At 58.9% G+C, this 56110-nt stretch carries 52 protein-coding genes and 5 tRNA genes (1 of these 57 only partly in view); 39 read left to right on the top strand and 18 right to left on the bottom strand.

Annotation, left to right across the window (positions count from 1 at the left end):
* The 5 genes from HMPREF2842_RS02330 to HMPREF2842_RS02310 all read right to left on the bottom strand — a co-directional run.
* A protein-coding gene (locus tag HMPREF2842_RS02330) for a polysaccharide pyruvyl transferase family protein (protein ID WP_070642413.1) crosses the window boundary here: on the bottom strand, nt 1-1231 show its 5' portion. It extends 497 nt beyond the left edge of the window; the window shows 1231 of its 1728 coding nt (coding positions 1-1231); the start codon lies at nt 1229-1231; its stop codon lies off the left edge, out of view.
* Nucleotides 1232-1233: 2 nt separating this feature from the next.
* A complete protein-coding gene (locus HMPREF2842_RS02325; protein WP_070642426.1) occupies nt 1234-2316 on the bottom strand; it encodes a glycosyltransferase family 2 protein in 1083 nt (360 codons plus the stop codon).
* 141 nt (nt 2317-2457) lie between these two features.
* On the bottom strand, nt 2458-3492 hold the full coding sequence (locus tag HMPREF2842_RS02320; RefSeq protein WP_049340429.1) for an inorganic phosphate transporter: 1035 nt from the start codon (nt 3490-3492) through the stop codon (nt 2458-2460).
* The gene (locus HMPREF2842_RS02315) at nt 3492-4109 is read right to left on the bottom strand and encodes a hypothetical protein (protein WP_005504391.1); all 618 of its coding nucleotides are present in this window, start codon (nt 4107-4109) and stop codon (nt 3492-3494) included. Before HMPREF2842_RS02315 ends, HMPREF2842_RS02320 begins: the two co-directional genes overlap by 1 nt.
* A gap of 396 nt (nt 4110-4505) precedes the next feature.
* Nucleotides 4506-5279: a hypothetical protein gene (locus tag HMPREF2842_RS02310; RefSeq protein WP_049340427.1), complete on the bottom strand. Its 774-nt coding sequence runs from the start codon at nt 5277-5279 to the stop codon at nt 4506-4508.
* 87 nt (nt 5280-5366) lie between these two features.
* Here HMPREF2842_RS02310 and HMPREF2842_RS02305 point away from each other — a divergent pair.
* The 9 genes from HMPREF2842_RS02305 to HMPREF2842_RS02265 all read left to right on the top strand — a co-directional run bounded on the left by HMPREF2842_RS02305 (nt 5367) and on the right by HMPREF2842_RS02265 (nt 12762).
* A tRNA-Lys gene (locus tag HMPREF2842_RS02305) sits at nt 5367-5439 on the top strand.
* A gap of 169 nt (nt 5440-5608) precedes the next feature.
* On the top strand, nt 5609-6118 hold the full coding sequence (locus tag HMPREF2842_RS02300; protein ID WP_080974501.1) for an asparaginase domain-containing protein: 510 nt from the start codon (nt 5609-5611) through the stop codon (nt 6116-6118).
* A gap of 1 nt (nt 6119) precedes the next feature.
* Complete coding sequence (locus tag HMPREF2842_RS02295) at nt 6120-6815, top strand: amino acid transporter (RefSeq protein ID WP_070642409.1); 696 nt, start codon at nt 6120-6122, stop codon at nt 6813-6815.
* 252 nt (nt 6816-7067) lie between these two features.
* Complete coding sequence (locus HMPREF2842_RS02290) at nt 7068-7805, top strand: organic solvent tolerance protein OstA (RefSeq protein WP_246823152.1); 738 nt, start codon at nt 7068-7070, stop codon at nt 7803-7805.
* 110 nt (nt 7806-7915) lie between these two features.
* A complete protein-coding gene (locus HMPREF2842_RS02285) occupies nt 7916-8509 on the top strand; it encodes a flagellar type III secretion system protein FlhB (RefSeq protein ID WP_049349909.1) in 594 nt (197 codons plus the stop codon).
* Between the two features lie 262 nt (nt 8510-8771).
* The gene (locus tag HMPREF2842_RS02280; RefSeq protein WP_246823149.1) at nt 8772-10268 is read left to right on the top strand and encodes an ABC transporter permease; all 1497 of its coding nucleotides are present in this window, start codon (nt 8772-8774) and stop codon (nt 10266-10268) included.
* A gap of 93 nt (nt 10269-10361) precedes the next feature.
* The gene (locus tag HMPREF2842_RS02275) at nt 10362-11186 is read left to right on the top strand and encodes a multidrug ABC transporter permease (RefSeq protein WP_070642400.1); all 825 of its coding nucleotides are present in this window, start codon (nt 10362-10364) and stop codon (nt 11184-11186) included.
* 9 nt (nt 11187-11195) lie between these two features.
* Complete coding sequence (locus HMPREF2842_RS02270; RefSeq protein WP_141752171.1) at nt 11196-11726, top strand: hypothetical protein; 531 nt, start codon at nt 11196-11198, stop codon at nt 11724-11726.
* 382 nt (nt 11727-12108) lie between these two features.
* Nucleotides 12109-12762: a hypothetical protein gene (locus HMPREF2842_RS02265; RefSeq protein WP_070642394.1), complete on the top strand. Its 654-nt coding sequence runs from the start codon at nt 12109-12111 to the stop codon at nt 12760-12762.
* A gap of 133 nt (nt 12763-12895) precedes the next feature.
* Here HMPREF2842_RS02265 and HMPREF2842_RS02260 read toward each other — a convergent pair whose 3' ends face one another.
* Nucleotides 12896-13552 (bottom strand): DedA family protein, encoded by a 657-nt coding sequence (locus HMPREF2842_RS02260; RefSeq protein ID WP_049349914.1) that lies wholly within the window; start codon nt 13550-13552, stop codon nt 12896-12898.
* 338 nt (nt 13553-13890) lie between these two features.
* Here HMPREF2842_RS02260 and HMPREF2842_RS02250 point away from each other — a divergent pair, with 338 nt between their 5' ends.
* The 9 genes from HMPREF2842_RS02250 to HMPREF2842_RS02210 all read left to right on the top strand — a co-directional run bounded on the left by HMPREF2842_RS02250 (nt 13891) and on the right by HMPREF2842_RS02210 (nt 24081).
* Complete coding sequence (locus HMPREF2842_RS02250) at nt 13891-16050, top strand: RecQ family ATP-dependent DNA helicase (RefSeq protein WP_049352321.1); 2160 nt, start codon at nt 13891-13893, stop codon at nt 16048-16050.
* A gap of 41 nt (nt 16051-16091) precedes the next feature.
* Nucleotides 16092-16619, top strand: coding sequence for a nucleoside deaminase (locus tag HMPREF2842_RS02245; RefSeq protein WP_049352318.1), 528 nt, complete (start codon nt 16092-16094; stop codon nt 16617-16619).
* Nucleotides 16620-16919: 300 nt separating this feature from the next.
* The gene (locus tag HMPREF2842_RS02240) at nt 16920-17654 is read left to right on the top strand and encodes an ABC transporter ATP-binding protein (protein WP_049352314.1); all 735 of its coding nucleotides are present in this window, start codon (nt 16920-16922) and stop codon (nt 17652-17654) included.
* A 2-nt stretch (nt 17655-17656) separates the two neighbouring features.
* Complete coding sequence (locus HMPREF2842_RS02235) at nt 17657-20263, top strand: YhgE/Pip domain-containing protein (RefSeq protein ID WP_070642389.1); 2607 nt, start codon at nt 17657-17659, stop codon at nt 20261-20263.
* Nucleotides 20264-20343: 80 nt separating this feature from the next.
* Complete coding sequence (locus HMPREF2842_RS02230) at nt 20344-20964, top strand: TetR/AcrR family transcriptional regulator (RefSeq protein WP_049337777.1); 621 nt, start codon at nt 20344-20346, stop codon at nt 20962-20964.
* A gap of 169 nt (nt 20965-21133) precedes the next feature.
* Nucleotides 21134-21220, top strand: a tRNA-Ser gene (locus HMPREF2842_RS02225).
* 195 nt (nt 21221-21415) lie between these two features.
* On the top strand, nt 21416-22054 hold the full coding sequence (gene upp / locus HMPREF2842_RS02220) for a uracil phosphoribosyltransferase (protein ID WP_005504417.1): 639 nt from the start codon (nt 21416-21418) through the stop codon (nt 22052-22054).
* 577 nt (nt 22055-22631) lie between these two features.
* The gene (locus HMPREF2842_RS02215; protein ID WP_005504418.1) at nt 22632-23384 is read left to right on the top strand and encodes a winged helix-turn-helix domain-containing protein; all 753 of its coding nucleotides are present in this window, start codon (nt 22632-22634) and stop codon (nt 23382-23384) included.
* 151 nt (nt 23385-23535) lie between these two features.
* Complete coding sequence (locus HMPREF2842_RS02210; RefSeq protein WP_005504419.1) at nt 23536-24081, top strand: SixA phosphatase family protein; 546 nt, start codon at nt 23536-23538, stop codon at nt 24079-24081.
* A 93-nt stretch (nt 24082-24174) separates the two neighbouring features.
* On the opposite strand, the gene HMPREF2842_RS02205 is transcribed toward HMPREF2842_RS02210, so the two are convergent.
* A tRNA-Ser gene (locus HMPREF2842_RS02205) sits at nt 24175-24266 on the bottom strand.
* 253 nt (nt 24267-24519) lie between these two features.
* Between HMPREF2842_RS02205 and HMPREF2842_RS02200 the strand changes: the two genes are divergently transcribed.
* The 5 genes from HMPREF2842_RS02200 to HMPREF2842_RS02180 all read left to right on the top strand — a co-directional run bounded on the left by HMPREF2842_RS02200 (nt 24520) and on the right by HMPREF2842_RS02180 (nt 27543).
* On the top strand, nt 24520-24867 hold the full coding sequence (locus tag HMPREF2842_RS02200; RefSeq protein ID WP_049346009.1) for a DUF4190 domain-containing protein: 348 nt from the start codon (nt 24520-24522) through the stop codon (nt 24865-24867).
* 209 nt (nt 24868-25076) lie between these two features.
* Nucleotides 25077-25565, top strand: coding sequence for a hypothetical protein (locus HMPREF2842_RS02195; protein ID WP_005504421.1), 489 nt, complete (start codon nt 25077-25079; stop codon nt 25563-25565).
* Nucleotides 25566-25763: 198 nt separating this feature from the next.
* Nucleotides 25764-26408, top strand: a complete 645-nt coding sequence (locus HMPREF2842_RS02190) for a polyprenyltransferase (RefSeq protein WP_070642385.1) — start codon at nt 25764-25766, stop codon at nt 26406-26408.
* A gap of 172 nt (nt 26409-26580) precedes the next feature.
* A complete protein-coding gene (locus HMPREF2842_RS02185; protein WP_070642381.1) occupies nt 26581-27060 on the top strand; it encodes a hypothetical protein in 480 nt (159 codons plus the stop codon).
* 39 nt (nt 27061-27099) lie between these two features.
* Nucleotides 27100-27543: a hypothetical protein gene (locus HMPREF2842_RS02180; protein WP_049353200.1), complete on the top strand. Its 444-nt coding sequence runs from the start codon at nt 27100-27102 to the stop codon at nt 27541-27543.
* Nucleotides 27544-27646: 103 nt separating this feature from the next.
* Here HMPREF2842_RS02180 and HMPREF2842_RS02175 read toward each other — a convergent pair.
* Nucleotides 27647-27734: transfer RNA gene (locus tag HMPREF2842_RS02175), tRNA-Ser, on the bottom strand.
* A gap of 125 nt (nt 27735-27859) precedes the next feature.
* On the opposite strand from HMPREF2842_RS02175, the gene HMPREF2842_RS02170 reads away from it, so the two are divergent.
* From HMPREF2842_RS02170 to HMPREF2842_RS02160, 3 genes are all read left to right on the top strand, one after another.
* A complete protein-coding gene (locus tag HMPREF2842_RS02170) occupies nt 27860-28870 on the top strand; it encodes an NAD(P)H-quinone oxidoreductase (protein WP_049346164.1) in 1011 nt (336 codons plus the stop codon).
* Between the two features lie 248 nt (nt 28871-29118).
* A complete protein-coding gene (locus HMPREF2842_RS02165; protein WP_049349921.1) occupies nt 29119-29658 on the top strand; it encodes a hypothetical protein in 540 nt (179 codons plus the stop codon).
* Nucleotides 29659-29876: 218 nt separating this feature from the next.
* The gene (locus HMPREF2842_RS02160) at nt 29877-30752 is read left to right on the top strand and encodes an HpcH/HpaI aldolase/citrate lyase family protein (protein ID WP_005507573.1); all 876 of its coding nucleotides are present in this window, start codon (nt 29877-29879) and stop codon (nt 30750-30752) included.
* Nucleotides 30753-30878: 126 nt separating this feature from the next.
* On the opposite strand, the gene HMPREF2842_RS02155 is transcribed toward HMPREF2842_RS02160, so the two are convergent.
* Together HMPREF2842_RS02155 and HMPREF2842_RS02150 are read right to left on the bottom strand one after the other, a co-directional pair.
* Nucleotides 30879-31145, bottom strand: a complete 267-nt coding sequence (locus HMPREF2842_RS02155; RefSeq protein ID WP_005504446.1) for a hypothetical protein — start codon at nt 31143-31145, stop codon at nt 30879-30881.
* A gap of 105 nt (nt 31146-31250) precedes the next feature.
* Nucleotides 31251-31325, bottom strand: a tRNA-Thr gene (locus HMPREF2842_RS02150).
* 320 nt (nt 31326-31645) lie between these two features.
* On the opposite strand from HMPREF2842_RS02150, the gene HMPREF2842_RS02145 reads away from it, so the two are divergent.
* Nucleotides 31646-32410 carry a DsbA family protein gene (locus tag HMPREF2842_RS02145; RefSeq protein ID WP_070507260.1) on the top strand — a complete coding sequence of 255 codons (765 nt, stop codon included), beginning with the start codon at nt 31646-31648 and terminating at the stop codon, nt 32408-32410.
* The gene (locus tag HMPREF2842_RS02140; RefSeq protein WP_070642377.1) at nt 32410-33198 is read left to right on the top strand and encodes a spermidine synthase; all 789 of its coding nucleotides are present in this window, start codon (nt 32410-32412) and stop codon (nt 33196-33198) included. Before HMPREF2842_RS02145 ends, HMPREF2842_RS02140 begins: the two co-directional genes overlap by 1 nt.
* A 102-nt stretch (nt 33199-33300) precedes the next feature.
* On the opposite strand, the gene HMPREF2842_RS02135 is transcribed toward HMPREF2842_RS02140, so the two are convergent.
* On the bottom strand, nt 33301-34275 hold the full coding sequence (locus HMPREF2842_RS02135; RefSeq protein WP_049340378.1) for an EamA family transporter: 975 nt from the start codon (nt 34273-34275) through the stop codon (nt 33301-33303).
* A 186-nt stretch (nt 34276-34461) separates the two neighbouring features.
* Nucleotides 34462-35523, bottom strand: coding sequence for an EamA family transporter (locus HMPREF2842_RS02130; protein WP_012902817.1), 1062 nt, complete (start codon nt 35521-35523; stop codon nt 34462-34464).
* A 271-nt stretch (nt 35524-35794) separates the two neighbouring features.
* Between HMPREF2842_RS02130 and HMPREF2842_RS02125 the strand changes: the two genes are divergently transcribed.
* The gene (locus HMPREF2842_RS02125; RefSeq protein ID WP_049357355.1) at nt 35795-36676 is read left to right on the top strand and encodes a hypothetical protein; all 882 of its coding nucleotides are present in this window, start codon (nt 35795-35797) and stop codon (nt 36674-36676) included.
* A 109-nt stretch (nt 36677-36785) separates the two neighbouring features.
* Here the strand turns inward: HMPREF2842_RS02125 and purB are convergent, their stop codons facing one another.
* Complete coding sequence (purB, locus tag HMPREF2842_RS02120; protein ID WP_070642372.1) at nt 36786-38219, bottom strand: adenylosuccinate lyase; 1434 nt, start codon at nt 38217-38219, stop codon at nt 36786-36788.
* A 377-nt stretch (nt 38220-38596) separates the two neighbouring features.
* Between purB and HMPREF2842_RS02115 the strand changes: the two genes are divergently transcribed.
* The 6 genes from HMPREF2842_RS02115 to HMPREF2842_RS02090 all read left to right on the top strand — a co-directional run bounded on the left by HMPREF2842_RS02115 (nt 38597) and on the right by HMPREF2842_RS02090 (nt 46946).
* Nucleotides 38597-39103: an ABC transporter substrate-binding protein gene (locus HMPREF2842_RS02115; protein WP_246823148.1), complete on the top strand. Its 507-nt coding sequence runs from the start codon at nt 38597-38599 to the stop codon at nt 39101-39103.
* A 19-nt stretch (nt 39104-39122) separates the two neighbouring features.
* Nucleotides 39123-41450: an extensin gene (locus HMPREF2842_RS02110; protein ID WP_070633673.1), complete on the top strand. Its 2328-nt coding sequence runs from the start codon at nt 39123-39125 to the stop codon at nt 41448-41450.
* Between the two features lie 235 nt (nt 41451-41685).
* A complete protein-coding gene (locus tag HMPREF2842_RS02105) occupies nt 41686-42813 on the top strand; it encodes a histidinol-phosphate transaminase (RefSeq protein ID WP_070633674.1) in 1128 nt (375 codons plus the stop codon).
* Nucleotides 42814-43215: 402 nt separating this feature from the next.
* The gene (locus HMPREF2842_RS02100) at nt 43216-44382 is read left to right on the top strand and encodes a thiamine pyrophosphate-dependent enzyme (protein ID WP_070642364.1); all 1167 of its coding nucleotides are present in this window, start codon (nt 43216-43218) and stop codon (nt 44380-44382) included.
* A gap of 2 nt (nt 44383-44384) precedes the next feature.
* A complete protein-coding gene (locus HMPREF2842_RS02095) occupies nt 44385-45371 on the top strand; it encodes an alpha-ketoacid dehydrogenase subunit beta (protein WP_049327015.1) in 987 nt (328 codons plus the stop codon).
* Between the two features lie 99 nt (nt 45372-45470).
* Nucleotides 45471-46946 (top strand): dihydrolipoamide acetyltransferase family protein, encoded by a 1476-nt coding sequence (locus HMPREF2842_RS02090; RefSeq protein WP_070642360.1) that lies wholly within the window; start codon nt 45471-45473, stop codon nt 46944-46946.
* 159 nt (nt 46947-47105) lie between these two features.
* On the opposite strand, the gene HMPREF2842_RS02085 is transcribed toward HMPREF2842_RS02090, so the two are convergent.
* From HMPREF2842_RS02085 to HMPREF2842_RS09245, 3 genes are read right to left on the bottom strand one after another with little or no spacing between them, the layout of a single operon-like run.
* Nucleotides 47106-48230 carry a hypothetical protein gene (locus HMPREF2842_RS02085; RefSeq protein WP_070642358.1) on the bottom strand — a complete coding sequence of 375 codons (1125 nt, stop codon included), beginning with the start codon at nt 48228-48230 and terminating at the stop codon, nt 47106-47108.
* Nucleotides 48231-48263: 33 nt separating this feature from the next.
* Nucleotides 48264-48926, bottom strand: coding sequence for a sugar O-acetyltransferase (locus HMPREF2842_RS02080; protein WP_070642355.1), 663 nt, complete (start codon nt 48924-48926; stop codon nt 48264-48266).
* Nucleotides 48926-49075, bottom strand: coding sequence for a hypothetical protein (locus HMPREF2842_RS09245; RefSeq protein ID WP_005504480.1), 150 nt, complete (start codon nt 49073-49075; stop codon nt 48926-48928). Before HMPREF2842_RS09245 ends, HMPREF2842_RS02080 begins: the two co-directional genes overlap by 1 nt.
* 147 nt (nt 49076-49222) lie before the next feature.
* Here HMPREF2842_RS09245 and HMPREF2842_RS02075 point away from each other — a divergent pair, with 147 nt between their 5' ends.
* The 4 genes from HMPREF2842_RS02075 to HMPREF2842_RS02060 all read left to right on the top strand — a co-directional run bounded on the left by HMPREF2842_RS02075 (nt 49223) and on the right by HMPREF2842_RS02060 (nt 54090).
* Nucleotides 49223-51001, top strand: a complete 1779-nt coding sequence (locus HMPREF2842_RS02075) for a long-chain-fatty-acid--CoA ligase (RefSeq protein ID WP_083309197.1) — start codon at nt 49223-49225, stop codon at nt 50999-51001.
* 317 nt (nt 51002-51318) lie between these two features.
* Nucleotides 51319-52197 carry a MetQ/NlpA family ABC transporter substrate-binding protein gene (locus HMPREF2842_RS02070; protein WP_070642352.1) on the top strand — a complete coding sequence of 293 codons (879 nt, stop codon included), beginning with the start codon at nt 51319-51321 and terminating at the stop codon, nt 52195-52197.
* 141 nt (nt 52198-52338) lie between these two features.
* Complete coding sequence (locus HMPREF2842_RS02065; protein WP_049340881.1) at nt 52339-53394, top strand: methionine ABC transporter ATP-binding protein; 1056 nt, start codon at nt 52339-52341, stop codon at nt 53392-53394.
* Nucleotides 53395-54090, top strand: coding sequence for a methionine ABC transporter permease (locus HMPREF2842_RS02060; protein ID WP_049349935.1), 696 nt, complete (start codon nt 53395-53397; stop codon nt 54088-54090).
* Nucleotides 54091-54222: 132 nt separating this feature from the next.
* Here the strand turns inward: HMPREF2842_RS02060 and HMPREF2842_RS09060 are convergent, their stop codons facing one another.
* Nucleotides 54223-54381 (bottom strand): HAD family hydrolase, encoded by a 159-nt coding sequence (locus HMPREF2842_RS09060; RefSeq protein WP_371259996.1) that lies wholly within the window; start codon nt 54379-54381, stop codon nt 54223-54225.
* Between the two features lie 1428 nt (nt 54382-55809).
* On the bottom strand, nt 55810-56110 hold a 301-nt coding region (locus HMPREF2842_RS09340; RefSeq protein ID WP_246823146.1), incomplete at its 5' end, for an HAD family hydrolase.

The following is a 56110-nucleotide window of genomic DNA, read 5'->3' as shown; positions in this document are numbered from 1 at the left end:
CCAGCGGCAGGGTGAACTCGCCCAGCCCGTACTGACGCAGGGCACCGCCCACGCGCATCTGCGTGAAGGCGTCCGGCACGAGGGCGAGCACGGGAATACCCGCCGCGGCAGAGAACACCGCCGGGTGGTAGCGGCTGGTCAGCGTGAACGCCGCGCCACGGTGCACGGTGACGCTCTGGTCGGCGTGCAGAATCGGTAGCAGGGTCGCCGGGGTGGAGGGACTGAGCTGCTCGGCGATGCGCTGGTGCGCCTGAATATCGCCGTTGGTCGGGTCCTGCGGGTCACCGTAGTGGCTCAGGAACACGGGGGCGTAGCCGTGCTCGCGCCACATGCCGTCGAGTAGGCGCGCAATCTGCTGCGCCTGCTGGTTGGTGCATTCGTTGACGGTTACGCAGACGTAGTGCTCCGGCAGCTCATCAAGCGCCTGACCTGCAGAAATACCCTCCGCATAGTGCAGGGTACGCGCTGGGGAAGCCACCGGGTAGTCGGTGGCGTCGTCCACGCTCAGGCGCGCGTCAATACCCCGCTCACGGCACCAAGCGAGGGAAGAACGTTCACGCACCGTCACCGAGCGGGCGGTGCGCAGCATGCGCTCTAGAACCTGCGCGTCCTCGGGGCTGAGGACCGGGCCCAGGGACTGACCGGTCACGTACACGGGCACGCCCGCATGCTCGGCGGCACGCACCGCGGCGGCACGTTCGTAGAGCAGCCAACCGTAACGGGAGTTGAGGTTACCGCCGCCGGAGACCACGATCGCATCCATTGCGGCGATGGAGTCCGCGAACTCCACCATGCGCTCAACGGTCTGCTCCAGCGGATGCAACACCTCGGGCAGCGCCTGCACCTGCGGTAACGCCACCAGCTCGGCGGTGGAGGGGCGCTCCCGGTTGGCGTGCAGCTCCACCAGGATACTCTCGAGCGCCGCGAGGGTCAGCTCGCGTTCAGCCGGTGCCCAGGGGAAGAGGAAGAACGGCAGGTACTCGTAGGGTGCGCCCGCCTCATGAGCAGCCGCGCCGATATAGCGCGCCGAATGGCCCACATCGCGGGTCATGAGGGTGACCGCCGCGCCACCTTCGGAAAGCGCCTGGGCGCTCGCAATGGTCATGGCTTCGTCGCCCACGTGGTAGGTGTGCTGGCCGATATCGCCGATGACGAGTACGCGCGGTGCTTCATTAAAGTGCGGTGCTTCAGTAGCGGGCAGCGCTGTAGAAGAATGATTGTTCTCTGCCACGGCTATGCGTCCTTCTCACCGGTAGAACCAGTCTCAGTACCGCGACGAGCCTGAGAACGCTGATTGAGGGAACGCTTCGCCAAGGAACGCAGCGCGCGGCCCGGGGTGCGCAGGTGCTTCAGAACCCGCAGACGCTCCTCAATAGCCTGCTGGCGGTTCTCAATAGCCTGCTGACGGGCCTCGATACGTTCCAGGCGGCTCTCAATAGAGCGCAGAATATCTAGGGATTCGCGGGTCAGATCGTGCCCGTCAATCACGCGACGCTCCAGGTCAGCCGCCAAATGCGCCTGATACAGGTACGCACCGGGTCGGGCACCCGCCTGCAGATCCTCGCGGATAGCGCGGGCACGCACCAACGAATCGAAGCGGGCATGATCAGCCTGACGCTTCACGCTATTTGCCTCAGCACCTTCTGCGTCGGGGCGTAGCGACCAGTACGCCAGCGGCTCATCCACCAGCAGAATATCCGCAACGGAGGCGGCACGCATGTTGAACTCCCAGTCGCCGACCACCGGCAGGGACTCGTCGTAGAAACCGACCAGCTCGTGTAGGCTGCGGCGGTAGAGAATACCGATTGGCACGGCACGGTTCGTGCGGAAGAGGAACTGCAAACCCATGCCGGGCAGGCCGTCGTGGAAAATACGCTCCTCGTACACCTCGAACTCGCCGTCGGCGTTCTCACGTTCGTACCGCTCCACAACGCGGGTGGTGCACATGAGCGCGCCGCTCTCTTCCAGCGCCGCGACGGTGCGCTCCAGGAACTCGGGTGCCCACAGGTCGTCGTCATCGTGAATCGCCACGTATTCGGAGGTGGTCGCCGCCAAACCGGCGTTGGATGCCGCCTCCATGTTGCCGCCAGCGGTGGTCAGCAGCTGCACGCGGCTGGAATCCTGCGCGTTAGAACCCAGCAAACCCAGCGGGGAAGCCTCAATGACGGCGCGGGTTGCCTGCTCGTCGCCTCCGTCGTTAATCACGCAGACCGTGTAGTCGGTGAAGGTCTGCTGCGCAATATTCTCCAGCGCGCGGCTCAAGAAGCGGGGGCGGTCCTTTGTACGGACCAGAATAGCTACGGTAGGAGAAGACATAACCACAATCAGTCGAGGGTGAATGGGCCCGTGCCAGCCCAAGAACTCAACCATTATGAGGGTGTGCACCGTTCAGACTCAACCCGCCGCCCGGCTAACCCGCGACAGTGAGCATGCAGGGGCATGCACCGCCCCTAAAATCTAGTGGATGGACTGTAGAGCCACCATCGCCAGCACTCCGAACACAAAGCACGCCGGAATGGTCACCAGCCACACCAGAAGAATCTGCAGAACAATCCTGGACTTCAACGCGTTAAAACGCTGATTCACGCCCGCGCCGAGCGCCGATGCCGTTGCCAGGTGCGAGGAGGAGAACGGCACCTGCAGCAGGAAGTAGCCGATTACCTGCACCACAGCGGTGGTACCCTGAGCGACCGCACCACGGAACGGGTCTAGGCGCACCATCTTGTAGGCGAAGGTGTAGCCGATGCGGCGGCCACCGGTCAGCGTACCGGCACCCAGGCTGAGGGCAATAATGATGGTGCCCAGCAGCATCCCGCCCCAGGTGAGGGACTGAATCAGCGCCGGATCCATGATGCGTTCGCTCAGTAGCGCCCACAGCAGCAGGTACAGGTAGCCGGTCTGCAAGCCGTGTAGCAGCGAAATTGCGGAGGCAGACACCGCCAGCACCTCGCGGGCATGCTGATTCACCAGGCGCGGGTTGTGGCCGACCACCAGCCGGTAGAACGGCACCACCATCAGCCAGGACAGCAGAAAAATGAGCGGCGGCAGGTAAAAGAGCGGCAGCAGGGTCGCCCCAAAAATATGCGGCAGGAAGGCGAGAGAACCAAAGCCTTCAGCGGCGCTGTCACTCCTCGTCTGGGTCCACCAGCTCACGCCGGCGAGGGCACCGACCAGTGCGTGAGTCGAGGAGGACGGCAACCGCAGAAACCAGGTGAGCACACCCCAAATAGCGCAGACGAGTAGCGCCGCAATGATGCCGTTCAGGCCGGTGGTGCCTTCCGGGGCACTCACCCACGAGGCGGAATACTCACCGAGCAGCAGAAACGCACCGATTACACCGAGCACGTTGAAGAGCGCGGCAAGGTACAGGGCGGAGCGTTCGCCAAGGGCGCGGGTACGCACCGGAACAGCGACGGAGTTGGAGGCGTCGTGCACACCGGTAACGTAGACCGCGGCAATGAAGGCGCAGCAGGCTAGAAGACCCAGGAACATTAGGATTCCTGAACGATAATGCGGCCGATCTCGGCAGACACATCACGCATAGCGTTGGAGGCGGCGGTCAGCTGCGCCAGGAAGGTGGCGTAGCGGCGGTACCGTTCGGGGGTGTAGCGTTCGGCAATGTACGCGTCGTACTCTTCGGCGGTGCGTAGCGCCTGGCGGGAGATGCGCAGCATGTCCATCCAGTAGTTGTCGAGGCCGCGAATATCAGCAAGCTTGGGGATGACGGCGGCGGTCAGCACCGCCTGACGCTGAATGATGTCCAGGATTGAGGTGATGTGCGTGGCGAAGCCGTCAATGCTGTGCAGGGACAGCACGTGCGCGGCGCTGGTGAGCTTCTCAACAGCGTTGGTGAGCTTGCGTGCCAGCGTGTACAGGTCTTCACGCGGAATCGGCGGGGAGAAGGAGCTGCGCACCTCGGTGAGGGTGCGGAACAGCAGGTTCGTGGAGTCCGCCTCGTGGGTGAGCATGCGTTCGAAGAGTTCGGGGTACTCCGCGACGGGGGAGCCGACCATTTCTGAGAGCAACGCAGCGGCCTCACCGACCTGCGCTGAAATTTCAGCGAGGGAGGCGAGGGATTCGTTGGCGTGGGGGAAAAGTCGGTGCAGCATAGTTCCCAGTCTAACCAGTATTGGGTGGTGCGGGTGCGCATAGCCCGCGCGTATCTCATGAGCGCTCGAGCTTCAGACACAACTGCGTCGGGCTGACGGCGGCTTCTAGACGGGGTTTTAAGCAAAAAACGGTGGGGGTCGATTTCTCGACCCCCACCGGAACGTTTAGGGATGTCGGGTTGGGAGCGCCTCTCGGCGGAAGGCCGCTCGAAGCGGCTAAAGATTTGGAGCCCGGGGCTACCTATTAGCAACCCGACATCTTGTAATTATTATCCACCCGAACCCGGCGCAGAGTCAATCGGAAACAGGCTTTTCAGGCCTTTGCGGCCCAATGTGGAACCTGTGCCAATTCGCGGCACGAACCCGTATTTTTGCGCCCCGCAACGTTGTAGAAGACTAGAATGCTTCGATGTTGGTCTGCGATTTTTCCTGCGCAGAACCAGCCCCCGAGCCCCCATTAACCTGCTGACTAGCCTCAACGGCGCGTAGCTGGGCGGCGACCGCCTCCAAATCGTGCGCGATCTGCTCCATCTGCTGAGCCTGACGCGGCAGACGAGCACGACGCTCCACCGCCTCACGCTTCACCTCGTGGCTGCCCGGAACCGCACCATCCTGCCCGGCAGAGCGCGCATAATCGGTGCGGATACCCAACGCCACCACGTGCGCAAACGCGGCGCAACGTTCCATCGCAATGTCCATATCGCCGGTGTACAGGCCCGCCAGGATCTCATCAATCGTGCGGACCACCTCGTCGGCACTCGGCGGGTCGGGAACACCCGCCACCACGTGCGAACGGTAATCCTCCGCCATGCCCAGCTCAAAAGCGCGGCTCACCCCGCGCGGCGAACGATGCACCACGTCCCGCAGCCAGTACATGCGCCACAGCGCACCCGGCAGGGAGTGGGCGCTCGCGTGCGACCAGAGTTCGGCGAGCATCTCAATACCGTAGTCGTCGGTGAAGCTGACGAGCCGTTCGGTCATCTGTTCGTCGGTGCCGCGTCCGCGCATCAGCAGGATGCGTGCGGAGGCGTGCGCCGCCTCTTCGCGTGCGGCGGGGTCCATGCCGCCTTCGTGGCGTTCAAATTTCTCGGCGGAGTAGAGGACGGGGCGGTGGTGGGTACGGTGTCGTGCGCGTCCGGAGGCGCCGGTTGATGATGCGGGTGTAGACATAGGATTTCCCAGTGTACCGTTCATTGGCTGGGGGCCGGTAGTGTATAGTATTTCTATCTGCACACTTTCAGTTTTGTGTGGATAGGAGCGCCTTTAGCTCAGTCGGTAGAGCTACGGACTTTTAATCCGCAGGTCGTGGGTTCGAGCCCCACAGGGCGCACTAGCCGACCCGTCGCCTCCCGCTTTGCGGGGGTCGGCGGGTTTTTGCGTCTTCACCCTCGTGTGCGGGGTTTTACCCCGTGTTGATTCCGTGTGGTGGGGCGTGTCCTGCCGGGTTGGCCTGGCAGTTTTTGATTTGTGTACGTTGACCCGAAAAGATGAGGAAACCCGTGAGCGTCACCATTAAGAACCCCGAAGAGATCACGATTCTTGCCACTGGCGGCACGATCGATAAGTTCTATTCGGTGGCGGGCACCATGGATATTGGTGAGCCTGCCGCTAAGGACCTGCTGGACCGCGTGATTACCGATATCCGTTTTGATATTCGCCCGCTGATTGGCAAGGACAGCCTGGACATGACCGATGAGGATCGTGCCGAGCTGACCGAGGTGCTGAACGCTGTCACTAACGACCAGGTGCTCATCACTCACGGCACCGACACCATGCCGGAGACCGCCCGCTACCTGCTGGAGCACGCCGACCTGGGCGATAAGGTTGTGGTGCTGACCGGTGCGATGCAGCCCGCCGTGATGGCTCGTTCGGATGCCGGTTTCAACCTGGGTGCCGCTATTGCCGCACTGAATCTGCTGGAGCCGGGCGTGTACATCAGCATGAGCGGTCGTATTTTCCCTGCTGAGAGCGTGCGTAAGGACCGTTCTCGCGGTATTTTTGAGGGCTAAGATGGCTGATTCCGCTCGTATGCGGCGGGGTGAACCGGTTTCTGCCGCTGAGCTTGCGCCGGTGGCGGGCTCCTCGGATCTTGTGCCGCAGGAGCATATGTCGCAGGCGCAGCTCATGCAGCTGCAGGCTATGGATGAGCTGGAGCAGCAGGCTGACGAGTTCTGGAATGTCACCAGTGATTACCCGCTGCCGGCTAAGAACCTGTACCTGGTGCGTGTGCTACTGCTGGTCGTACCCTCGCTGATTACTGTTTATTACTTTATCCGCGTCACGCTTTTCCCGATTGGTGCGGTGCCGCTGGTCTATCTGGTGATGCACATGTGGGTTGCCATGATTTACCGGGCGAACCGTTCGGTGAAGTTGGTGTTGCTGGCGAATGCGGCATCCGGGGTTGCGGCGGCCATTATGACGGCGTTCTTTGCCTATGCGCTTGTGACGGTGCAGGGCCCGCAGACGCTGCTGGACCGTGTGGGCGTGTTCTATACGGTGGGCCTGCTGACGGTCATGGCGTCGTTCGCATTGGAGGTTCTGTTCTCGCTGTTCTATAGTTTGGCGGTTCGTAGGAGCTTGCGTTTGACGCGGCAGAAGCAACAATCGGAGCAGCAGGGCGCAGAAGAGCAGAAAGCAGAGGAACCGAATCCGGCAGAGCCGAATACCGAGGCGCCGAACGCTGAGGCTTCGCAGGTAGCGGAGTAGGGCTAACGCGCCCCGGCGGGCGGGGATTCTACCCCGCGTATCCGCGCCTCCGACGGGGTGATAACGAGGCGATAAGCGGCGGTGTGACACGCTCCCCGCGACGCCCAGCTACTGCTCAGATTCCCTTAAAGTACGCGTGATACGGTAGAGACAGAAACACGACCCGCACCTGCCAGGAGGCCACCCATGGGCGCTACACACCTGAACACAGATGCCGCTTCATCCGCAGAACACCCGGATGAAGATATCAGTATGCAGACCCGCTTTCAGGCGCCTATCCGTCACGTGACTCCTGCTACGCCGGAGGTGTCCGTTCCGCTGAACGTGCCGCCGGTGGTGACTGGTTCGCATCCGGTTATTTCGGCGACTTCTACCGTCATCATTCAGGATGGTACGAACCCTCCGATTGTGGTGCGTACACACCCGACGGGTCCTCTACCGCCGTTCCCGGGGCAGGGTCAGGTTCCCGCTTTTCTGCGCACCTATACCGCTGATGAGGTGAAGGAGCGCAAGCAGAAGCTCAAGAAGAACCTGCTGGTCCGCGCGGTTATCCTGTGTATTTTGACTCTGGTTGAAGGCCTCATTATCTCCCAGTACACGCAGCCGTTGGCGATTTGCTTTGGTTTTGTGGCGGCGCTTTACCTGGTGGTTCAGATGTGGCCGCTGATGCGCCCGCCCAAAGACTCGGCGGATGCCTCCGTATATAGCGTTTGGGCTATATGCTCCCTGATTGGGTATGTTGCCGTGGGGCTGGTGCTTTCACCGATTACGTTCCTGCTGCTGATGCTCGACTGGGCTGGGGTTTCGATGGGGCTTGACCCCCTGCTGATACTTGTTGTCTTGGGCTTGGTCTGGTTGAGCGAGGTCGGTTTATCGTTGCTGACCATTTACCGCTTCAACAACTTGCGAATTGCGATGGCGAACCGGGCAGATTCTCCGTTGCTACCTGAAAGTATTTCTGCGACGGTTGACCCGTCCACTTCTGCCTAAAGTTTTTTGAGGCGGCGCGGTAGATGAACGCCGCGCCGCCACCCACACACCACACACTCGCTCATACATCTTCCACACACACTATCAGCCGACATTCGAAAGATTCAGCTATGTCCGCCGTCGAGTCCTCTCCGCCATCCGCTCCGAACACCACGCATCCTACGAAGCCTGCCACCCCCACTCTCGTGTCTGTGGCGGGTTGGGTTCTGCTCGCTATTGCCGTGGGTTGGCTGGTGCTGATTGGGTACACGGGTGTCACGTATGCGACGACGCAGCTGTCGCATTTTTCGACTTGGCGCGCCCAGTCGCTGGTGGAGGCGCAGGCGTACTATCCGGTGATGTTTTTGCTGGTCAGCGCCTTCGGTAACGTGACGTTGCACGGTTTCTGCACTGTGGCGTACCTGCGTGGTTACCGTTGGGCGGCGCTGGTGCTGTCGGTGGCGTTGGCGCTGGGTGTGTTGGCATCCCTGCTGATTATGCTGGCAGTCGCGGCTCTTCTGGGTACGTTGAATGGTGCGCCGAGCCAGGATGTTGAGCTGCTGCTCAGTAGCGCCTCCCCGCTGTACACGCCGGTATATATTGCTGCACCGTACATGCTGGTGTGTGTGGTCGCGTTGGCGTTGGTGTGGTCGCGTCAGTCGCGTTCGTACATGGAAGCGCGCCGTGATTGGCGCCTGCGCCGCAGCGAGGACTACCTGATTTAGCCTTGCAGATTCTGGCTGCGGGTCCCGGACCTGCGGCTCACCGATAACTTTATTCACCCAACCACAGTTAGGATGACTCGTGCACCCTACTTCCGAACCTGCGCACGAATCCACATCGCAGACTACCCCCGGCGCTGCTAAGCGCACATATGATGAGCGGGCGGCGTTTGAAGAGGCGAAAAGAAACCTTGGCATAGTTGGCGATAGGGAACAGGAATTTAACCGGGGACTGGAGCTTCTTGGTAAAGCCTATTCCATCAGTATGACTCTCATCCTGGTGTATTTCCTCCTGGATGCGTACCAGATTATCGTTACCGCGGGCCGGAGTGTGAACATCGGCTCGTTCCTTAGCTATGCCCTGCCGAAGGTTCTGTCTGACGCTGTCTTGGTGGTGCCGTTCCTCTGGTTCGTTCTGGACTATACCAAGTCAGGGTACGTTAATCCGCGCCGCCTGCTGATGCTGTACCTTCTGCTGTGTTCCTTGAGCGGTGTGCTCTCTTTTGCGGGTGTCTTTGGTCTGGCTCAGGTGCTTTTCCCTGCGTTTACCGCACTGGATCCGGTGTCGCATCCTGCCGCTGCTTCGTCTATGGTGTCGCAGGCTCTGGTCGGGGTGATTACGGCGGGTAGCGCCGTTCTCCTGTTTTTGCTGACTCGCCCGGCTGTGGGCGTGGTCCCGAGCCCCGCGGCGATTCGGGAGCAGATGCAGATCATCAAGGACAGCATGGCGGATGATGAGGAAGAGCCGACCCGTGAGGATGTTCTTCGTCAGCTTGAGAAGGAAGAAGGCCCGGTCAAGGACTCTACCGAGCAGCTGTTGCGTGAGCTTTCTGCCGATTATGCGCTCTCGAATGATCCGGTGGAGAAGAACCGCCTGCTGGCTGAGATACAGCAGATTCAGCGCGCCCAGAAGACGGGTGTAAAGCCTAACTTCGGAGGCACGTCTGGCGGGTCGGCTAAGCCCCAACAGGAAGCGCACGAGGGTGCGGAGGCGACCGCCGCCTCCACCGCGCCTGCCGCCCCTCAGGTGGTGCTCCCGCCCCGCCCGAAGACGCTGCGCGGCGTCATGTGGCTCGCTACAGCCATTATTATTCTGTCCGCAATCCAACGTATCTATGTATCTATCCATAACGAAGTGCCAGACCGCGTTATGGAAAATATGCCGGGCATCATCATTTCAGGCATATTTGCTACCTTCATCTTCTCTCTCATACCGATTTTCGTCCTCCGTCGACTGTGGAAGGGCCGTAGATGGGCGTACTTCCTCACCCTCTTCGGTAGTGCTTTTGTGGTTTTTATCGGGGCGATGAGTTTGCAATCTTTCATCTCGGCTGATTATTTCTCCAGGCTGGCGGATGAGTCGTTGACTTCAAGGCCCCGAGACTACGTAGTTTCCATCGTGGTGAGTGACATTATGGGAGCTTTTCTTACGGCCTTCTACCTGCTGATAGTCGTGCTGCTCATGAGCCGTCCCACCAGGTCGTTTATGGCTACCGCGAGGTTGGCATGGATAGAAGCACGTGAACAGGTGAACGCCGGTGACGGTTGGATTGTTGCGCATCAGGATGCAGAAACGCGTACTCACCTGGAAGAAGAACAGACACGCAGGGAAGAGAAGGAAGCTAACCGACGCGCTGAAGAAGCGGCCGCGCAACAGTACAAGACGACCCGCCGCACGGATGCGAGGAGGAACTCCCGCAACGAACAGCGTGGCTATAAGGATACTTCCGTGTACACCGAGGAAGGCTACCGCCTCAACTAGGGCGGGAAGCCCCTCCCCATGGGGAGACTCTTTGCCACCCGCCCTGCGCTATAGCGTGCGGGGCGGGGGTGCGAAGAGAAGAAAGGAACAACGATGTCAGAACGTACCCCAAAGCAACCGCTAAACGATCCGGAGTACACGGTCCCCGAGTACAGCGTGCTGTTGCCCTCCGACGAGGCTGAAAATAGCACGGTGGAGAGTGGCGCGGCAGAGGACAACGCGCCCGGTGACAGCGCCCCCGAGCACGCCAGCACCCCCAAGCAAACCACTCCCGGCTACCGGGAGGCGACCGCTGGCTACACTGCCGCCTCTGAGCAGATAATTCCGGAGCGCCCGAAGGCTATGCGCAGCGTTATGTGGTGCGCTGCCGCCATTATCGTGCTGGGGCCCCTGAGTAATTTTCTGCCGATTCTAAGCTGGTCGTATATCGATTTTGAGATGGTGGTGAGTGTTTTCTTCTCTGCCCTGGTGGTTACCCTCATCATCTCCGCCATCCCAATTTTTATTCTCTGGAAGATCTGGGATGGCCGCGAGTGGGCGCGCATTCTTACCATCATCTACTGCGCTCTCGCGGCTGCTAGCGGTGTGCTTATTCTTGCGGATAATTTCTCGGGGTTAAGCTCTAGAGCGGCTGCGGCGTCCAGCCTGGTGCGTATCCTGAGCGGCGTTTTTACGCTCGTTCTCTACCTCCTGATGATTGTGCTGCTGACTCGTGCTCCTATTAGGGCGTACACCCAAATCGTTAGCGGGGCACGTGCACTAGAACACCAGCAGATGATGTCTGAGACGAGACAGGCTGCCGGTCAGGTACCGGCGGAACTTCGAGAGCTTTTCGCTGATGATGAGGACGGCGAACGCACCTCATCAGGGGAGAACACCCCTCGACCCCCGCACCGTAGCGCGGGATGGGGAACATAGAAAGGAACAATGATGTCAGAATACGGATCTCCGGGGCTAGCCCCGCACTACCAGCAAAACCAGCCGTATCAGCCGCATTCTAACGGCCGCCCCGCTGCTCTGATATGGGTAACGGTGCTTACCGTGCTAGTTATTCTGATTGGGACAACCCAGTCTACTGTGGGTGCTTTGGAGCGGAACCACACCTCCATGAATTCAGAGGCGCTGGTGCAAGTAACGATCCCTGCACTGGTCAAAATTATCCTGTTGGATGCGGTGACTCTTATTGCTCTGCTGTTCCTCTGGTTGAGGCGTAATTGGGCGCGTATCGTCAGCATTGTTTTGAGTATTCTCGGTGCGCTGGGCGGTCTTTTTTCTATTTTTGGTTCCGTCATACTCTTCAACTCTGTTGATGTGCAGGCGCTGAGCGGCGCCGAGCTGGCGCACTTCATTTTTGTCCTTGTGTTGGTGAATCTACCTACCGTCTGCCATGCGGTGATAGCGGTATTGCTGTTCACTCCAGGTATGCGCCGATACACGTACGCGGCTGGCTCATACTAAAGGCCTGTTGGCGTGAGAAGGCTGTGATAGAGCCCGATGCGTGAGCATCAAACAGAGCTTGCTGTGGGTGGCAAATTTCTGCGCCTCTTCCGTCGGACTTCTAAAGGCGAAAGGGTGGGGATACCAAACGGTATCCCCACCCTTTCGCGTTAAACATCGAAATCTTCTAGCTGGTAAAACCCTTTGAGTTGCCTAAAAGGTTCCAGGCTTCGTATAAAAACTCTACAAGGCCCGAAGAACTTACTCTATACTGAAAAAGTATTATTCTCTCAGCTAACTACATCAAATAACCCTTTTGGGTAGATTTCACGTAAATCTACCCAAACAAGGGCAATAATCACCGACTTACGCACCATAGTGCGAGCATACGAGAGAAAGAACGATGATGTTGAACAATACTTCCGGTGCCTCCGCGGGCACGCTGGCACCTCAGCCTAGCGCCGCAGCATCGAACTTTCCGGCACTGAACTTTGCGGCACCCGCCGCAGTGACGCCTCAGTTTCTGGTTCCTGCTGGTGTCCACCCCGTACACAGCGCGCCAGGCACTCAGCGTGCTATCAATCTTCCGTCGCGCCCCATTGCCATCTGGGCTGTATCCCTATTCTTGGTGCTGTACATGTCCACATACCCTCTACAGCCTCTTGTGGGTCTAGAATTTACGGGCGCTTACATGTTTGCAGGTATGACGATGGGGCTTACGATGGTTCTCCCCATTGTCCTTGGAGCAGTCTCTGCCTGGTACCTCAATGAGGGTTATGAGTGGGCGCGAGTGGTGATTATTATCGAGGGCGCGTTACGCATGATCCTGGATATTGTGTATGTAGGTCTCTGTGCCCACGTTTTCTTTGACAATGGATACAATTCGCAAATGCTTAGGGTGTTGTTCTTTGGCCCGTTTATGACCCTTGAAGTCTTGTGCGCGAAGCTCGCCTTTGATTTTATCAGCCGCATCGTGATTATTGTTCTTCTCTGCCAGCCGCAGGTGGGGCGGTACATCCAAATGCGTGGAGGCCTGCGACGCATGGGCGTAAAGTAACCTCGCGGAGGTGTAGCTGGCTTCCGGGGGCATCACCTCCACCGGGTTTGAGAGAACGCAAAAAGGTGGGGATACCAAACGGTATCCCCACCCTTTCTCATCCCCGGCTCAGCAGCCGAGAAGGACTCACGTATTACTCAGCAGATTCCTGCTTCGCCTTCGAACGGCCACGCAGGTACTCGATAATAACCGGCACCACAGAAACCGCCACAATAATCACAGCAATGTACTCAATGTTGTTGTGCACGAACGGAATACCGCCCAGCAGCACACCCGCCAGACCAATCAAACCAATCCACGCAACCGCACCAACAACATTCCACAGGTGGAACTTCTTACGGTCGTACGAAGAAATACCAGCCGCAAGAGACACAAAAGTACGAACAATCGGCACGAAACGACCCAGAACCAGAGCCAAACTACCGCGCTTCTGGAAGAACTCCTCAGTAGTGTGCAGGTTCTTAGTGCTCAGAATCTTCGCGTCATCCTTGAAGATCTTACGGCCGTAACGGGCACCAATCTGGTAGCCAACCTCAGCGCCAGCAATAGCAACCAGCACCAGGACCGGGAAAGCAACCCACAGGGACAGGCCCATCTGCTCATGAAGCATACCCAGAGCAAAAATCAGGGAGTCACCCGGAAGAACCGGGAAAAGAACACCGGACTCAATAAATACGATAATTGCCGAAACAACCAGAACCCAGGGGCCGGTATCGAGCAGGAACTGCTCAAGGTCGAGGCCCAAGAGCGCAACCGGAAGATGCGCCAAAGCGATGGCAAGAAAAGTCATGAAAAATCCTGAACTGTGAGTGGACCGCACGCACGGATCGGCGGCGGAATAACACCAGCATAGAAAGTGTACCTATGGTGAACATTGTGCAAAACTATGCGGAGGCTGTGTATTACTGGCACAATTCTACCGGCATTTACGCCGGACGCACGGGTGAGCGAGGCGTAAATCTCCCCACCATCGCGGCTAAACAGCCGGAGGTGACGCGGCGCTCGCACGCTTCCTCAAGAAATGACTATCCGCAGAGCCGGGCGATACCGGGGTGTGACATGATGGAAAGAGAGCACGGCGCGTCGCGGCGTAGCGATTGACCCAACCATCCACCGTTGGAGAGAACCATGAACCCCGAACAGCCAGCGTCCAGCCCCGCCGATCTCCTGCATGCTGAAGCCCGTGAAGTGTTGCGCTGCCTCACCGGCGTCACTAATGCCGAGTTCCACGACGGCCAGTATGAGGCGATTCGCGCCCTCGTAGCCGACCGCGCCCGCACCCTCGTCGTGCAGCGTACCGGCTGGGGTAAGTCTGCGGTCTACTTTATTTCTTCCCTGCTGTTGCGTGCCCGCGGTATGGGCCCGGCTCTTATCGTCTCCCCGCTGCTTTCCCTCATGCGTGATCAGGTTGAGGCGGCATCCCGCGCGGGAGTGCGTGCCGCCATGGTGAACTCCGCGAACGTCACCGAATGGGATGAAATCCGTACCCGCCTCGAAGCTGACGAGCTTGATGTGCTCCTGGTGGGCCCCGAACGCCTCAATAACCCGGCGTTCCGTGAGCAGTGGCTGCCGTACCTGCTGCCGCGCCTGGGTCTGCTCGTCATTGATGAGGCGCACTGTATTTCTGACTGGGGCCATGACTTCCGCCCCGACTACCGCCGTATTGGTTCGCTCATTAGATCTCTGCCGGTGGGTGTGCCGGTGCTGGCGACTACCGCAACCGCGAATGACCGCGTTAGCCGCGATATCGCCGAACAGCTCAGCACCGATACCACCGCACCCGTGCATGTGCTGCGTGGTCCGCTGTCCCGCGAGTCCCTGCGCCTGGGCGTTCTGACCCTGCCCCATGAGGCGCAACGCATCGGTTGGCTGCTCACGCACCTGAACAGCCTGCCCGGTTCGGGCATTATCTACACGTTGACTGTCTCTGCGGCAGAAGATACCACAAATGCTCTGCGTGCCAGCGGCTACAAAGTGCTCGCCTACACCGGCAAAACTGACCCGGATGAGAGGCTGGTTGCAGAGCAGGCACTCAAGGAAAACCGGGTGAAGGCTCTTGTCGCGACAAGTGCCCTCGGTATGGGTTTTGATAAGCCTGATTTGGGTTTTGTCGTGCACCTGGGCGCGCCGTCGTCTGCGGTGAGCTACTACCAGCAGATTGGCCGCGCCGGACGAGGCGCCGTCAACGCTGATGTTCTGCTCCTGCCCGGTCGTGAAGACCGCGCCATTTGGGAGTATTTTGCGACAGCCTCCATGCCTAACGAGGAGCAGGCGTTGGCGGTGCTGGATACCCTCGCCCAGTCCCCGGAGGGGTTGAGCATTACCGCGTTGGAGGCGCGCGTTCAGTTGCGCCGCTCCACCCTGGAGCTTCTGCTGAAGGTGCTGGATGTTGAGGGTGCCGCCGTGAAGGAAGGCAACTATTGGCGTCGAACCTCTTCGCCGTGGCAGTACGATAGTGCCCGTTACGCGGCGGTGGCGCAGGCGCGTGTGCTGGAGCAGAACGCTATGCTCGAGTATGAACGCACTAGTCAGTGTCGTATGCTTTTCCTGGCTCAGCAGCTTGATGATGCTTCCGCGACTGCTTGTGGTCGTTGCGATGTGTGTGCGGGTCCCTGGTACCCGGTTGAAGTTCCTGCTGAGGCGCAGCAGGCGGCGCAGAGTAGCTTCAATACGGTGGGTGTGCCCCTGCAACCGCGCCGTATGTGGCCGAGCGGGCTGGATCAGCTGATGGGTGCGGATGCGCCGCGCGGTCGTTTGTCTAAGGATGAGCAGGCTGAATCCGGTTACGCTTTGGCGCGTCTGAGCGACATGGGGTACGGTACTCGTCTGCGTGAGTTTCTGGCGACGAATGAGCTGGGTGAGCCGGTTGATTCTGAGGTCCCTGCCGAGCTGGGTCGTGCTTGCGTGAAGGTGCTTGCCGCTTGGGAGTGGTCTGAGGCGGGTCGTCCGGTGGCGGTGTTGACTCTGCCTTCGCCGGTGCGTCCTCGTTTGGCTCAGTCCCTGGGTAGGGGATTGGCGTCGGTGGGTCGTCTGGTGGATTTGGGCTGGGTGTCTCTGGTGGGGGAGCCGCGTTTCTTTGGCGGTAATAGCGCGTTCCGTTGTGCGGATGTGCTGCGCTCGTACCGGGTGCCTGCAGAGGTTCTGGACTATGTGCGTGAGCATCGGTGCCCTGTTCTGCTGGTTTCTGATGTGGTGGATTCGCGGTGGGCGTTTACGGTTGTGGCGCGTGAGCTGCGGCTGGCAGGTGCTTCTGCGGTGTATCCTTTCTCTTTGGCTGCCACCCACTAGTTGCGCCCATTAGTGTTTATTTATTCCCCTGACGAGGTTGTATGTCATATTCGGAATATTCAAAATTGACGGTCACAGACGGTTCTTCCGCTGTGCTCAGCGATATTCCCGCTCGCCCCGAACACGGCGAGTGGATGGTCCGCGCCCTCGCCGAGGGTGCCGCCGCGGGTGAGCGTGGCGAGATCCCTATCGGTGCTGTGGTGGTGGATGAGCAGGGCGTCATTATTGGTTCGGCGGGCAATACCCGCGAGCGGGAGCATGACCCCAGTGCCCATGCGGAGGTGAATGCGATTCGTCAGGCGGCGGCGCATCGTGGTCAGTGGCGCCTGGACGGGTGCACGCTCGTGGTGACGGTTGAGCCGTGCCTGATGTGCGCCGGCACGATCCTGGCGTCGCGCGTTTCGACGGTGGTTTTTGGAGCCTGGGAGGAGAAGACGGGGGCTGCTGGCAGTCGTTACGATGTGCTGCGTGACGGCAGGGTTGCTCCGGCTCCCGAGGTGTATGCGGGTGTGTGTGCTGATGAGTGTGCGCAGCTGATGGTGGACTTCTTTAAGGAACGCCGCCCCTGATCGCCCCTAGGCCTCACCCCTAAAAGATGGTTCGTAAAACGCGAAAAGCCGTGCAGAGATTACGTGGCTTTTCGCGTTATTTGTACGAAAAACCCGATTTATTTGAAAAATACTTCAAAAATTTCAAAAATGACCCCTGAATTTCAAGAAAAGCCCACCACATCACACATAACCGGGTCTACCATATATAGGCATTGGAGCCTCCGCCTGCCCGCGCTTGACGTTTAATACCCCGCGCGGTGCCCGCGGATGACTCCCAGAAACTCACCCGAACCATCCATTCTCTGAGGGGATCTAACCGTGTTAAGCGTTGACAATATTTGGGCGAAAGGGCGCCACACTCCGCTTTTTGACCGCACCACCTTCTCAGTGGGTGAGGGTGAAGTCATTATTGTTCAGGCGGATAGCCAGTTGGAGCGTACCTCTCTCGCGTTGGCGCTGACTGGTCGCCTTCCCCTGTCCGGCGGCACGATTAGCTGGAGCGAAGGCGATGATGAGCCTCGCCCTATTTCGATGAAGCGTCTGCGTGCTCTCAGCAGCGTGGTGGACTCTCCTGATGTGACCGCTCCTGAGCAGCATATGCGCGTGCACGATTACGTGTCGGAGATGCTCTCCTATAACCTGCCGATTTTTGGTCGTTCCCGCGCGAGCCGCTGGCTGGCCGAGCGCGGTCTTGAGGACCTGGACGGCTTGTGGATGGACGAGATTAGCGGCGAGATGAACATTGAGCTGATGGCTGCTTTGGCGCAGCATAGCCCCTCTGACTTGCTGGTTTTTGATACTCCTTCCCGCCACCTGAACCATACGTACATGTGGCTTCCGTACCTGGAGGAGCTTGCCGCCGATGAGGACCACCCGCGCACGGTGGTGGCGATTGTGCCTCATATTTCTGAGTCTTGGCATGGTGCGCGTGCTGTGGTCGGTCGTGCCCCTGAGGAACAAGCCTCTGAGGAAAACGTGTCGGCTCCTGTTGAGGGCGAGATTGAACCCTCCAATGATTCCCCCGAACATGGCGAAAACGCTGAGAAGGAGTAAGAATGACTGTTCTGCGTGTTGCACTCGTTGAGCTGAAGCGCCTGACCAGCGGTGTTCTGCCGGTTCTGGTGCTGCTTGCGATGTCCTGCATTCCTCTGCTGTACGGCGCCCTGTACCTGTACGGTAACTGGGATGCTTACGGCCATGTGAATGGCATTGTGGGTGCCCTGGTGGTTGAGGATGAGGGCGCGGAGGATTCTGAAGGTAAGCAGGTGAACACCGGTGCTGATGTGCGCCAGTCCCTGCTGGATGCTGGCACGTTTGATTGGCGTCAGGTGCAGACTCGCACTGAGGCTGTTGAGGGCGTGGAGAACGGCACCTATGACTTTGCGATGGTGATTCCGAAGGACTTCTCCCGTAATTTGCAGAGTGCCGGTTCGTTCAAGCCTGATGCTGACGGTAAGACGGGCACTATTGATGCGCGTTCGGCGGGCATTGAGGTCATTACGAATGATGCCAATAACTATGTGCTGACGAATATTGTCACGAAGGCGGGCACTGCGGTGCGTGATTCGGTGGCGGAGAAGGTCGGTAATTCTACGGCGAATTCGCTGTTGGCTAGCTTCACGACGATTCATTCGAAGATGGGTGAGGCTGCTGATGGTGCGTCGAAGGTGAATAACGGCACGGTGAAGCTGGCGGACGCTATCACTCAGCTGAAGGACGGCACTGCCACGGTGAATGATGGTGCCGTGAAGCTGAAGGATGGTACTTCTTCTCTGGCTGATGGTCAGTCCCAGTTGTTGGATGGTCAGAAGCAGTTGGCGGAGGGCGCCGCGAAGCTTGCTGATGGCGTTTCGACTTTGGATTCTGGTGCGGCGAAGCTGGATTCTGGTGTCGCGAAGCTTGCTGATGGTGCCTCGAGTTTGAAGGATGGTTCGTCGACCTTGGCTTCGGCTGCGGCGTCTGCGTCTGATGGTGCGGCGAAGCTGAAGGATGGCTCGGCGACCCTGGCGGAGGGCACTGCGAGCTTGAAGAGCGGTTCGGCGGCGGTTGCGAAGGGCGCTAATGATTTGGCGTCGGGTATCCATCAGATGCGTGAAGGCATGGATCAGGCGGGTATTCGTGAGTTGCCGGCTGAGCTGAACGCGATGTGCATGCGCCTGCATGAGACGGATACTTCTGCCGGTAGTGGCGATTTTGGTCGTGATCTGTCGAATACTGTGGTGTCTGCGAGTGCGCAGAAGGTGCGTGCTCAGGTGACTCCGCTGGTTGAGGCGGGTACGTTGACTCAGGAGCAGGCTGATCAGCTGGTGGCTGCTGTTGATTCTGAGGAGACGAAGAATGAGGTTGCTGAGCTGAATCAGAAGGCTCTGCAGTCGCATCTGGCTACTCGTGATGCTGCCGCTGCTGATGCCCTGTCGAAGCTGAGCGCATTGAAGTCGAGCCATTGTATTTCTGATGGTTCGTCGTCGACTGCGGTGAAGATTCAGACTTTGGTTGCTGGCGTGGATTCGCTGGATTCCGGTGCGTCTTCGCTTGCCAAGGGCGCTTCGTCGGTAGCTGATGGCGCCGCTCGTGTGGATGCTGGCGCGTCCTCGTTGGCGTCAGGTTCGGCGAGCCTGGCTGATGGTAATTCTAAGATTGCTTCGGGTGCTTCGAGCCTTGCGAGTGGTTCTGCGACTTTGTCTGGTGGTGCTTCTGAGCTGAAGGAGGGTACTGATTCTTTGAAGAGCGGTACTGCCGAGCTGAAGGATGGTAGCGGTACTTTGGCGCAGAAGGAGCAGTCTGCGGTTGAGGGTCAGCAGAAGTTGGCTGATGGCGCGAATGAGCTGAAGGATGGTGCGTCGCAGCTTTCTGACGGTACGGCGAAGCTGTCTGATGGTTCTGCTCAGCTGAATGATGGTGCTTCCGAGTTGAAGGATGGTACTTCGTCGCTGGAGAGCGGCCTGGCTTCTGGTGTTAAGCAGGTTCCGAGTCTTGCGCCGACTGATCAGGCGAAGGTTGCGGATACGATGTCGAACCCGGTGACTTTGTCGCATGATTCCTTGGCGTCGGCTCGTAACTATGGTGAGGGCATGGGTCCGTTCTTCATGTGCTTGGCGTTGTGGATTGGCGGCTTGATGCTGGTTCAGACGCTGCGCGTGATGAATAACCGTGCGTTGGCGTCGCATGCTCCGTCGATTCGTGTGATGCTCGGTAGCTGGATGCCGTTCGGCCTGGTGGGTATTGCTCAGGCGACTCTGATGTTTGCCGCGATTAAGTTTGGTTTGGGCTTTGAGATGGCTCATCCGTGGCTGGTGTGGCTGTTCCTCTGCTATGTGGCTTTGGTCTTTACCGGTTTCATTCATGGTTTGACGGTGATTTTGGGTGCGCCGGGCAAGCTTGTTGCTTTGGTCATTCTGATTCTGCAGTTGATTACTGCGGGCGGCACGATGCCGTATGAGACTTTGCCTGAGTCGATTCGTTGGATGCATGATTTCTTCCCGATGGGTTATGCGGTGGCGGGTACGCGTCGTTTGGCGTATGGCATTAATGAGTCGAGCCTGTGGGGCATCATGCTGGTTTTGACTCTGTGGGGTCTGGCTGGTCTGATGTTGGGTTACATTGGCACGCGTCGTGATCGTACGTGGTCGCTGAAGAAGCTGGCTCCGGAGATTACGGTGTAACAAACCCTGTTTGGTCGCACCGGGGGAAAACTGTCTAATAAAATAGAGATATATCTGCAAAAAGGGAGGGAGGACTGCTGATGTTGCAGCGCCCAGTCGCTGAAGCTTCAAGTCGTCGTCCCGGCCGTACAGGTAGAACTCAGTTGAAGTTGTTCAACGCTGCTATGGAAATCATGACCGAAAAGGGGCTTGAGTACGCCACTGTTGAAGAGGTGGCTGCCCGGGCGGGTGTTTCTAAGGGAACCGTGTATTACAACTTCGGTTCTAAGAAGACCATGGTGGATCAGCTGGTTCAGTACGGCACGCAGTTGCTGCTGAGCGATGCGCGTCGCGCGGCGTCGGTTCATTCTGATCCGCGTGAGGCGTTGCGGAGCGCTGTTCGCGCCGCGTTCCAGTATCTTGAGGACCGTCCGGGTTTTACTCGGATGTGGCTTGCGGAGACGTGGAAGGGCGCGGATGGTTGGACCGAGGCGATGAGCGATAACCGTCTGAATCTTCTGGATTATTTGCAGGAGATGACGGAGGCTGTGGCTCGCCGCTATACGGTTGATACCGCTCAGAATCCGCGTGCGATTGCGATCTCTATGTTCGGAGCGATTTATATGCTTGCTATGGATCGTGAAGTGCATCAGGCGGAGCGCAATGCTGAGGATGCAACGCGTGCTGTCATGCTAGTTGTAGATGGGTATATCCGTCATTAGGCGGACCTGTTGGGGTCTGCAGACGTGCCGGGACTTTCGGGGTCGGGTGTCGAAAAGGGCGCGGTGAAAAGGGGCCGTGAAGAGGGCGACACCCGGCTGCCGTACGCGGCACGATAGGTGGGCTCGTTCTTGCCCTCCTGTTGGGGGTGTGCTATAGTTTTCCACTGTTGGTGGTGTGTCCGAGCGGCCGAAGGTGCATCACTCGAAATGATGTTTGGTGTAAAAGCCAACGGGGGTTCAAATCCCTCCACCACCGCACCAACGAAAACCCGTCGAGATTCGTCTCGGCGGGTTTTTGCATGTCCGGATTGTTTCGGATTGTTCTGGGGTGGTGTTGGCGGGTGCGTTGGTGGGTGTTTGTGCGGGGGTACTTCGCCTCGTTTTATAGGTTGTGTGCCACTTCCGGGGCTTTGCCGGTGCTTGCTGATTCGGGGGTGGGTAAAATCGTATTATGCGTATTAAGATTCTTGACCACCCGCTGGTCTCTCACAAGATTAGTGTTCTGCGTGATAAGAACACCCCGTCCCCGATTTTCCGTCAGCTGGTTGATGAGCTGGTGACCCTTCTTGCCTATGAGGCGACTCGCGAGATTCGTGTGGAAGAGGTTGAGGTTGTGACTCCGGTGGCGACTACTACCGGTGTCCGTATTGCTGATCCTAAGCCGCTGGTTGTTCCGATTCTGCGTGCTGGTCTGGGCATGCTTGAGGGTATGACTCGCATGGTGCCGACCGCTGAGGTGGGCTTCCTGGGTATGGCTCGCAACGAGGAAACGCTGGATATTGTGACTTATGCTGAGCGTCTGCCGGAGGACCTGACTGGTCGTCAGGTGTACCTGCTGGATCCGATGCTGGCTACCGGTGGCACTCTGATCGAGGCAATTAAGTTCCTGCGTGAGCGTGGTGCTGAGTCTGTGACTTGCGTGTGCCTGATTGCTGCTCCTGAGGGCATTGCTGCTCTGGAGAAGGGCATTGAGGGTATGGAGAATGTTGACCTGTTCCTGGCTGCTCGTGATGAGCGTCTGAACGAGAAGGCGTACATTATTCCGGGTCTGGGCGATGCTGGTGACCGCCTGTACGGTCTGGCTGAGTAGTTTTTCAGCGTTATTCACGTGATGTGAGTGGGCGCCTCTGCATATGTTTAAGCATGTGCGGGGGCGCTTTGTTGTGTCTGCTGGAGGCCGTGTGCAGGTCATATGGTGTGGTGTTGGGGGATGTGTGTCTAACGGTCTGCTGTCTTGGGTGTTTATGGTGTTGTTGGGCGCTTGTGTGAGTTTATGAAACACCCTTGATAATATGTGATGAGGAACACTATAGTGCTTTGAGGGGCTCAAAATATATTGAGCATATTTACAGCTTCACATGAAAATACAGGGAGAAACCAGTAAATAAAAGAAGCTATGAATATTTATAAGGGAAAAAATACTGAAAGCTTCAGGTAGTCCCTGAAACCCTAAAACATGAGAGGGGGCATTGTACTCCTCTCGCCCATAAAGATGAATCCACTATGCTGAATCCGCTTGATTTATCCGTCAAATAGGAGAAATATTAAGTAAGAGGATTGAAGCTCGAACAGGTATTGGGGACTGTTTGACTCGGCGTCACTTCCGGCGCACCCCACACTACGTACGACAGGGATCCCGTACACAGACTTTGAGAGAAGGTTGAACCATGTCAGGCGCTGTACCTGGATATGTCCACATCTCCCAGCGCGGCCGCGCCGCTAAGCGCCAGGTCGTGCAGCCTCAGCGTCCCGTTGCGCAGGCCGCAACGTTGCGTCCGATGACTTTCTCAGCCGGTGACCCTGCCCATAAACAGGCTCAGGAAAATGAGGCACGCGGCTTTGTGCTCTATGTGGGTTTGAATGAGGAACTTGCTGCAGCGAACGGTACCTCCCTGGTGCGTATCGTTCAGGATCTGCGCACTTATGCACACCACCTGGCTCCCGAGTCGGAGTCGTACGCCGCTGTGGCGTTGGCTCCGGTGAACGCTGAGGGTAGCGACCTTGAGGTAGTACGTAATGCGCTCGGCGATCCGACCGCAATGTATATGCACCCGGAGGCGCATGTCGCCCGCGAAGCAGAGACCACGAATAGCCACTCTTCGGGTGTGCTGATTGATTTGGCACGCCGCGAGGTGTTCCTGGATGGTGAGCCGCTCATGCTGACCTTCAAGGAATTCGAGCTGCTGGCACACCTGGTGGAGAACTCTTCCCGCACCGTGGGTCGTGAGGAGCTGCTGAAGGCGCTGTGGAGCTCCGGTGACGAGCATCCGCATGAGCGTACGATTGACGTGCATATTCGTCGTCTGCGTTCGAAGCTGGGTCGCCTGTCGGGTACCGTGCGTACGGTGCGCGGTCAGGGTTACCGCTTCTTTGAGCACCCCGAGGTTGTTGTCTGGGCTGCTCCGGAATACTCGATTTAGCGTGTACAGAATTTAGCTTCTGTAGAGTGCACCCCGGTGTGCTGGCGTGATGCCGGTGCACCGGGGTTTACTTGTGCCCGCCTGGGGGTGTTAGTGTGCGTGCTGTGGCGGTGTGCGGCATGTTCCGGCGCCCTCTAGATAGAATGGGTGTATGGCTGAAAATTCTTCCAACACTGCATCTGGCTCGCACCGCAGCGGGGTCAAGCGTCTGATTATTATGCGCCATGCGGAGGCTGATTGGGGTCTGAATGATTTTGATCGTCCGCTGACGAAGCGCGGCCATGAGCAGGCTGCCGCTGCTGGCGCCTGGCTGGCGGCTCGCGGTTATATTCCGGAGCAGATTATGTCGTCGTCGGCTTTGCGTACTCGTCAGACGACGACTTGGGTTTCGGATGGTTTGGGTGCGAAGGCGCCTACTGCTCATCTGGATGAGGGGCTGTACGAGGTGTCTGCGTCCCGCATTATTGCGCGCATTAACAGCGTTTCGGAGAATGTTCATTCTCTGATGGTGGTTTCGCATCTGCCCGGTGTGCAGGACGCCGCGCAGCGCCTGATGAGCCCTGATTCTGACCCGAACGCGTCCATGGATGTGTACTACGGTTTCCCGCCCTCTTCCATTGCGGTGTTTGAGGTGCCGGGGGAGTGGGCTCTGCTTGATGGGGCGGATGCGCGCCTCGTGGATTTCAAGAGCTTCTAGTCCTGAAACTTCTAGCCCAAGAGCTTCTAGGCTTCGTGCCTGAATGAGATGGGTAAAGCAAAAGCCCCGTACCAACCGGTACGGGGCTTTTTGTGGCGGAGACGGGGGGATTTGAACCCCCGGTCGAGTTTAACCCCGACCCTTCATTAGCAGTGAAGTCCATTCGGCCGCTCTGGCACGTCTCCACGGTGCGCTCGTGAGCGCATCCCTATAAGAATATAGGCTGTTTTGCGCTTGGTCAATTCGACCCACGCTTGGGGGATATCTCTGAGCGTGTGTTGCTCTATAGGGCGGACTATGGATTGTAGGCTTTGAGGCTTATAAGCATTTTCGATAAACTGCTACCGTCCGACCGATAAATAGAGGGCGTCTCTGGCGTGTGATTTTTCCATGCAGCGTTGCCAGAGTCGTCTTATTTACTCAACGAAATGAGAAATCATGTCTGAAAACCCCAACAACCCCCAGCCCCAGTTCAACCAGGACCCCCAGTTTAGCCAGCAGGCACCCCAGTTCAATCAGCAGGTTCCTTACGGTGTGCCCGTTCAGACCCCTGAGCAGCAGGCTCAGGCGAAGAAGGCAAAGACCCTGTCGATTGTCTCTCTGGTGAGCGGTATTGTGAGCTTCTTTGTCCTCGGTTTCATCCTTGGTGCTGTAGCTATTGCGACCGGCCGCCTGGCTATGAATAACCCCGAGCTGAAGAACCGCGGTATGGCTATTGCCGGTACTGTTCTGGGTGTCGTCAGTATTATTTTGCTGGTCGCTCTGAAGATTTTTGTAAAGCAGTAAGATTGAAGCTACCTGCAGTAGCCTCATGATTTGAGGAAGCCCGCGTGTACTCCGTGTGCACGCGGGCTTTTGCGTGCCTAATTAGTTTTCTAATTAGTGCATATATGGTGCGTATAGCTCCAGAATGACGAATCCGTTTGTGCCCACCTCAGCGATAGGTTAGGGTGAGTAAGGTTCAATACACACCATTCACACGAAAGAGGGACCACATGTCTCAGAACCCGCAGGACTCTAACTCCTACGACTACAACCCGGAATACGGCAACCTGAACGAGCAGAACGCTCAGAACGGTCAGCAGCAGTACCAGCAGCCTGGTCAGTACGGTCAGCCCATGATGGTGCCCGTCGGCATTGTTCAGAAGACCCCCGAGCAGCTTGCTGGCGAGAAGGCTGGTCAGACCTCCATGGTGCTCGGCATTATTGGTCTGATCTGCAACTTCTTTGTTAGCTGGTGGCTGTTCGGTCTGCCCTCGCTGATCATGGGTGTTATCGGCATTATGAAGGCTAATGAGGCTGAGCGTTTTGGCACTGCAGCTTCGGGTGGTCGCATCATGGGCTGGATTAACGCAGCTTTTGGTGGCCTATTCTTGGTTGTAATCGGTGGTTTCCTGCTGCTGGGTCTTATCGGCGCGGCAGGTGCTGCTTCTTCCTCTTCCAACCACTTTACTGAGCTGGTCAGCACCCTGGCACTCTTCTAAGAGCTCATTCGCAGGGTATAGCGGAAGCCCCGTTCCTCGATGTGAGGAGCGGGGCTTTTGCGTACCTGATAAGGCGCATATCCAGCGCATCAAAGTCTGTTGTGCGGGGTTGCATAACGGCCTTAGTTGTACCCGTTCCATTCATGGGTTAGGGTGAATTAGGTTTAACACACACCAGCCGTACGAAAGTGAGATGCCATGTCTCAGACTCCTCGGGGTTCAGACCCCTACGACTACAACCCGGACTACAACCGTCTGAACGAGCAGTACAACCAGAACGGCCAGTACGGGCAGAACACTCAGTACGGTCAGTATGGCCAATACGGTCAGGGTTCTTACGGCCAGTACGGGCAGAGCTCCTACGATCAGTATTCTTATGACCAGTACGGTCAGAATTCGTACGGTCAAGACTCGTATGGTCAGAATCAGTACGACCCGTACGGTCAGCAGTACCAGCAGCCCGGCCAGTACGGTCAGCCCATGATGGTTCCTATTGGTATTGTTCAGAAGACCCCCGAGCAGCTTGCCGGTGAGAAGGCTGCTCAGACTTCCACGGTGCTGGGTATTATCAGCTTGGCGTGTATAGTGACTCTCAGCTGGTGGCTGTTTGGTCTGCCTTCCCTGATTCTGGGTGTTATCGGTATTTTCAAGGCGAACGAGGCAGAACGTTTTGGCGCGGCTGCTTCGGCTGGGCGTATCTTGAACTGGATTAGCGTAGTCATTGGTGGCATGTTCCTGGTGCTTTTTGGTGGCGGTATGCTGCTGGCGATTATGCTGGCTCTTTCTGATTCTGCCGCAAATTCTAGGCTCGTGGAGACTGCGCAGATGCTGGTACTTTTCTAAACACTTTCACCCTCATTGGAGGGTACGCAAAAGCCCCGTTCCTCAACGCAAGGATCGGGGCTTTGCTGTGTATATGCCGTATGTTTCGTGGAATGGTCCTGACATGCTTGTTCCCGTGCGGGGGAAGGTCTAGGGTGAAGTTAACACCCCCTCGTGTGGAATGTGAAAGGTCGTGGATGCGATGTCGCGGCTACCCCAAAACAATGAAGCCTTCGATTACAACCCCGAATACGCCAAGACCCACCGGGGGAACGACAGCGTGCAGTCTGGTACGGACGACCAGCCGCTACCCGCGAGTGAGTTCTCTTCGAGCGTGTGGAAGATGGGCCCTGGCGAAAAAGCCGCAAATCTCTCCCTGATTTTCGGTGTCTTCGGTATGCTTGCTCTCGCCCTAGCGTTTTGGTGGGTTTCCCATGGCTTTGGTATCGGCATGCCAATAATCATTGCTGCGCCATTACTGAACTTCTTGGGTCTCTGGCAAGCACGAGTGGCAAGACAGCACGGTGAAGACGCCAACGTGGGTTTGTTTCTCAGCGGGATAGGAATGGTCATTGTCATCGCCATTGTCGGCTTCATCGTAATGATTGGGTTTGCTCTGTACGGCTTCAATGATGCAGGCCCGTCGACGAGCCTGAGCGCTCTCTCACTTTGATAGACACGTAACACCCGGTATTGAAAGGTTGTGGATGCGATGTCGCAGCTACCCCAAAATAACGAAGATTTTGATAACAACCCTGAAGACGCCAAGCTCTACCAAGCGGATGACAGCCAACAGCCGGAGACTGACGGCACGGACGACTGGGAGCAACCTGCGAGCGAGCAACCTCCCGCTGTGCAAGGAACACAAGACGGTAAAAGGGCTGCGAACTTCTCCCTGCTTTTCGGCTTCCTCAGCCCGCTGTCTTTCGTTCTAGGGTTTTGGTTGCTTGTCCAGGGTCTTGGAGAAAGTGGTCTGCAGGTAGCTCTCGCCGCGCCGGTGCTGAACATCCTGGGTATCTGGCAGGGGTGGGTAGCGCAGAGGCACGGTGTACCTGCCCTAGCGGGTCGTATTCTCAACTGGCTGGGGCTATGCTTTTTCATCGGTATCGCCGCCCTCTTCATGTATATTGCGAATGCCTTGTCACAAATCAACTGACGACGCCCTCCGGTAACTCAAAACGGCGTATGCAAAGAGCCCCGCTCCTCAATACGAGGAACGGGGCTCTTTGCGCTCCACACGTGGAGCAGAAGCTAAAACGCGGATGGTAAGGGATTTGAACCCTTGAGACGGGGTTACCGCCTACTGGTTTTCAAGACCAGCTCCTTCGGCCGCTCGGACAACCATCCATACGCACCAGAGACCGGCATTTTATGGCAATACCGTGCCGCAGGGCACTACGAGATTATCTCATGCGATAAGCTTTCTGTAAATCGCGCACCAACGATGGTGCTTCCGGCAATGAGGAGGACTCATGAGAGCAATTATTGAGAACAGTCACGGTGGACCTGAGGCCCTGACAATCAGCGAAGTCCCCGCCCCCGTACCCCGATCCCACGAAGTTCTCATTCGTGTTCACGCCGCCGGAATCAACCGCGCCGACGCCCTGCAGCGCCGCGGATTCTACCCGCCGCCCGCCGGAGCGAGCGCCATCTACGGCCTCGAAGTAGCCGGTGTCATCGAAGCCGTCGGTGAAGGCGTCTCCGTAGAGAACCGCGGCACCCCCGTCATGGCGCTCCTCGCTGGAGGCGGCTACGCCGACTACGTGACCGTACCGGTCGACCACGTGCTACCCGTACCCGAACAGCTGAGTTTTGCCGAAGCCGCCGGTATTCCCGAAGTCGCGGCAACCGTCTACTCGAACCTGGTTCTCACCTGTGGTATGAGCATGAACCCCGCCGAAAACCTCAAGGAAGACGGTGAACCCGCGGTGGTGCTCGTGCACGGTGGTACCGGCGGTATCGGTGTGCACGCTATTCAGCTGGCGCTCGCCGTAGGTACCCGCGTGTTTGCAACCGTGGGAACCGAGGAAAAAGCCGAATATGTGCGCTTACTAGGTGCGGAACCCATTATCTATACCGAACATTCGTTCCGTGAAGTTCTGCTGGCTGAAACTGGCGGACGCGGCGCTGACTACATCCTCGACGTCGTGGGCGGAAAGTACCTGGACGACAATCTGCACACCCTCGCCGACGGCGGCCACCTGTGCATTATCGGTCTGATGGGCGGTGCCAAGGCAGAAGTGAACCTGGGGTATATGCTCTCTCGCCGCCTGTCGGTGCACGCTACGAGCCTGCGTACCCGTTCGGATCATCAGAAGGCTGAGATTCTGCGAGGTGTACGCGAACACGTGCTGCCGCTGATTGAATCCGGCAGGATTGGCGTGGGTCTGGACCGTATCTTCGACATGGAGGAGGCGGCTGCCGCCCACGAATACTTCGACTCCGGTCAGCATCGCGGCAAGATTGTGTTGCGCATGGTCTAGAAATCGCTGCGCCCCTGCGGTGCTATTTTAGGCCGGTGCCATTTTAGACTGGCGCCGCGGGGATCGTCGCGTGAGCGGCGTGAAGAAAATCTGGGTTTGAAATAAACAGTTGACTGCTGACATCTCGTCACTAAAGGAGATTTAGGGTAACCTAAGTATAGGGAGGTTTGCGGGGCGCCACAGAGCCCGTCACCGGCAACCTCCACCGACCAACAGACACGGCACACACACCACGCAGAGGAGGACATATGGGACTTAAAAGCTACCTGCAATCGCGCCGCGACGACGCCGAACTCGGCAAAGGCATCTGGCGCCGATCCCACGACCGGTTCATTCGCGGTATCGACCGCTTCCACCAGGTCCTCGAACGCTTGGCGGCAACCGATTCGTCCACCTCCATGATTGAGCTCATCGTGCCGGACGCAAACGCGCTCGCCGACCTGATTCCGCGCGTGCGTGCAGTCGCTATGGAAGCGCACCGCCTCGCCCCCAGCGACGGCGATATTCCCGCCTCCCCGTTCGGCACCTACTCCGACCTGAACCGCGCCCTCTCCAAGGCAGGTAACGCCGTGGCACTCTGCGCCGAAGCGCTCGCCATGGCACGTTGCTTCGGCAACTGTGCCACCGGATGCGACCGCCAGGTGAGCGTGCACCGCCGCGTGGAAACCGTCATCCAGCACATTGAGGATGCGGAACGCCTGATTCAGCGCGCCCAGAAGGAAGCCGCCGGCGAGCTGACCTTCGACGATGGAATCCCCGTGGGCCGCACCCAACTGGTTGAGGCATAACACAGGGCCTAAATTGCGGTCAACAGGCGAGCTAGTTTGATGTGCACTTCAACAGGCGATACGCTTAAAGAGGAGGTGTAGGACACTTCTTATGCGGTTCCGTCACAATGGAGGTGACGACACAATGCGATGGTACGCGCGGAAGAACCGCAGGCTTTTTCCTGCCCCTCTACGGCACAACCCAATGCATATACAATTCACGGAAGAAGTCACACACCATGTTTGAATTCCACCGCAATGAGCGTGCGCGTCAGCTGCGCCCCAGCCTCTCTCGTTCCTGGCTCCTCGTGCGCGCCAACTCCTCCGAAGAAGTTTTTGAAGAAGCCTTCGAATCCGAGGCTGACTCCATCATTATCGACCTCGAAGACGGCTGCCCGCCCGAAGAGAAGGACGCCGCTCGCGAACAGGTCGTTCGTATGCTCAACTCCGGCGTGGTCGCATGGGTGCGAATCAACGCCATCACCACCGAACACTGGTGGAAGGACGTCAAGGCCCTCAAGAACGTGAAGGGCCTGCGAGGCGTCATGCTCGCTACCGCAGAGCACGCCACCGACATTGACCGCACCGCAGCCGAGCTGCCCCCCGGAACCCCCATCATCGCGCTGATCGAGTCCGCACTCGGCGTGCACCACTCCATCGAAATTGCGCGCGCAATCGGCACTTTCCGCCTCGCATTCGGCGCAGGCGACTACCGCCGCGACACCGGCTCCTCCGCAACCCCCATGGCGCTCGCCTACGTGCGTTCGCAGCTGGTCATCGCATCCACCCTGGGTGGTCTGCCCGGCCCCATCGACGGCCCGACCCTCGGCGCATACGGTGCTGACCTCTCCAAGGCATGCGGCTACGCGAACGACCACGGCATGACCGGTAAGATCACCCTGGACATCCGCCAGACCGAGACCATCAACGCCGCATTCTCCCCGAGCGAGATCGAAATCGAAGAAGCACACCAGATGCTCGACGTGCCCCTCGACGGCCCCCGCGACGGCTCCTACCTGCCGCGTTACCTGCGTGCAAAGAAGGTCAAGGAACTCGCCAAGGTTTACGGTCTGTGGGGCAAGACCGACAGCGACTTCCAGCGCGCCTCCAAGTAAGGTGCTCGCCTAAAGTACACGCGCAAAAAGCCGCGCATCCGACCCCTGAACGGGGAACAGGATGTGCGGCTTTTGTCTGCCTGAAACCTCACGAGGCTACAGCCTGGCGGGCTGCTGGTCGGCGGTCTAGTTGCGGGGCGATTTGCCGCCCGTCAGCGCATGAGCGCACACGTACGAAGTCACCAAGGAAATCACAATCGGCACCAGGAACGAGGTGTCATCCTCATACACGGAACGGTAGAAGAACCACACCGCCAGGGAAACCACCAGCGCCAGCACGTACACCAGAGCAAAACGCATCGTGGGGCTCATCGGGCGTGCAGAGCCCGCAGCGGCGCGACCTGCCTGCGCACGGCCACTCTGGCGCTTAGCGGATGCGGATCGAGAAGACATGAGAATCTCCTAAAGTTCGACGGTGACATCTTCGAGAAAACGACAACTCTCAGATGCTAAAAACCGCCGCAACACACCGGAAACCGGCACGCGTTACGGCGGATGTGGAGCCCCCAGTGGGATTCGAACCCACGACCTTTTCTTTACGAGGGAAATGCTCTACCCCTGAGCTATAGAGGCGCATATGCTGCCGTTCTCAACTGCCCGAAAGCAACCGGTGAACAGTGCATACCCCGCAATAGTACCAAAAAGGCGGGGGAGAGGCTAATTACTTTCAACACCGGCCCCGCAGCTGGGAGCAGGCGACAGGGCGGCTATGGTGTGCACTGCATTCACCCCGCAAACCCGCCCGAAGATAGGGAAAGTTCAGGGCAGAGGCATACAATAAACCCTATACCCACGGCGGCTGACAGCACCTCAGAGTGCACATCAACCACAGATTAATCAACCACAGATGTAGCAAACAGGCCAGCCCGCCACCCGTAGAGAGAGGAACCACCATGACTTCACCCCTCAACCGCCGCACCCTGCTACTGGGCGTAGTGCCCGCCGCCGCCCTGGGGCTGAGCGCATGCGGTTCCAGCTCCTCCCAGCCTTCCGCATCGGCGTCTGCGAGCGGTTCGGCGAGCGCATCTGCAAGCACCGCCGCTACCTCGGCAAGTGCATCCGCTAGCGCTTCGGCATCCGCTGACCCTTCGGGTACTGCTTCGGCAACCGCCGATGACGGCTACGTCGGTTACCGCCTCAACCGCGAAGTACCCGGTGCAGGCACCGCAACCCTGTACACCGACTACCAGTGCCCCTACTGCGCTAAGGCAGAACCTAAGTTTGAAGAAGCCGCCAAGAAGCTTGACGGCATCATGAACGTGACCGTGCGTCACATGCCGCTGAACATGCACGCCAACGCCGTACCCGCCGCGCTCGCCGTAGAAGCCGCAGCAGCTCAGGGTAAGCACGTTGAAATGGCGAACAAGCTCTTCGCCACCCAGAACGACTGGAAGAACATCAAAGAACGCGATAAGCTGCGCACCCTCTTCAACGACTACGCCAAGGAACTGGGCCTGAACGTCGAAGAATTCGACAAGGTCCTACTCGCCTCCGACACCGTCAAGCCCATCCAGCGCGACTACGAGCACGCCGTGAAGATTGGCGTGAAGGGCACCCCCACCTTCGCCGTGAACGACAAGGTCATTGAGGGTCTGGATTCTTCCTCCTCGGTGGATGACCTGGTCAGCACCTTCAAGCGTGAAGCTGGCGTGAAGTAGTGGCACACATTCAGCTCTCCGGCGGGCAGCGCGCCGAAATTCACCCCGACGGGTTCAGCGACCACGGCCACGTCCTCGAAATCGGTGGCGCCGAGCAGTCCCACGTGGACGTACAGAACCCCGACTACGTGTTCTACGAGTACCTGCGCCGCATCGCAAACGCGGTGGATGCGCTCGCACCCGCCGGCGAACCCATCACCGCCGCGCACCTGGGCGCCGGTGCGCTCACCCTCGTGCGTTACATTCAGGCGACCCGCCCCGGCTCCCGCCAGGTTGCCGTGGATATTGAGCCCGAGCTCATGGGCTTCGTGACGGACCGCCTGCCGCTACCCGCAGGCACCGACTGCCAGCTTGTGGTGGGGGATGCCCGCGAGCAGCTGGCGAACCTGCCCGAACTGCTGGGCGTGCCCGGCTTCGATGCGATTATCCTCGACATCTTCACCGGCATGGACGCACCCGCCCACCTGGCGAACCGCGACTTCTACCGCGAACTCAAGGACGCCCTGAGCGAGCGCGGCATGGTCGCCATCAACGTGGGCGACGACGCGGGTCTGCCCTTCTTCCAGCTGCAGGCAACCGCCATGCTGGAAGTCTTTGACCACGTGTGGTGCCTGTGCGAGAGCTCCATGCTCAGCGGGCAGAACGAAGGCAACCTCGTGCTGGTTGGCACCGCCCGCGAGCTGGACGAGGACACCCAGGACCGGCTGTACGCGATGGGTCCGCATCCGGCAGAGGTGCTCACCACCGATGAGCTGCGCGACCTGCTGAACGAGCTGGCCGAGAGCTAAACCTGACATACAAAACCGTTGAGGCGGGTACCAACCAGGTACCCGCCTCAACGGTTTTCTATAAGGCTTTCTGTACGCCGCACGCGGGCAGAATTTTAGTTTTTACTCGGGTAGCGGCATGGGAACGGGGTCCTCACCGTCATCCTTCTGTTTGGGGGAATCGCCCTTCGTGGTGGTCAGCGTAATACCCACACTCGCCGTCATCAGCAGACAGATTGCCACCCAACGAATCGGGCCGGTCTCCTGATCCAGCAACGCCCAACCGGCAATCGCCGCAATCGCCGGTTCCATGCTCATCAGCACACTAAACACCTGCTGCGGCAGGTTACGCAGAGCCATCAGCTCCGCGCTATAGGGAATCACCGAAGCGAACATCGCGGTACCAAAAATCATGAGGAGCAGCATCGGATCCTGCGCCGCATTCCACATCGGCTGAGGAGCCGGAACAACCGCTGCCACCGGGGCAATGAATGCGGCACCAACAAGCATCGCAACCGCCAGACCGCTCGCACCCGGAACCAGGGCACCCACCTTCGCGCTCGAGCGAATATACAGCGCCCAGAACACGCCAGCAATCAGCGCGAACGTCAGACCCAGGTAGTCGGTATCCTTACCGACCGCCGCCTCATAGCCGAGCACCAGCATGCCCGCCAGAGCGCAGAGCACCCATACCGCGTCGCGGAGCCTGCGCGTCAGCATGGACGCCAACGCCAGCGGGCCCAAGAACTCCACCGCAACCGCCAAACCAATCGGGATGCGGTCAATCGCGCAATAGAAGAAGCCGTTCATCAGACCGAAAGTCATACCGAAAATGATGACGGCATGCCACTGCTCCTTCGACCACGACAGCGCACCCGGCGGCATTTCGCCGCCGCGGCGGGTATGCCAACGCGCCGCCAACCACACGGCGCTACCCACCACAATGGAAGCAATCGCCAGGCGGCTGACACTAATAGCCAGAGCGCCAAACAGCGGGAAAAGAGTAATCGCGAACGCGGCACCGAACTGCAGCGATGAGCAGGACATCAGCACAAACATAATGCCCAGTGCGGGGCGTTGAGATGAAGTATGCGGCATGATTCTCCTTCCTGCGCCTCACAAGGCGGTACTTCTCCACGTGTGCATGCTGTGCCGCTACGGGGCAGAACGAACGCTCCAATAGCGCCGTTTAAAGAGCGCGCCCCCCCGGGCAACACGAGATACTATCCTACTCGTTACCCGGGGGGGGGCTAGAAGCCGTTGACACGGCTACAGTTCAGTAGATTAGAGGCCCTTCGCCTCACGGTCAGCCTTAATCTGTTCAGCCGACGGAATCGTAATAGAGTTAGTCGCCATCTGCGCAATATCCACCGCGTGCGCATCCACCGCACCCGGCAGGTAATGGTCCGCATCCTCCAGCGTGCCGTCCTCCTGCGCCTTCTTCTGCGCACGAGCGTGAGAAATCGAAATACCGATACTCGCCGCCACCAGCAGAGCAATAGCAACCCAACGAACCAGGCCGGTAGCTTCACCAAGCATCACAATACCCACAGCCGCCGCAATCGCAGGCTCCAGGGACAGCACCACGCTATAAATGTGCGCGGGCAGCAGACGCAGCGAAGAAACCTCACCCAGCGCCGGCAGGGCAGAAGCCAGCAGACCCATCAGGCAGCCAATAGCCAGCAGGTGCACATCCTGGGTGACCTTCAACAGGTTATTGCCGCTTATCAGGAACGGGAACGGCAGAACCAGCAGGGTAGAGACAACGTTACCCACGACCATGCCGCCCATACCCGGAATCAGAGCGCCAACCTTCTCAGTCGCCAGAATATAGGCGGCACGAGAAATAGCGGTCAGGATTGCGAAAACCACACCCATCAACGCGAAATCTTCAGGCTTCGCCTGGGACTCAGCAGTCAGAATCGCCATGCCCGTAAATGACAGAGCAATCCACACCAGGTCCAGCTTACGGCGCGACATAACCGTCGCCAGCACCAGCGGACCCATAAACTCAATAGCCACCGCAATTGCTAGCGGAACCTGCTCAATAGCCACATAGAAGAAGGCATTCGCACCGGTCAGGGCGACACCGAGGACAATGACCGCCATCCACTGCTGACGGGTCCACGAACGAATCTGCGGGCGGAAGAACACCCACAGCAGGATAGAAGATGTCAGCAGGCGCAGAGCGACCACGCCCCAGGGGCCCAAATCGCCCATGAGCTGCTTGGCAAGAGCCGCACCGAACTGCGCCGAAATAATCGCGCCGGTCGCGTACGCAACACCCAGCCCCTGAGTCGCCAGGGGAGAACGCGCAGCATTGGGCGTATGGGTGGAAGAAGTCATAGTATTCCTTAGGATTCAGAAGAGGTATTAGCCGCTATCTGTCATCAGGCGCAACCCGAATCTCCGTGAAGCAGGTCACGCACTATGCAAACAATGAATAGTGTGTAATCTACGACAATTTTACGCGCTTTAAAATTGGGCGCAAATAAAGACCAAAACACCCTAACAAGCGATCAAAAACCTCCACGCCCTCGGTGAAATTTCACCCCCCAAACCCCACCACAGGCCCCATATTCAGGAAAAATTCACCAAGCCGTGATTTACTGAGAGCATGCTTGACCCGAAGAAGTCTCTATTCGATGAAGACGGCAACCCCCGTCCCGCACTGACCACCACCCTCGACAACGTACTGCGCATGCAACGACCGCTCGCGCTGTCCATCGTCAAAAAACTGCGTGAAGCACACCCCGACGAAACCCCCGAACAAATCCACAAGCGCCTCGACCGCACCTACCTGCGTGACATCACCGCCATCGGCGGCGTCACCGGCGCATCCGCATTCGTGCCCGGCGTCGGCACCGTCACCGCCATGAGCCTGTCCGCGCTCGCAGTCGGCGGCTACCTCGAACGCACCGCACTCTACGCCCAGGCAGTCGCAGAACTGCACGGCGTGCACGTACACGACCCCGAAACCGCCCGCTCCATGGTCATGGCAATCATGCTCGGCGAAGAAGGCTCCCAGCTCATGAACACCGTGCTGCTGCAGACCGGCAAGGCAGGCGGTGTCTCCAACAAGTGGGGCATGCTGCTCGGCAACTCCTCCAGCGGCAAGATGTTCAGCGTCGAACGTACCATCCGAAACATGTTCATCCGCCGCTTCCTCACCCGCCAGACCGGTGCACTGCTCGGCCGTGCCCTGCCCTTCGGCGTGGGCGCAGTCGTTGGCGGTGGCGCGAACCTGACCCTCGGCAAGGACGTCGTGCGCAACACCCGCCGAGCCTTCGGCGACGCGCCCGCCTACTTCCCCGCAGAGCTCATGATTACCCCGCGTGCACCGCGCGTACAGGGCGGCGAAGGTTCGGACGGCTCCTCCGGCGTGGCTGGCTCCCTGCTCAAGGGCGTCAAGGACGCAGGTAAGGCTGTAGGCAAGGTCTTCACCCGCGACAAGGGCAACGACACCGAAACCGGTCACCACCGCATGCTCGGCCGCTAAAATCCTCGCCGGTCATAAAACCGGAACATAGCGAAGACCCAACACGCTAAAGACCCCGAATCCCTGAATGCAGGGACCCGGGGTCTTTTGTTTATATCTTTGCTACGGACTAAGCGTTCTTCGCATGGTCCAGCAGCTGAGCCGCAATACCGTTATAGGTGTGCGGAGTCAGAGCCGACAGGCGTGCCTCAGCCTCGGGGGAGAGACCCAGAGTAGCCACAAACTCCTTCAGACGAGCAGCATCCACGCGGTGACCGCGAGTCAGCTCCTTTAGGCGCTCGTACGGGTTCTCCATGCCGGGAACACCCGCGATAGCCTCAGCGCGCATCACCATCTGAATTGCCTCAGCCAGAACCTCCCAGTTGGAATCCAGATCAGCAGAAATAACGTCGGCCGCAATATCCAGACGCTGCAAGCCCTTCACCACGTTAGAGATAGCCAGCACCGAGTGACCAAACGCCACACCAATATTGCGCTGCGCCGACGAGTCGGTCAGGTCACGCTGCCAACGAGAAGTCACCAGGGTCGAACCCAGCGAATCCAGCAGAGCGTTCGACAGCTCCAGGTTAGCCTCCGCATTCTCAAAACGAATCGGGTTCACCTTGTGCGGCATAGTGGACGAACCGGTCGCACCAGCCACCGGAATCTGACGGAAGAAACCAATCGAAATGTAGCTCCACACATCGGTGCAGAGGTTGTGCAGCACGCGGTTGAAGTGCGCGATATCCGAGTACAGCTCGGCCTGCCAGTCGTGCGACTCAATCTGAGTGGTCAGCGGGTTCCAAGTCAGACCCAGGTGCTCCACAAAACCACGAGAAATCTTCTGCCAATCAGCGCTCGGCACCGAGGCGTAGTGCGCGGCGTAAGTACCGGTCGCACCATTAATCTTGCCGAGGAACTCGGTCGCCTTCACGTGCTTGACCTGGCGCTTCAGGCGGTAGGCGAGCACGCCCATCTCCTTGCCCAAAGTGGAGGGGGTCGCCGGCTGGCCGTGAGTGCGGCACAGCATCGGCACGTCGCGGCCTTCCTCAGCCAGCTTCAGCAGAACATCAATCAGCTCCTCCGCGGCGGGGATCCACACGTTCTCAACGGCGTCCTTGATACCCAGCGCGTAGGAGAGGTTGTTAATGTCTTCGGAGGTGCAACCGAAGTGAACCAGCGGCACCAGGTGACCCAGGCCCAGGCCCTCCAGACGGCGGCCAATGTAGTACTCGACCGCCTTCACATCGTGAACGGTGACAGCCTCAATCTCAGCCAGCTCCGCCACAGAATCAGCGTTGAAATCGGTCACGATGGCGCGCAGGCCCTTCTTCTGCTCCTCGCTCAGCGGGGACAGACCCGGCAGCACCTCGTGCTCGCACAGGTAAATGAACCACTCAACCTCAACGTGGATGCGGTCGCGGTTCAGAGCCGCCTCAGAAAGGTAGTTGGTCAGGGGCGCGGTTACGGATGCGTAGCGTCCGTCGAGGGGGCCCAGCGCAAGTTCGCCGGTGCCCAGGTCAATACGGCCAGAAGGCAAGAAGGTGTTATTGGTGTGAGACATAGCTCTATTTTTGCATGAATTCGCTGAAAAAAAGAGGCGGGAAGAGCATATGGACGTGACGGGCGGCTTGGTTAGTTACAGAAATATGACAAAACGAGGGGGCGCGGAGGGGGCATTTTTGGGTTTTGAGGACGCAAAACGTGCGAATTTTTCGAAACAAGCTTGAGTTATCCACAGGTTGGCGCACTCCACCTGCACGGTCACCGCGGCAGATTTAGCCTAAAACAAACCCAAACACAGGACAGAAACAGGCGCACAAACAACCAGTCCAACCACCGAAAGGACGCCCCGTGAACACAATCGTCGACACCGCACCACCTCACGCACCCCAACTGCCCAGAATCGAACCAACCGATATCCTCCGCGCAGCAGGACACATGGGCATCGGCACCGCCGCCGGCCACGCCCTCGCCGAACAGCTCATGGCGGCTGCCACCCTCGCCCGCGCCAAAGGGGCAGAACTCGCCCACAGGATGCGCACCGAAGCCCAAGAAATCCGCACCGCACACCAACGCGCCAACGAACTCAACGGCGACCGCTGGGCATCCGAAGCCGGACGCGCCTATCGGCGACAACTCGAAGAACATCGCGAAAAAATCCGCACCCAAGCCGAACAAGCCGAAGGCACCGCCGCCATGATCGCCGCCGCCGGTGAAGAACTCGCCAACGACCTGACCTCCAAAGCCCAAGCAATCCAAGCTGCCGCCTCCGCCGTAGATAACCTACTCGGCAAACTCGCCGACAGCGCCGCCGACGCCCTCGAAAAGCTCAACCCCGGCGAAATCATCGCCCGCTCAGGCGTGCAAAAAGCCCAGTCAACGCTCGATTCACTCATGCACGTGAACCTGCCCGACGGGCTGAGCTCGCTCATCCGAACCCACTAACCTCCCCCTAGGAGACACCATGATTACCGGACCCACCGTTGCGCCCATCGGTGACCTCAGCAACTCCGCAGGGCCCACCGCAGGCACCATCAGCGTCGCCCTTGAAGAAATGCCCGCCATCGCCGACGGGCTCGACACCGTCAGCCGCACCTGCGCCGACCGCACCATGCCCATTCTTGGCATCGCCGCTGAAACCCGGCTCTTCCTCGGCATCAACGGACGCGCCCAGCAGGCTGCCGCCCTCTGCACCGGCGTCGCTGCAGACCTCGGTATGAGTGCCGCAAAGTTCGGCACCACCGCAGCTGCTGTCCGTGCCGCTCACAGCTCCTACCTGCAGACCGAAAATATTGTCGCAGGCTGGTTCGACTCCATGGGCATCGCAAAGGACGGCAAGCTACCCGACGGACGCAGCACCCGAGACCACCTGCGCGGACTCATCGCCGGAGAACCCGGCGAAGCTACCTACCTCTTGAAGCTCACCATTCCCGAGCTTGGGTACTTTGCGGCATCTCGGACGCTTCCGTATTCGCCTCTCGTAGCGGGTATTCTTTTCGGCTTCACCGCCTATATGGATGCCAATTTGAACCCCGAAATTGCTCGTCAGCGAACATTTGACCGCCTTGCAGACATGTTTGGCATTCCGCGAGGACTTGTTCGAAAGGCACTGGGTGGTGGTGCGTTCGGACTTTCTGGAACCAGCCTCATCAAGGCTACTGGGAAAAAAGCTTATAATGTGCGCACTACCTCAGCTGATCAATACGGTGTTGCTGCACATCGTGGCGAGAAAAGCCAGCTCTCTGTAGGTGCCAGCTCGGATCGCCTGCTTGCGGCGGCTCAGGCGCAGGACCAGGAGTTTGAACGTTCCCAGCAGGACCCGACTAAGGGTGAACGCGGTGCCGTGCTCGTCACCGTCATGTACGAAGCAGGACACGAAGGCGACCCCGCCCATGCTCTATACGTCGTGAGTATTCCGGGTACTAACTTTAATTCCTTGGGTGGTTCTCCCATGGACCCGGCAGGTGCCGTACGTGAAACCTTAGGTGAAGATACCACGAAGAACTCTGCTTACCAGATGGTTTTGCAGGCTCTCCGTGATGCTGGAGCACCGCAGGGTGCCCGTGTGTACATGGAGGGTTTCAGTCAGGGAGCCATGATTGCCTACAACATGGCTAATAGTCTCGAGGTTGCTAAGGAAATCAATATCGTGGGTATCTATGCTCAAGGTACTCCGCTACGAGGCTTGCCTGCCAAACGCCGTGGTTTCGCCGTGGATTATGTAGAAGGTGAAGGCGATATTGTTCCGGATAGTGCACGGAGGGAAGAGGGAGGCTGGCGTCCTGATGAACGTGATACAGCAATTACCGTCCAGAACCCTAAACATAGTGGCGAAAAATACCGAGAAGCCCTAGAACGCGAAGGATATAGTGGAGCGGTATTTGGCGGTATGCGTGCCGCGATGGACGGTAAAGAGTATGTGCTGGGGGAACAGAAGGTTACCTCGGGCTCTGCTATGCCAGACGGGTACAGCTCGGCTGAACGAACTAAAGTAACGATCGCACGTATCGGAGCTTACACAGGTCAAGCCTACATGTCGGGAGTTAAGATTGATGAGCAGGGCCTAGACGAAGTGATTGTACAAGCAACAGACGGTAAGGTTAGGGGCGTTCAGGACGCCAAAAATAAGGCGGAAAAAATCAAACAAGGGACTAAAGACGCATGGGAGGCAGGCAAGCCTCGTCTCCCTTACCCCGAGCCGACTCCGCAGGAAAAGCCTCAGAACCCGAAGCCTGCCTGGCCCGAAACCCCCGTGCCGCAGATGCCCAAGGTGCCCCTCCTGCAGGGATACAACCCGCAGAATATTCCGCCCGCCATCAATATGCCGGGCGACCTGAGTCGCCCCGAACCTGCCCCCATCAATATGCCGGTGGACCTGAGTCGTCCGGAGCCTGCGCCCATCAAGATGCCCACTCGAATCGAGGCAGAGGGGCAGCTACCCCCTGCAGGTCTAATCCCGCCGAACATTCTGCCCAAACCTGCAGATCTGCATACGCACATCGAAAAGGCTGTTACTCAGCCAATCATCGATCGCCTGCAGCTCCCTAATGTAGGTTCCGCGCTCAAGAATCCTCCAATCTTCGGAGCCGGGCAGGGTGGAGACTACGACGGCGTTGAGTCGCTCATCCCCACTCTGCCGGGGCTGAAACCCGCGCCCATGCTCCGGCCCAAGAGCATTGACCCGGGATTCCTCGCACCGACTCCGCCCGAGAACATCGACCCCGGGTTCCGCGCACCAGGCCCTCCCGAGGATTTGACTCCCATCGAGGAGCGTGAACCCCTGATGGTCTAAAAGCCCAGCCTCAAGAACCAATCTTGACGGCTCGGTGGAGGGTGGAGGGGACGAGTAGAGTAGAGAAGAGAAAAGGAGGGGCACCGCTGGGAACAACCCCGGCGGCGCCCCTCCATCTATGCGTACAGCGCTCGCGGCTAGTCTCTGCTACCTGCACAGGTACAGCTTGCTCGCGACCTGCTCTCCAGGTGAGAAGCGTTAGCCTCCGAGCCGCCCGCAGGCACATACTGGAACCATGAGCCAGTCAGCTGAACACGCCAATATCCCGGTCCGCCCCGTCTTCAACACACTGCCCAGCTACGCGGCAGGCAAGCCGCCCGCACCCGTTGAAGGCCTCACCCAGTACAAGCTCTCCTCCAACGAGAACCCGCTGGGCCCCGTACCCGAGGTTGCGCGCGTCCTCGCAGAATTTGCGACCGCGCACCGCTACCCCGACCCGCTCTCCACCGCCCTGCGCCAGAAGCTCTCCGCACGACTGGGCGTGGATGCTGACGACATCGTCACCGGTGCCGGTAGCCTCGGTGCGCTCAACCAGATCCTCAAAACTTTCGCGGGCGTTAACGCCGACGGCGTGCAGGACGAAGTCATCTACGCCTGGCGTTCCTTCGAGGCGTACCCGATCCTTGTCGGCATCATGGGTGCTCGCAGCGTGCAGGTGCCGAACCTGCTCGACGGCTCACACGACCTGGACGCCATGGCGGCAGCTATCACCGACCGCACCCGCCTGATTCTGGTCTGCACCCCCAACAACCCGACCGGTCCCGCCGTCACCGAGAGTCAGATTCGTGCGTTCCTGGCGAAGGTGCCCGCCCACATTCCCGTGGTGATTGATGAGGCGTACTTTGAGTTCTGCGCCGCCTCCACCGTTCCGGAGGGTGAAGAAGCCCCGCTGAACGGCATGGACATCTACCGCGACTACGAGAACGTCATCATTCTGCGCACCTTCTCCAAGGCACAGGGCCTGGCGGGTCTGCGCGTGGGCTACTCAATTTCGCACCCGCAGATTACGCAGCACCTGCGCGTGGCGGCAACCCCGTTCGCCGTGACGGCGCTGGCTGAGGCGGCGGCTATCGCCTCCATCGAGCATGAGGATGCGGTGATGGAGCGTGTGAGACACCTGGTCGCTGAGCGTGAGCGCGTGACCGCTCGACTGCGCGAGCTGGGCTACGATTTCCCGAGCACTTACGCGAACTTCGTGTGGCTGCCTCTGGGGGAGCGCACGGGTGAGTTTGTGCAGCTGATGTCTGAGCATGCGCTGTCGGTGCGTGCGTTCGGTACCGAGGGTGTTCGCGTGAGCATTGGTGAGGTGGAGGCGAATGACCGTTTCCTCTCGCTCTGTGAGGTCTTCGCGAAGGGGCTCTAGAGCGTCTTGTGAAGGGGTGGGGGTACCCACTCGGCCCTAATTGAACAATGTACTATTTTCCCTTGTCGAGGTTTGTTTGGGCTTTTCAAATGGTTCTCGCGCGGGAAAAATGATGGCCCGAAAAAGCTCTCAATAGTTAAATTAAACCTCCCATATATTCTCGAAAAAGAATATATGGGAGGTTTAATTTAATGATGTTCAAATAGTGAATGACAGGGCATAATACACTGCGTTATCAGCGTAACTGCCGCGAGATAAAGCCGAAAAGAGTAGACTGGTAACTATATATGCCCAGACCCTCACAGGCTTGCCGGAACACCTCAAACCCTGCACCATCAGGTGAAAGTTGAGACTAAAACCCAAGCCGCTGAGGGCCAAGCCCTCGTCACGTGTGGAGGTTAGATGCACGAGAACGACAAGTACCCCGGAGTGCCCGAACGCATCCAGCTCATGGATGAAAACGGCACCGTACACGAACACCCCACCTACAGCCGGTACATCGAAGACGTCAACGCAGACACCCTGCGCGAGGCATACCGCCTCATGTACCCCACCCGCCGATTCGACGACGAGGCAACCGCCCTGCAGCGCCAGGGTCAGCTCGCCCTCTGGGTGCCGAGCCGAGGCCAGGAAGCCGCGCAGATCGGCTCCGCGCTCGCCTACGCACCCAACGACTATATCTTCCCCTCCTACCGCGAGCACGCCGTCGCCCTGACGCGTGGTGTGGACTTCCGCAACCTGATCACCATCTTCCGCGGCTCCACCACCCACGGCTGGGACATGAAGGCACACAACTTCCACACCTACACCAAGGTGCTTGCGGCCCAGACCCTGCACGCAGTCGGCTACGCCATGGGCCTGAACTTCGACGCCGACATCGAGGCTGAAACCGGCACCCGCCGCACCGGTCAGGGCCAGGCAACCGACCCCACCGAGGACACCCAGAAGCCCGCCGTGGCGGTCTACTTCGGTGATGGCTCCTCCACCGAGGGTGACGCACACGAGTCCATGGTTTTCGCCGCCTCCTATAACGCGCCGGTGCTCTTCTTCGTGCAGAACAACCGCTGGGCTATCTCCGTGCCCTTCGAGGTGCAGTCCCGCGTGCCGGTATCGACCCGCGCCGCAGGCTACGGCTTCGAAGGCATTCGCGTGGACGGCAACGACGTTCTCGCCGTGCTCGCCGCAACCCGCTACGCCATGGAGAAGATCCGTGCCGGTGAAGGCCCCGTGCTGATTGAAGCTGAGACCTACCGCCTCGGCCCGCACACCACCGCGGACGACCCCACCAAGTACCGCACCGACGCCGATCTTGAGGGCCCGCTGCACCGCGACCCCATGATTCGCCTCGAGAAGTACCTGCGCGAGCAGAGCTACGCCGATGATGCCTTCTTCGAAGAGGTTGCAGAATCTGCGCAGCAGGTCGCGAACGGCGTGCGTGAGGCAGTGCTGAACTCTGAGGTTGCCGACTTTGAGTATTTCTTCGACCGCGTCTACGTGCAGGAACACCAGCAGGTGGAAGACGACCGCGAGTTCTACCGTAACTACGTTGCAGGCTTTGAAGAGGAGTAAGCATGAGCGAGAAAATTGAACGTTTGACCCTCGCCAAGGCGATTACCCGCGGCCTGGAAGACGCCATGGAAGCCGACCGCACCGTTGTCATGCTCGGTGAGGATATCGGCAAACTCGGCGGTGTGTACCGTGTGACCGAGGGCCTGCAGGCGCGCTTCGGCAACCGCCGCGTCATGGATGCGCCCCTGGGTGAGTCCGGCATTATCGGCACCTCCATCGGTATGGCGCTGCGTGGCTACCGACCCGTGCCGGAGATTCAGTTCGACGGCTTCGTGTTCCCCGCCTACAACCAAATCACGAGCCAGCTGGCGAAGATCCACAACCGCACCGATAAGCAGTACACGGTGCCGGTGACCATCCGCATTCCGTACGGTGGCGTGATTGGTTCGGTGGAGCACCACTCCGAGTCCCCGGAGGCGCTGTTCGCCCACACCGCGGGTCTGCGCATTGTGACCCCTTCGACCCCGCACGAGGCGTACTGGATGACCCGCAAGGCGATTGAGTGCCCCGACCCGGTCATTATTTTTGAGCCGAAGCGCCGCTACTGGCTCAAGGGTGAAGTGGACTTTAGCGATACTTCCTTTGACCCGTTCAGCGCCCAGGTGGTGCGTGAGGGTACGGATGCGACCATCGTTGCGTACGGTCCGCTGGTGCCGGTTGCTCTGGCTGCGGCAGAGGCTGCCGTGGAGGATGGCCGCTCGATTGAGGTCATTGACCTGCGCTCGATTTCGCCGCTGGATGTGCCGACCGTTGCCGCTTCGGTGGCGAAGACTGGCCGCCTGATTGTCGCACACGAGGCGCCGACCTTCGGTGGCATGGGCGGTGAGCTGGCTGCGGCGATTACGGAGCGTTGCTTCTACAGCCTGCAGGCGCCGGTGATTCGCGTGGGCGGCTACTACATGCCGTACCCGGTGTCCCGTGTTGAGGAAGAGTACGTGCCCGATATTGATCGTATTCTTGAGGCGGTTGACCGCGCTTTTGACTACTAGGCATTCCCTGATCTGACGTATCAGCGTGTTGCGCTATGGCGGGTTGCGAGCCCGCACAGAATATTCCGTATAGGGTATATGCCCTAGTGAGAGGTAAAAATGTCCCAGATTTTCCCGCTCCCTGACGTGGGCGAAGGCCTGACCGAAGCAGAAATCCTCAGCTGGAAGGTGGCAGTCGGCACCGAGGTCGCCATCAACGACGTCCTCGTCGAAATTGAAACCGCGAAGAGCGTCGTGGAACTTCCCTCGCCCTTCGCCGGCACCGTCGAGGCGCTGCTCGTTGCCGAAGGCGAAACCGTTGAGGTGGGCACCCCGATCATCAGCATCTCCGGCGGCGACAACGCACCCGCAACTCCAGCGGCACCCGCCGCGGCAGAGGCTGAGTCCGGCACCGCACTGGTCGGCTCCGGCCCCAAGGCGGACGCTGTGAAGCGCCGCGCCCGCAAGCGCCCTGCCTCCGCAGCCCAGCCCGCACAGGCTGCTGCGGCACCGGTCGCACCGGCTGTTCAGGCACCCGTGGCGCACACCCCCGCTGACTCGGCAAACCGTAACCAGGGCCTGCTGAGCGAGCTGGCTGAGCGCGCCTCCCGCTTTGTGGAGAACACCCCGCTGAACTCGGTGGTGCAGCGTCTGGCGCCCGAGCCCGCAGCGGCTCCCGCGCCGACTTTGGCTCCCGAGCAGGTTCCGCACCGCCCGACCCTCGCGCCGCCTCCGGTGCGTCTTGCCGCAAAGGAGCTGGGTGTTGACCTGGCGAACGTGACCGCTACCGGTGCGCGCGGCCAGGTGACCAAGCAGGACCTCATGAACTATGTGGCGCACCTGAGCGATGTGCAGCATAGCGGCGCCCGCCAGCCGTTCTGGCAGCCCGCAGCCACCCCCGGTGACCGCATTGAGCGCATCCCTGTGCGTGGCGTGCGTAAGGCTACCGCGAAGGCTATGGTTGCTTCGGCGTTTAGCGCCCCGCACGTGTCCATCTTCGTGGATGTTGATGCTTCCCGCACCATGGAGTTCGTGAAGCGCTTGAAGAAGTCCCGCCACTTTGAGGGCGTGAAGGTCACCCCGCTACTGGTGCTTGCCGCCGCGGTCATTTGGGCTGCTGAGCGTAACCCGCAGGTCAACGCGACCTGGACCGATAGCGAAATCCAGATTAAGCACTTCATGAACCTGGGTATTGCTGCGGCGACCCCTCGCGGCTTGATGGTTCCGAACATTAAGGATGCTCAGGAGCTGTCTCTGCGTGAGCTCGCTATTGCTCTGAACAACCTGACTACTCGCGCCCGTGAGGGTAAGACTCAGCCCGCTGAGATGGCGAACGGCACCCTGACCATTACGAATATCGGTTCGCTGGGTATTGATACCGGTACCCCGATTATTAACCCGGGTGAGGTGGCAATCGTTGCCTTCGGTACGATCAAGCAGAAGCCGTGGGTGGTTGATGGTGAGGTTATTCCTCGCTGGGTGACGACCCTGGGTGGTTCCTTCGATCACCGTGTGGTGGATGGGGACCTGTCGGCTCGTTTCATGGCTGATGTGGCTGCGATTCTTGAGGAGCCTGCACTGCTGCTGGACCACTAAGCGGCACATTTGGGCTAGTCAGCACCGTATTGCTGGGTAGCTGAGGCCGTTTAGGATACAGATATTTAGATACAGAAAACCTCCGGTACCTTACGCAAGGTACCGGAGGTTTTCTGCACGTTTTATCCCTATCGCAACGAGGCGCAGGTGCTTAGAAGTCTATGCGTCTTCGCGTGCCACCTGGTCGCTCGGGTACTTGTCCACGCGGCGGTGGTACAGGCGTCCGCACAGGCCGCCGAGGATAGCGCCGAGGAAGCTCAACGACAGAACCAGCAGAACCGCGAGCAGGCCGTTCGCGAAATCGCCCGCAATCAGCTTCTGCAGGGACAGGGACGCGACACCGTTCTGGAACAGCTGAGGCGTGAGGAAGGTCGCCAGGGACCCGAGGATGAGCGCCATAATCTGCCAGAGCCACACGGCAATGCCCTGCTTAGCGCCGGCGAATCGTGCCATGCGTCCCGCAGCGTAACCGCCCACCAGATAGGCGAAGAAAATGAGCACACTCAACGCCACCGCGACCGGCACGGCGTTCGACGCGCCGCTAAAGAGTCGGGAGACCACCGAGGCGTACTCGATGGACTCGCTCTGACCGGTCAGGGTCAGCCACGACTGGATAGCCCATAGGCCACCGTCCATGAGGGAGATGGTGATTAGCCAGCCGAGCAGGCCGGGCAGCAGGTGCATGCGGGAGTAGCGGCTCTTCTGCATGGACAGCGCGGTTGCGGCGGTGAGGATGGGTTCCGAGCCAGCGGCATCACCTGCGGGGGTGGGGATGACGAAGTGGTCATCATCCGCCGGATTAGCCTGCGGGGCGCTGGGTGCCGCATGGGCGTTGCCGGGTGCGGGCACCTCGTAGCTTGCCGCCGCAGTCGGCGCAGTAGCGGGGGCAGGCGCGGTAGCGGGGGCTGTGCCGCCGCGCACGTTGTCCGTGCTGGGGGCTGCAGGCTTGTCGAGCCAGCTGAGGTTGTCGGTAGCGGGTTCGCCCAAGTCAGCGCCGGATTCTGCGCCTGCAGAAGTGGCGCCGGGGGAGAGGAGCGGCTGGGTTGCGGTAGCTGCCTCGGTGAGGGGGCGGGTCGCATCCTGCGAGGACTGCGCGGAGGACTGTGCCGAAGAGGCCGACTCGCGCGCCTTTTCGTGGGCGCGGCGTGCGGCGTTCAGCTCCTCATCGGTCAGAACCACGGTGGGGTCGTCGGAGGAGAATGCCGCCTCCCACAGGTCACTTTCGGTGGGAGTGGACGCCGCGGCGGCCGGGCGCTGCTGCGGGGTGTTGTTCTGTGCGTTCATTAAATCCTTTGGATTCTAGTCCTGGGTGCTGATTTAGCGGTTGCGGTCAGCGTAGAAGGCGCGTGCTTCTTCCAGGGCTTCTGCGGAGTAGGTGTGCGGGTATGCCGGGCGTTCGTTCTCGTCCAGGGTACGGACCACACGGCCGGGGTTGCCCACCACGAGGGAGTTTTCGGGGACATCCTTGGTGACGACGGTGCCCGCGCCAATCACGGAGTTCTTGCCGATGGTCACACCGCCCAGGATAATAGCGCCGCCACCGATCCAGACGTTGTCTTCAACGGAGATAGGCTCGCCACCTTCCCAGTAAGCGGCGCGGTCGACCGGGTTGAGCGGATGGGTGGGGGTGAGGAACTGTACGTTGTTGCCGACGAGCACGGTGGAGCCGATACGAATCGGGCAGACGTCCAGGAATACGCAGTCGAAGTTGAAGAAGGAGCCGTCGCCAATGTAGGTGTTCACGCCGTAGTCGAAGCGTGCGCCGGGGCGGATGTGGGAGTGCTCGCCCAGGTGGCCGAGGTGTTCACGGTAGACGTGCATTGCCTGCGCCTGCTCGCCGCGTGCGTAGTGTTCTTCGGCGAGGACGGTTGCAGCGTGGATGCGCTTGTACTGCGCGCCGCATTCGGCGTCGGGCATGTAGGCGGCGCCGGAGACCATGCGGTGGAAGATGTCGCCGTTGGGGCGCTGCGGGGTGTGCATTAGTGGGCTCCTCCCAGAAGGTAAGCAAGTGCGATGATGGCCATTCCGAACAGGATGACGACTCCTCCGGCGATGGCGAATCGCTTGGAAATTTCGCGGAGGAGCTTCTTGAACTGTTCGTCAGTGATGTCTTGCTGTCGTTTACTCATGCTTTAAGTATCCCAGAGTTGCTGGGTTCTGCCTTAGTGTTTCGGTGTTTATTGCGGTATCTGGGGCGGGTGTACCGTGTGATTTTCAGCGTGGAAAGAAACGGTGCTGAGTTGAAGCCTGCGGGTGCGGGAAGGCACAATCATTGCATGACTGAGGCTCAGAAGAACACGAACCTGCAGGATGCGGCGGCTCCTGCATCCCCCGCTGGCGCATCCGCTGGTGTAGCTGCTGGTGCGCATCCGTTGGCGCATCGCCCCTGGTTGAAGAACTATACGCCGTGGACTGCTCGCGATATTGAGCTGCCTGAAACCTCGCTGAGCCACCTCATTGACGAGGCGGTTCGCACCGTACCGCATAAGGTTGCGCTGGAGTTCTTTGGCGCGACCACGACCTACGCTGAGCTGGGGGACCAGATTGAGCGTGCGGCGGAGGGGCTGCGCGTGGCGGGTGTGCAGGCGGGTGACCGTGTGGCGCTGATTCTGCCGAACTGCCCTCAGCATATTGCGGCGTTTTACGCGATTCTGCGTTTGGGCGCGATTGTGGTGGAGCATAACCCGCTCTACACGGGCGCTGAGTTGCGTCACATGTTTGAGGATCACGGCGCGAAGGTCGCGATTGTGTGGGATAAGATCGCTTCGCATATTACGGGTCTTCCGGATGATATTCGCCCGAGCCATATTTATTCGGTGAACATGATTTCGGCGATGCCTGCGCTGATGCGTACCGCGCTGAAGCTGCCGTTGAAGAGTGCGCGTGCTTCGCGTGAGAAGCTGACCGGTCCCGCTCCGGGTACGGTGCCGTGGTCGCAGCTGCTCAAGAGTGAGCGTATTGATCCTGCGCATCGCCGCCCGACGGCGCACGATATTGCGCTGCTGCAGTACACCTCTGGCACGACCGGTCTGCCCAAGGGCGTGATGCTCACGCACCGCAACCTGGAGTCTAACGGCCGCATGGGTGAGGCGTGGATTAACCCGGGCGATGACGAGGTGATTTACTCGGTTCTGCCGCTGTTCCACGCGTACGGCATGACCCTGGGCGTGACGATTGCGTCGCTGTGCCGCGCCCGCCTGGTGCTGTTCCCGACCGTGGACATGGACCTGATTCTGAAGGCGATGAAGAAGACTCGCCCGACCATTCTGCCTGCGGTTCCGCCGGTGTACCGCCGCCTCATGGATGAGGCGAAGAAGCGCGGCGTGTCCCTGGAGGGTATCCGTTATGCAGTCTCCGGTGCGATGAACCTGCCTCCTGAGCTGGTTGCCGAGTGGGAGGAAGCTTCCGGCGGTTTCATGGTGGAAGGCTACGGCCTGACCGAGTGCGCGCCGCTGGTGTCCTGCAACCCGCTCAATGACACTCGCCGTGCCGGTTTTATTGGTGTTCCGTTCCCCTCCACCGATATTCGTGTGGTGGACCCGGAGACCGGCGAGGACGTGCCCGAGGGCGAAGAGGGCGAGCTGTGGGTGAAGGGCCCTCAGCGTTTTGCTGGCTACTGGAAGCGTGAGGACGAGACGGCTAAGACCATCACCCCCGAGGGTTGGCTGCGTACCGGCGATATTGTGCGCCTGGACGAGGACTACTTCATTCAGATTGTGGACCGCATCAAGGAGGTCATCATCACCGGTGGCTTCAATGTCTCCCCGACGGAGGTTGAGGTCGCCCTCAAGCAGCACGACATGGTCGCGGATGCGGCAGTGGTCGGTATTCCGCTGCCCGCCGGTGGCGAGATGGTCGTTGCCGCCGTGGTTGCCGCCCCGGGACGCGTGGTGCAGGAACACACCCTGCGTGAGCACTGCTACTCGAAGGTGACCCGCTATAAGGTTCCGCGCCGCATCGTGGTGGTGGATGACCTGCCCCGTTCGATGCTGGGTAAGGTTCTGCGCCGTAAGGTGCGTGAGCAGCTGATTGCTTCGGGTGAGTTCGATCAGTAGTACTGGTTGATTCGCCGCCTGCTCGTAATGAGTGGGTTAGATGGACGCCGGCTTGGGTTTTCGTACCCGGGCCGGCGTTTTGTGTGCGCCTGAATACACCGTCAATGACGCTTTGTGACCTGGCAAATAATCACTGCATGACGAATTATGACAAAATATGACGACCTTGACGTTCTGTGTCTCATGAATAGCCATTAACTTCCACACCCGCCCTTGTGCATGCTGTAATTGTCCCATCATCATTCCCATCGGATGTGCTAGTACCAACGTGAGCACCCGGTGGAACGCATCATCATTCAACAGAAAGATTCATAGCCGTGAAGAAGTTTGCTGCTGCACTCGCAGTTGTCCCCATGGTCTTTGGCCTGGCAGCCTGCGGTTCCACCAACTCCTCCTCTTCCTCCAGCTCCAAGAAGGTCACCATCGGTGTGGTTGGCTCTGAGAAGTTCAACAAGACCCTGAAGGAAGAAGCTAAGAAGCAGGGTATCGACATTGAGTTCAAGGAGTTCAGCGCTTACACCGAGCCGAACCCCGCACTGGACGCCGGTGACATCGATATGAACCGCTTCCAGCACATCGCGTACCTGTCCAACTACAACGTGAGCGCTAAGAAGGACCTGCAGATTGTCGGCCCGACCGTCATCTACCCGATGGCTCTGTTCTCCAAGAAGCACTCCAAGTTGGCTGACATCCCCCAGGGCGGCGAGATCGTTATCCCGAACGACACCGTGAACGAAGCCCGCGCTCTGAAGCTGCTGAAGACCAACGGTCTGGTTACCTTCAAGAACGCTGATGTTGACGCACCCACCATCGACGACGTGGACACCGCTAATTCCAAGGTGAAGGTCACCCCCGTCGACGCAACCCAGACCGTGGTTGGCATGGAGTCCGCTGACGGCGCAGTCGTCAACAACGACTTCCTCAAGGATGCAGGCCTGAAGCCCGCAGACGCCCTGGCTCAGGACGACCCCAAGACCGACCCCTCGGCTGTCAAGTATGTGAACCTCTTCGTTGCTCAGAAGGACAAGGCTGACGACGAGACCTACAAGAAGATTGTTGAAATCTTCCACACCAAGCCCGTCATGGATGTTGTTCAGGAAGAGACCCGCGGCACCGCTGTTGAGGTCAACGTGAGCACCGACGAGCTGCGTCAGTCCCTGGCTAACGAAGAAGCCAAGCTGCGCGCCAAGAAGTAATCTTCTGAATACACGCCTCTTCTAGGCATACGCAAAGGCGGTAAGTCTAAGAACCCGATGCGGGTGAAGGCTTACCGTCCTTTGCGTAACGGCGTTAAGGCCCTTTAGCGCCCCAACCACGACATTTACGGATACATATTTATGAGTGAACTGGCACAGAGCTTCGGCGACAGCACCTCGCCCATGGTGGTTCTGGACGGAGTCTCCAAGGTCTTCGGCAACGGCCCCAAGGCAGTAGTTGCTGTCGACAACGTCTCCCTCACCATTAACCGCGGTGAAATCTTTGCAATCATCGGCTACTCCGGCGCCGGTAAGTCTACCCTGGTCCGCCTCATCAACGGCCTGGAAACCACCACCAGCGGCACCCTGACCGTCGGTGGCTTCCAGATTTCCGGTAAGCGCGACTCCGAACTGCGTGAAGCACGCACCAACATCGGTATGATCTTCCAGCAGTTCAACCTGATGAACTCCCGCACCGTGCTCGGTAACGTCGAGTTCCCGCTGAAGATTGCCGGCTGGTCTAAGAAGGACCGCCGCGAACGCGCCCTGGAAATGCTTGAGTTCGTGGGTCTTGCCGACCGTGCAGGTCATTACCCGAACCAGCTTTCGGGTGGTCAGAAGCAGCGCGTGGGCATTGCTCGTGCGCTCGCGACCAGCCCCGCCCTGCTACTGGCTGATGAGTCCACCAGCGCGCTGGACCCGGAAACCACTCATGAAGTTCTTGCGCTCCTTAAGCGTGTGAACCGTGAACTGGGTGTGACCGTCGTGGTGATTACCCACGAGATGGACGTGGTCTCCAGCATCGCTGACCGTGTGGCCGTCATGGAGTCCGGCCGCGTGGTGGAGCAGGGCAACGTCTACGACGTCTTCTCCAACCCGCAGACCGACGTGGCAAAGCTGTTCGTGGCTACCACCGTGAAGCTCGCCCCCACCGGCAAGGAAGCGGCTGAACTGCGCGCAAACCACAAGGGTTACCTCATCAACGTTGAAATCGTGGAGGGTAACCAGGAGCTCGGTAAGGTGCTGTCCTACCTGGGTGCCCGTAACGTCCGCTTCAACATTGTGGGCGGCGGTATTGAGACTCTGCAGGGCAAGGCGTACGGTACCCTCACCCTGGAACTTCTCGGCGAAATCACCAGCATTGATGCCGCCGTTGCCGAACTGAAGACCGTTGCCCGCGTGCAGGAGGTGCGCTAAATGTTTGCTACTACTCTTCCGCTGGCTGCGTCTAAGACGGACTGGTCCGAGTTCCTGCCCGAGAAGCTGCTCCCGGCTATCGGCGATACGTTCTACATGGTGACTATCACCATGGTGTGCGCCGGTCTGGTTGGTCTGATTGTGGGTGCTCTGCTGTACACCACCCGTGAGGGCAACATCTTCCAGAACCGTTTCGTGTACACGATCCTGAATATTCTGGTGAACGTGATTCGCCCGATTCCGTTCATTATTTTGATTGCGGCTTTGGGCCCGCTGACGAGCGCCGTGGTGGGTACCCGCCTGGGCGTGAATGCGGCGGTCTTCGCGATGAGCTTCGGTGCTGCATTCGCTATTGCCCGTATCGTGGAGCAGAACATGGTCTCCATTGACCCGGGCGTGATTGAGGCGGCGCGTGCGATGGGCGCTTCAAAGCTGACCATCCTGTTCACCGTGATGATTCCGGAGGCGCTTGGCCCGCTGATCCTCGGTTACACCTTCCTCGTCATCGGCGTGGTGGATATGTCTGCAATGGCCGGTTATGTGGGCGCCGGTGGCCTGGGTAAGATTGCGATCGTGGACGGCTACCAGCGCTTCAACGATGAGATCACCTGGGCTGTTGTGGCGATTATTATCGTCCTGGTTCAGCTGGTTCAGTTCCTCGGTAACTTCCTGGCCAAGAAGGTTATGCGCCGATAAGCTCGTGCCTCTTGTAGGCCTTGTAGGTACTGTAGGTACGGCTGATACAGCATAGAAGACCCCCGGTCTGCTCCTTGAGGAGCGGGCCGGGGGTCTTTTTTATGCTGCTACGAGGTGGAGGGCGGATGCCGCTTAGTTCTGCGCCGCCTCCAGGTACATATCCGGGGCAGGCTTACCGGTGGGAACGTCGTTGCTGCTGACCCAGGTGCGCACCAGCGGGGCGTAACCGTAGCTTTCCATTTTCAGGGTCAGAATGTTCGCGGTGGAGTTCGACGCCACCGCAACCGGCATGTCTATGACCTACACATCAACAACACCGCCAGATCACAGGGCGAATGCCCTCCGCGCGGAAGATTAGAGCCTTCCGCCATCTATGCGAAGAGCGAGCCGTTTGTGCTTCTTATGCTTCGCCAATCGACCGACCGAGCCGACCGACTGGCCTGTGTTGTTTGTTGTGATACCCCTTGTGCTTTTCATTCAAATACCTTTGTGTATTTTGTTTGGAAAGTACAAGGGCATTCGCTTCTCTCTCCCCTCACCTCTCTCAGCCTGAGCTGTGAGGTTGAGTCTTGGAACAGAAGGAGAGAAGCCAGAGAGAAAAAGAGCCTGAGCGTTAGCGAAGTCCGCTTAAGCGGACGTAAAATAAAAGTTCCTAGACCGTAGAACTGAAGTGAGAGAGTTGTGAGGACAAGACCAGAGTTATCTCCTGCTCGTAAGAGAAGAAAAGCATACGCACGTAGGAAAGAAGAAGAGAGGTGGGTGAAAGCAGCAGGGGAAGTGAAGACTGTTTACCGCTGTATCTGCGATAAGAACCTAGAAATGTGTAAGGCAGAGGAGCATCCGAAGCGCAATAAGACGACTTAGGATGTAAGTTTGCTGAGGAGAGAGAACGGGCTGGGAGCTTTAGCAGCTAAATACTATAGTGTGCAGTGGCGCAAATTGTTATTGAATCATTACTAAAATAATTTTGACTCCCATTTTGCTGATTGATATCATAAAAGTGTTCTGTTTCACATCAAACTAGAGATATTATCAACAGCTATTGTCGGAGCCGGTATAGAAGGACGTGGAATCGCGTTCTACGCAGATTGGGGTATACCACCGCTGACAGCAAAAATTGAATAAATATCTGAGGTGATTAAGTTGGTCGACACTAGATACATACCGGTACCTGAATTATGTTTCGCAGGTTATTCTTTCTATTATTTTACATCTTCGCATGATTCAATGTTTTATAATGTTGCCGGTATTTTAATTCTTTGTGGATTTGTTGGGTACTCTGCATATCGTGCAAATAAGAACTACGTACAACCTGCGGCATCCTTCATAAAATCCGTATTTTTTATGTTGGCTGTGGTAATTTTACAAGTGTATTGGCTTGACCCTTTGGCTCAGGTTGTAGTTCTACTTATGAGTATCCTGTACGCTTTTGTTTTCTATAAGCAACAGCCGAAATAAGCATCCTTGGAGTTCTAAAACACCTAGCATCACGAGAACCTGCCAATGTTCAGGTTCTCGTGATGTTTTGTATTGGTACCGTTTAGTGAGACTTTGGAAAAGTAGCGCTCCGCGAGAGTGCTGATGAGGTCAAAGGGCTACAAGAGCGGGTGCTAGAGAGGCAGCTGATAAGCATAGAAGACCCCCGGTCTGCTCTTGAAGAGCGGGCCGGGGGTCTTTCTTGATGCCGCCTGCCAGGTGAGGCGGTGGGGCGGGTGCCTCTTAGTTCTGCGCCGCCTCCGACTGCTGTGCCGCCTCAAGCTTGGCGATCCAGGTGCGTGCCGCCTCCCAGAGCTGCGGGTCATTAAACGAATCGAAGCGCCCAAAACCGGCCGGTGCCTTTGCCGGGTCGGTGCCTTCCGGAACGTAAATCATAACCTTTGTACCGGCGTCACGTGCCGCCTGCGCGCCCGCGGGGGAGTCCTCGAACGCCAGCGCCTCGTGACCTTCAAAGCCGAGGCGATGTGCCGCCTCCAGGTACATGTCCGGGGCGGGCTTACCGGTGGGAACGTCGTTGCTGCTG

This window comes from Rothia sp. HMSC069C10, assembly GCF_001812205.1.
Classification (GTDB): Bacteria; Actinomycetota; Actinomycetes; order Actinomycetales; family Micrococcaceae; genus Rothia; species Rothia mucilaginosa.
This window is presented reverse-complemented; position numbering and strand designations above follow the sequence as displayed.

What these genes read in the sequence shown, in the direction of transcription:
- HMPREF2842_RS02325 (WP_070642426.1), bottom strand. Translation starts at nt 2,316, where the DNA reads ATGTCTTCTCCTACCGTAGCTATTCTGGTCCGTACAAAGGACCGCCCC.
- HMPREF2842_RS02320 (WP_049340429.1), bottom strand. Translation starts at nt 3,492, where the DNA reads ATGTTCCTGGGTCTTCTAGCCTGCTGCGCCTTCATTGCCGCGGTCTAC.
- HMPREF2842_RS02315 (WP_005504391.1), bottom strand. Translation starts at nt 4,109, where the DNA reads ATGCTGCACCGACTTTTCCCCCACGCCAACGAATCCCTCGCCTCCCTC.
- HMPREF2842_RS02310 (WP_049340427.1), bottom strand. Translation starts at nt 5,279, where the DNA reads ATGTCTACACCCGCATCATCAACCGGCGCCTCCGGACGCGCACGACAC.
- HMPREF2842_RS02295 (WP_070642409.1), top strand. Translation starts at nt 6,120, where the DNA reads ATGGCTGATTCCGCTCGTATGCGGCGGGGTGAACCGGTTTCTGCCGCT.
- HMPREF2842_RS02290 (WP_246823152.1), top strand. Translation starts at nt 7,068, where the DNA reads ATGCAGACCCGCTTTCAGGCGCCTATCCGTCACGTGACTCCTGCTACG.
- HMPREF2842_RS02285 (WP_049349909.1), top strand. Translation starts at nt 7,916, where the DNA reads ATGTCCGCCGTCGAGTCCTCTCCGCCATCCGCTCCGAACACCACGCAT.
- HMPREF2842_RS02280 (WP_246823149.1), top strand. Translation starts at nt 8,772, where the DNA reads ATGACTCTCATCCTGGTGTATTTCCTCCTGGATGCGTACCAGATTATC.
- HMPREF2842_RS02275 (WP_070642400.1), top strand. Translation starts at nt 10,362, where the DNA reads ATGTCAGAACGTACCCCAAAGCAACCGCTAAACGATCCGGAGTACACG.
- HMPREF2842_RS02270 (WP_141752171.1), top strand. Translation starts at nt 11,196, where the DNA reads ATGATGTCAGAATACGGATCTCCGGGGCTAGCCCCGCACTACCAGCAA.
- HMPREF2842_RS02265 (WP_070642394.1), top strand. Translation starts at nt 12,109, where the DNA reads ATGATGTTGAACAATACTTCCGGTGCCTCCGCGGGCACGCTGGCACCT.
- HMPREF2842_RS02260 (WP_049349914.1), bottom strand. Translation starts at nt 13,552, where the DNA reads ATGACTTTTCTTGCCATCGCTTTGGCGCATCTTCCGGTTGCGCTCTTG.
- HMPREF2842_RS02250 (WP_049352321.1), top strand. Translation starts at nt 13,891, where the DNA reads ATGAACCCCGAACAGCCAGCGTCCAGCCCCGCCGATCTCCTGCATGCT.
- HMPREF2842_RS02245 (WP_049352318.1), top strand. Translation starts at nt 16,092, where the DNA reads ATGTCATATTCGGAATATTCAAAATTGACGGTCACAGACGGTTCTTCC.
- HMPREF2842_RS02235 (WP_070642389.1), top strand. Translation starts at nt 17,657, where the DNA reads ATGACTGTTCTGCGTGTTGCACTCGTTGAGCTGAAGCGCCTGACCAGC.
- HMPREF2842_RS02230 (WP_049337777.1), top strand. Translation starts at nt 20,344, where the DNA reads ATGTTGCAGCGCCCAGTCGCTGAAGCTTCAAGTCGTCGTCCCGGCCGT.
- upp (WP_005504417.1), top strand. Translation starts at nt 21,416, where the DNA reads ATGCGTATTAAGATTCTTGACCACCCGCTGGTCTCTCACAAGATTAGT.
- HMPREF2842_RS02215 (WP_005504418.1), top strand. Translation starts at nt 22,632, where the DNA reads ATGTCAGGCGCTGTACCTGGATATGTCCACATCTCCCAGCGCGGCCGC.
- HMPREF2842_RS02210 (WP_005504419.1), top strand. Translation starts at nt 23,536, where the DNA reads ATGGCTGAAAATTCTTCCAACACTGCATCTGGCTCGCACCGCAGCGGG.
- HMPREF2842_RS02200 (WP_049346009.1), top strand. Translation starts at nt 24,520, where the DNA reads ATGTCTGAAAACCCCAACAACCCCCAGCCCCAGTTCAACCAGGACCCC.
- HMPREF2842_RS02195 (WP_005504421.1), top strand. Translation starts at nt 25,077, where the DNA reads ATGTCTCAGAACCCGCAGGACTCTAACTCCTACGACTACAACCCGGAA.
- HMPREF2842_RS02190 (WP_070642385.1), top strand. Translation starts at nt 25,764, where the DNA reads ATGTCTCAGACTCCTCGGGGTTCAGACCCCTACGACTACAACCCGGAC.
- HMPREF2842_RS02180 (WP_049353200.1), top strand. Translation starts at nt 27,100, where the DNA reads ATGTCGCAGCTACCCCAAAATAACGAAGATTTTGATAACAACCCTGAA.
- HMPREF2842_RS02170 (WP_049346164.1), top strand. Translation starts at nt 27,860, where the DNA reads ATGAGAGCAATTATTGAGAACAGTCACGGTGGACCTGAGGCCCTGACA.
- HMPREF2842_RS02165 (WP_049349921.1), top strand. Translation starts at nt 29,119, where the DNA reads ATGGGACTTAAAAGCTACCTGCAATCGCGCCGCGACGACGCCGAACTC.
- HMPREF2842_RS02160 (WP_005507573.1), top strand. Translation starts at nt 29,877, where the DNA reads ATGTTTGAATTCCACCGCAATGAGCGTGCGCGTCAGCTGCGCCCCAGC.
- HMPREF2842_RS02155 (WP_005504446.1), bottom strand. Translation starts at nt 31,145, where the DNA reads ATGTCTTCTCGATCCGCATCCGCTAAGCGCCAGAGTGGCCGTGCGCAG.
- HMPREF2842_RS02145 (WP_070507260.1), top strand. Translation starts at nt 31,646, where the DNA reads ATGACTTCACCCCTCAACCGCCGCACCCTGCTACTGGGCGTAGTGCCC.
- HMPREF2842_RS02135 (WP_049340378.1), bottom strand. Translation starts at nt 34,275, where the DNA reads ATGCCGCATACTTCATCTCAACGCCCCGCACTGGGCATTATGTTTGTG.
- HMPREF2842_RS02130 (WP_012902817.1), bottom strand. Translation starts at nt 35,523, where the DNA reads ATGACTTCTTCCACCCATACGCCCAATGCTGCGCGTTCTCCCCTGGCG.
- HMPREF2842_RS02125 (WP_049357355.1), top strand. Translation starts at nt 35,795, where the DNA reads ATGCTTGACCCGAAGAAGTCTCTATTCGATGAAGACGGCAACCCCCGT.
- purB (WP_070642372.1), bottom strand. Translation starts at nt 38,219, where the DNA reads ATGTCTCACACCAATAACACCTTCTTGCCTTCTGGCCGTATTGACCTG.
- HMPREF2842_RS02115 (WP_246823148.1), top strand. Translation starts at nt 38,597, where the DNA reads ATGGGCATCGGCACCGCCGCCGGCCACGCCCTCGCCGAACAGCTCATG.
- HMPREF2842_RS02110 (WP_070633673.1), top strand. Translation starts at nt 39,123, where the DNA reads ATGATTACCGGACCCACCGTTGCGCCCATCGGTGACCTCAGCAACTCC.
- HMPREF2842_RS02105 (WP_070633674.1), top strand. Translation starts at nt 41,686, where the DNA reads ATGAGCCAGTCAGCTGAACACGCCAATATCCCGGTCCGCCCCGTCTTC.
- HMPREF2842_RS02100 (WP_070642364.1), top strand. Translation starts at nt 43,216, where the DNA reads ATGCACGAGAACGACAAGTACCCCGGAGTGCCCGAACGCATCCAGCTC.
- HMPREF2842_RS02095 (WP_049327015.1), top strand. Translation starts at nt 44,385, where the DNA reads ATGAGCGAGAAAATTGAACGTTTGACCCTCGCCAAGGCGATTACCCGC.
- HMPREF2842_RS02090 (WP_070642360.1), top strand. Translation starts at nt 45,471, where the DNA reads ATGTCCCAGATTTTCCCGCTCCCTGACGTGGGCGAAGGCCTGACCGAA.
- HMPREF2842_RS02085 (WP_070642358.1), bottom strand. Translation starts at nt 48,230, where the DNA reads ATGAACGCACAGAACAACACCCCGCAGCAGCGCCCGGCCGCCGCGGCG.
- HMPREF2842_RS02080 (WP_070642355.1), bottom strand. Translation starts at nt 48,926, where the DNA reads ATGCACACCCCGCAGCGCCCCAACGGCGACATCTTCCACCGCATGGTC.
- HMPREF2842_RS09245 (WP_005504480.1), bottom strand. Translation starts at nt 49,075, where the DNA reads ATGAGTAAACGACAGCAAGACATCACTGACGAACAGTTCAAGAAGCTC.
- HMPREF2842_RS02075 (WP_083309197.1), top strand. Translation starts at nt 49,223, where the DNA reads ATGACTGAGGCTCAGAAGAACACGAACCTGCAGGATGCGGCGGCTCCT.
- HMPREF2842_RS02065 (WP_049340881.1), top strand. Translation starts at nt 52,339, where the DNA reads ATGAGTGAACTGGCACAGAGCTTCGGCGACAGCACCTCGCCCATGGTG.
- HMPREF2842_RS02060 (WP_049349935.1), top strand. Translation starts at nt 53,395, where the DNA reads ATGTTTGCTACTACTCTTCCGCTGGCTGCGTCTAAGACGGACTGGTCC.
- HMPREF2842_RS09060 (WP_371259996.1), bottom strand. Translation starts at nt 54,381, where the DNA reads ATGCCGGTTGCGGTGGCGTCGAACTCCACCGCGAACATTCTGACCCTG.